The sequence below is a fragment of the Pseudomonas sp. NA-150 genome (assembly GCF_044336365.1).
Classification (GTDB): domain Bacteria; phylum Pseudomonadota; class Gammaproteobacteria; order Pseudomonadales; family Pseudomonadaceae; genus Aquipseudomonas.
In genome coordinates this window covers 3,698,774-3,751,441 of the sequence record NZ_CP172305.1, presented here as the reverse complement: position 1 = coordinate 3,751,441, position 52,668 = coordinate 3,698,774, and the positions used below count along the sequence as shown (strand labels likewise).

At 56.1% G+C, this 52,668-nt stretch carries 63 protein-coding genes, 1 tRNA gene and 4 pseudogenes (1 of these 68 running past the window's edge); 29 read left to right on the top strand and 39 right to left on the bottom strand.

Features of this window, described 5'->3' with window-relative positions:
- The 3 genes from ACF0H7_RS17860 to ACF0H7_RS17850 form a co-directional block, all read right to left on the bottom strand.
- On the bottom strand, positions 1–78 hold the 5' portion of the coding sequence (locus tag ACF0H7_RS17860) for a type B 50S ribosomal protein L31 (protein WP_397448230.1). Its footprint begins 186 nt before the window's first position; the window shows 78 of its 264 coding nt (coding positions 1–78); the start codon lies at positions 76–78; the stop codon falls past the left edge of the window.
- 47 nt (positions 79–125) lie between these two features.
- Positions 126–758 carry a cysteine hydrolase gene (locus ACF0H7_RS17855; protein ID WP_397448229.1) on the bottom strand — a complete coding sequence of 211 codons (633 nt, stop codon included), beginning with the start codon at positions 756–758 and terminating at the stop codon, positions 126–128.
- A gap of 89 nt (positions 759–847) precedes the next feature.
- Entirely contained in the window at positions 848–1,498 is a 651-nt protein-coding gene (locus ACF0H7_RS17850; RefSeq protein WP_397448228.1) for an isochorismatase family cysteine hydrolase, read from the bottom strand.
- A gap of 273 nt (positions 1,499–1,771) precedes the next feature.
- Here ACF0H7_RS17850 and ACF0H7_RS17845 point away from each other — a divergent pair, with 273 nt between their 5' ends.
- The 3 genes from ACF0H7_RS17845 (at position 1,772) to ACF0H7_RS17835 (ending at position 4,216) form a co-directional block, all read left to right on the top strand.
- Positions 1,772–2,458 carry a type 1 glutamine amidotransferase domain-containing protein gene (locus tag ACF0H7_RS17845; RefSeq protein ID WP_397448227.1) on the top strand — a complete coding sequence of 229 codons (687 nt, stop codon included), beginning with the start codon at positions 1,772–1,774 and terminating at the stop codon, positions 2,456–2,458.
- Between the two features lie 76 nt (positions 2,459–2,534).
- The gene (locus tag ACF0H7_RS17840) at positions 2,535–3,158 is read left to right on the top strand and encodes an isochorismatase family cysteine hydrolase (RefSeq protein ID WP_397448226.1); all 624 of its coding nucleotides are present in this window, start codon (positions 2,535–2,537) and stop codon (positions 3,156–3,158) included.
- A gap of 308 nt (positions 3,159–3,466) precedes the next feature.
- Positions 3,467–4,216 (top strand): hypothetical protein, encoded by a 750-nt coding sequence (locus ACF0H7_RS17835; RefSeq protein ID WP_397448225.1) that lies wholly within the window; start codon positions 3,467–3,469, stop codon positions 4,214–4,216.
- 99 nt (positions 4,217–4,315) lie between these two features.
- On the opposite strand, the gene ACF0H7_RS17830 is transcribed toward ACF0H7_RS17835, so the two are convergent.
- On the bottom strand, positions 4,316–5,767 hold the full coding sequence (locus ACF0H7_RS17830) for a mechanosensitive ion channel domain-containing protein (protein WP_397448224.1): 1,452 nt from the start codon (positions 5,765–5,767) through the stop codon (positions 4,316–4,318).
- A 412-nt stretch (positions 5,768–6,179) separates the two neighbouring features.
- Here ACF0H7_RS17830 and ACF0H7_RS17825 point away from each other — a divergent pair, with 412 nt between their 5' ends.
- Positions 6,180–6,599: a hypothetical protein gene (locus ACF0H7_RS17825; RefSeq protein WP_397448223.1), complete on the top strand. Its 420-nt coding sequence runs from the start codon at positions 6,180–6,182 to the stop codon at positions 6,597–6,599.
- Between the two features lie 346 nt (positions 6,600–6,945).
- Here the strand turns inward: ACF0H7_RS17825 and ACF0H7_RS17820 are convergent, their stop codons facing one another.
- Entirely contained in the window at positions 6,946–7,686 is a 741-nt protein-coding gene (locus tag ACF0H7_RS17820) for an SDR family NAD(P)-dependent oxidoreductase (RefSeq protein ID WP_397448222.1), read from the bottom strand.
- 96 nt (positions 7,687–7,782) lie between these two features.
- On the opposite strand from ACF0H7_RS17820, the gene ACF0H7_RS17815 reads away from it, so the two are divergent.
- Positions 7,783–9,228: a TolC family outer membrane protein gene (locus ACF0H7_RS17815; protein ID WP_397448221.1), complete on the top strand. Its 1,446-nt coding sequence runs from the start codon at positions 7,783–7,785 to the stop codon at positions 9,226–9,228.
- 119 nt (positions 9,229–9,347) lie between these two features.
- Positions 9,348–9,779: an OsmC family peroxiredoxin gene (locus tag ACF0H7_RS17810; RefSeq protein WP_397448220.1), complete on the top strand. Its 432-nt coding sequence runs from the start codon at positions 9,348–9,350 to the stop codon at positions 9,777–9,779.
- A 113-nt stretch (positions 9,780–9,892) separates the two neighbouring features.
- Here ACF0H7_RS17810 and ACF0H7_RS17805 read toward each other — a convergent pair whose 3' ends face one another.
- Positions 9,893–10,873, bottom strand: coding sequence for a LysR family transcriptional regulator (locus ACF0H7_RS17805; protein WP_397448219.1), 981 nt, complete (start codon positions 10,871–10,873; stop codon positions 9,893–9,895).
- Between the two features lie 80 nt (positions 10,874–10,953).
- Here ACF0H7_RS17805 and ACF0H7_RS17800 point away from each other — a divergent pair, with 80 nt between their 5' ends.
- The 9 genes and pseudogenes from ACF0H7_RS17800 to ACF0H7_RS17760 all read left to right on the top strand — a co-directional run bounded on the left by ACF0H7_RS17800 (position 10,954) and on the right by ACF0H7_RS17760 (position 18,421).
- Positions 10,954–11,643 (top strand): flavodoxin family protein, encoded by a 690-nt coding sequence (locus ACF0H7_RS17800; RefSeq protein WP_397448218.1) that lies wholly within the window; start codon positions 10,954–10,956, stop codon positions 11,641–11,643.
- 54 nt (positions 11,644–11,697) lie between these two features.
- Complete coding sequence (locus ACF0H7_RS17795; protein ID WP_397448217.1) at positions 11,698–12,318, top strand: isochorismatase family cysteine hydrolase; 621 nt, start codon at positions 11,698–11,700, stop codon at positions 12,316–12,318.
- 217 nt (positions 12,319–12,535) lie between these two features.
- On the top strand, positions 12,536–13,525 hold the full coding sequence (locus ACF0H7_RS17790) for a zinc-binding dehydrogenase (protein WP_397448216.1): 990 nt from the start codon (positions 12,536–12,538) through the stop codon (positions 13,523–13,525).
- Positions 13,526–13,572: 47 nt separating this feature from the next.
- Positions 13,573–14,355: an SDR family NAD(P)-dependent oxidoreductase gene (locus tag ACF0H7_RS17785; protein ID WP_397448215.1), complete on the top strand. Its 783-nt coding sequence runs from the start codon at positions 13,573–13,575 to the stop codon at positions 14,353–14,355.
- Positions 14,356–14,423: 68 nt separating this feature from the next.
- Positions 14,424–14,564 (top strand): annotated as a pseudogene (locus ACF0H7_RS17780) (NAD(P)H-dependent oxidoreductase); the annotation flags it as partial.
- Complete coding sequence (locus ACF0H7_RS17775) at positions 14,564–15,676, top strand: HlyD family secretion protein (RefSeq protein WP_397448214.1); 1,113 nt, start codon at positions 14,564–14,566, stop codon at positions 15,674–15,676. The pseudogene ACF0H7_RS17780 and the gene ACF0H7_RS17775, both read left to right, overlap by 1 nt.
- A 34-nt stretch (positions 15,677–15,710) precedes the next feature.
- Positions 15,711–17,255 (top strand): MFS transporter, encoded by a 1,545-nt coding sequence (locus tag ACF0H7_RS17770; protein ID WP_397448213.1) that lies wholly within the window; start codon positions 15,711–15,713, stop codon positions 17,253–17,255.
- A 159-nt stretch (positions 17,256–17,414) separates the two neighbouring features.
- Entirely contained in the window at positions 17,415–17,615 is a 201-nt protein-coding gene (locus ACF0H7_RS17765) for a hypothetical protein (protein ID WP_397448212.1), read from the top strand.
- A 353-nt stretch (positions 17,616–17,968) separates the two neighbouring features.
- Positions 17,969–18,421 (top strand): MarR family winged helix-turn-helix transcriptional regulator, encoded by a 453-nt coding sequence (locus ACF0H7_RS17760; RefSeq protein ID WP_397448211.1) that lies wholly within the window; start codon positions 17,969–17,971, stop codon positions 18,419–18,421.
- A 63-nt stretch (positions 18,422–18,484) separates the two neighbouring features.
- Here the strand turns inward: ACF0H7_RS17760 and ACF0H7_RS17755 are convergent, their stop codons facing one another.
- From ACF0H7_RS17755 to ACF0H7_RS17740, 4 genes and pseudogenes are all read right to left on the bottom strand, one after another.
- Positions 18,485–19,480 (bottom strand): aldo/keto reductase, encoded by a 996-nt coding sequence (locus ACF0H7_RS17755; protein WP_397448210.1) that lies wholly within the window; start codon positions 19,478–19,480, stop codon positions 18,485–18,487.
- A 296-nt stretch (positions 19,481–19,776) separates the two neighbouring features.
- Positions 19,777–21,450, bottom strand: coding sequence for an MFS transporter (locus ACF0H7_RS17750; RefSeq protein ID WP_397448209.1), 1,674 nt, complete (start codon positions 21,448–21,450; stop codon positions 19,777–19,779).
- 66 nt (positions 21,451–21,516) lie between these two features.
- Positions 21,517–21,957, bottom strand: a complete 441-nt coding sequence (locus ACF0H7_RS17745; protein WP_397448208.1) for a tautomerase family protein — start codon at positions 21,955–21,957, stop codon at positions 21,517–21,519.
- Positions 21,958–22,145: 188 nt separating this feature from the next.
- A pseudogene (locus tag ACF0H7_RS17740) lies at positions 22,146–22,546 on the bottom strand (LuxR C-terminal-related transcriptional regulator); the annotation flags it as partial.
- A 51-nt stretch (positions 22,547–22,597) separates the two neighbouring features.
- On the opposite strand from ACF0H7_RS17740, the pseudogene ACF0H7_RS17735 reads away from it, so the two are divergent.
- Positions 22,598–22,783: pseudogene (locus tag ACF0H7_RS17735) on the top strand (zinc ribbon domain-containing protein); the annotation flags it as partial.
- A 511-nt stretch (positions 22,784–23,294) separates the two neighbouring features.
- On the top strand, positions 23,295–23,864 hold the full coding sequence (locus ACF0H7_RS17730; RefSeq protein ID WP_397448207.1) for a YSC84-related protein: 570 nt from the start codon (positions 23,295–23,297) through the stop codon (positions 23,862–23,864).
- A 235-nt stretch (positions 23,865–24,099) separates the two neighbouring features.
- On the opposite strand, the pseudogene ACF0H7_RS17725 reads toward ACF0H7_RS17730, so the two are convergent.
- Positions 24,100–24,219, bottom strand: a pseudogene (locus tag ACF0H7_RS17725) (DUF159 family protein); the annotation flags it as partial.
- A 57-nt stretch (positions 24,220–24,276) separates the two neighbouring features.
- Positions 24,277–25,293 carry a LacI family DNA-binding transcriptional regulator gene (locus ACF0H7_RS17720; RefSeq protein ID WP_397448206.1) on the bottom strand — a complete coding sequence of 339 codons (1,017 nt, stop codon included), beginning with the start codon at positions 25,291–25,293 and terminating at the stop codon, positions 24,277–24,279.
- Between the two features lie 324 nt (positions 25,294–25,617).
- Here ACF0H7_RS17720 and ACF0H7_RS17715 point away from each other — a divergent pair, with 324 nt between their 5' ends.
- The 7 genes from ACF0H7_RS17715 (at position 25,618) to ACF0H7_RS17685 (ending at position 33,775) form a co-directional block, all read left to right on the top strand.
- Positions 25,618–27,291: an ABC transporter substrate-binding protein gene (locus tag ACF0H7_RS17715; RefSeq protein WP_397448205.1), complete on the top strand. Its 1,674-nt coding sequence runs from the start codon at positions 25,618–25,620 to the stop codon at positions 27,289–27,291.
- A 62-nt stretch (positions 27,292–27,353) separates the two neighbouring features.
- On the top strand, positions 27,354–28,307 hold the full coding sequence (locus ACF0H7_RS17710; protein ID WP_397448204.1) for an ABC transporter permease: 954 nt from the start codon (positions 27,354–27,356) through the stop codon (positions 28,305–28,307).
- A gap of 2 nt (positions 28,308–28,309) precedes the next feature.
- Complete coding sequence (locus ACF0H7_RS17705; protein WP_397448203.1) at positions 28,310–29,203, top strand: ABC transporter permease; 894 nt, start codon at positions 28,310–28,312, stop codon at positions 29,201–29,203.
- A gap of 2 nt (positions 29,204–29,205) precedes the next feature.
- Positions 29,206–30,249 carry an ABC transporter ATP-binding protein gene (locus ACF0H7_RS17700; protein ID WP_397448202.1) on the top strand — a complete coding sequence of 348 codons (1,044 nt, stop codon included), beginning with the start codon at positions 29,206–29,208 and terminating at the stop codon, positions 30,247–30,249.
- Positions 30,246–31,253 (top strand): ABC transporter ATP-binding protein, encoded by a 1,008-nt coding sequence (locus ACF0H7_RS17695; RefSeq protein ID WP_397448201.1) that lies wholly within the window; start codon positions 30,246–30,248, stop codon positions 31,251–31,253. The genes ACF0H7_RS17700 and ACF0H7_RS17695 overlap by 4 nt, the downstream gene beginning before the upstream one ends.
- Complete coding sequence (locus tag ACF0H7_RS17690) at positions 31,250–32,431, top strand: amidase (RefSeq protein WP_397448200.1); 1,182 nt, start codon at positions 31,250–31,252, stop codon at positions 32,429–32,431. The genes ACF0H7_RS17695 and ACF0H7_RS17690 overlap by 4 nt, the downstream gene beginning before the upstream one ends.
- A gap of 75 nt (positions 32,432–32,506) precedes the next feature.
- The gene (locus ACF0H7_RS17685) at positions 32,507–33,775 is read left to right on the top strand and encodes a Zn-dependent hydrolase (RefSeq protein WP_397448199.1); all 1,269 of its coding nucleotides are present in this window, start codon (positions 32,507–32,509) and stop codon (positions 33,773–33,775) included.
- Between the two features lie 146 nt (positions 33,776–33,921).
- Here ACF0H7_RS17685 and ACF0H7_RS17680 read toward each other — a convergent pair.
- From ACF0H7_RS17680 to ACF0H7_RS17645, 8 genes are all read right to left on the bottom strand, one after another.
- Positions 33,922–34,013, bottom strand: a tRNA-Leu gene (locus ACF0H7_RS17680).
- 96 nt (positions 34,014–34,109) lie between these two features.
- Positions 34,110–35,141, bottom strand: a complete 1,032-nt coding sequence (locus ACF0H7_RS17675) for a tyrosine-type recombinase/integrase (RefSeq protein ID WP_397448198.1) — start codon at positions 35,139–35,141, stop codon at positions 34,110–34,112.
- Position 35,142: 1 nt separating this feature from the next.
- Positions 35,143–35,349 (bottom strand): DUF4224 domain-containing protein, encoded by a 207-nt coding sequence (locus ACF0H7_RS17670; RefSeq protein WP_397448197.1) that lies wholly within the window; start codon positions 35,347–35,349, stop codon positions 35,143–35,145.
- A 26-nt stretch (positions 35,350–35,375) separates the two neighbouring features.
- Positions 35,376–36,089 (bottom strand): metallophosphoesterase, encoded by a 714-nt coding sequence (locus ACF0H7_RS17665; protein ID WP_397448196.1) that lies wholly within the window; start codon positions 36,087–36,089, stop codon positions 35,376–35,378.
- Positions 36,090–36,311: 222 nt separating this feature from the next.
- A complete protein-coding gene (locus ACF0H7_RS17660; RefSeq protein WP_397453932.1) occupies positions 36,312–36,581 on the bottom strand; it encodes a hypothetical protein in 270 nt (89 codons plus the stop codon).
- 113 nt (positions 36,582–36,694) lie between these two features.
- A complete protein-coding gene (locus tag ACF0H7_RS17655; RefSeq protein ID WP_397448195.1) occupies positions 36,695–37,444 on the bottom strand; it encodes a hypothetical protein in 750 nt (249 codons plus the stop codon).
- A 17-nt stretch (positions 37,445–37,461) separates the two neighbouring features.
- Positions 37,462–38,265 (bottom strand): hypothetical protein, encoded by an 804-nt coding sequence (locus ACF0H7_RS17650; RefSeq protein WP_397448194.1) that lies wholly within the window; start codon positions 38,263–38,265, stop codon positions 37,462–37,464.
- A 127-nt stretch (positions 38,266–38,392) separates the two neighbouring features.
- On the bottom strand, positions 38,393–38,824 hold the full coding sequence (locus ACF0H7_RS17645) for a hypothetical protein (RefSeq protein ID WP_397448193.1): 432 nt from the start codon (positions 38,822–38,824) through the stop codon (positions 38,393–38,395).
- A 144-nt stretch (positions 38,825–38,968) separates the two neighbouring features.
- On the opposite strand from ACF0H7_RS17645, the gene ACF0H7_RS17640 reads away from it, so the two are divergent.
- On the top strand, positions 38,969–39,172 hold the full coding sequence (locus tag ACF0H7_RS17640) for a hypothetical protein (RefSeq protein ID WP_397448192.1): 204 nt from the start codon (positions 38,969–38,971) through the stop codon (positions 39,170–39,172).
- A 318-nt stretch (positions 39,173–39,490) separates the two neighbouring features.
- On the opposite strand, the gene ACF0H7_RS17635 is transcribed toward ACF0H7_RS17640, so the two are convergent.
- Entirely contained in the window at positions 39,491–41,401 is a 1,911-nt protein-coding gene (locus ACF0H7_RS17635) for a DNA cytosine methyltransferase (RefSeq protein ID WP_397448191.1), read from the bottom strand.
- 99 nt (positions 41,402–41,500) lie between these two features.
- On the opposite strand from ACF0H7_RS17635, the gene ACF0H7_RS17630 reads away from it, so the two are divergent.
- On the top strand, positions 41,501–41,749 hold the full coding sequence (locus ACF0H7_RS17630) for a hypothetical protein (RefSeq protein WP_397448190.1): 249 nt from the start codon (positions 41,501–41,503) through the stop codon (positions 41,747–41,749).
- Between the two features lie 37 nt (positions 41,750–41,786).
- On the opposite strand, the gene ACF0H7_RS17625 is transcribed toward ACF0H7_RS17630, so the two are convergent.
- Positions 41,787–42,641, bottom strand: coding sequence for a DNA adenine methylase (locus tag ACF0H7_RS17625; RefSeq protein WP_397448189.1), 855 nt, complete (start codon positions 42,639–42,641; stop codon positions 41,787–41,789).
- Positions 42,642–42,756: 115 nt separating this feature from the next.
- On the opposite strand from ACF0H7_RS17625, the gene ACF0H7_RS17620 reads away from it, so the two are divergent.
- Positions 42,757–43,173, top strand: coding sequence for a hypothetical protein (locus ACF0H7_RS17620; protein WP_397448188.1), 417 nt, complete (start codon positions 42,757–42,759; stop codon positions 43,171–43,173).
- Positions 43,174–43,205: 32 nt separating this feature from the next.
- Here the strand turns inward: ACF0H7_RS17620 and ACF0H7_RS17615 are convergent, their stop codons facing one another.
- Positions 43,206–43,802 (bottom strand): hypothetical protein, encoded by a 597-nt coding sequence (locus ACF0H7_RS17615; RefSeq protein ID WP_397448187.1) that lies wholly within the window; start codon positions 43,800–43,802, stop codon positions 43,206–43,208.
- 104 nt (positions 43,803–43,906) lie between these two features.
- On the opposite strand from ACF0H7_RS17615, the gene ACF0H7_RS17610 reads away from it, so the two are divergent.
- The gene (locus tag ACF0H7_RS17610; RefSeq protein ID WP_397448186.1) at positions 43,907–44,101 is read left to right on the top strand and encodes a hypothetical protein; all 195 of its coding nucleotides are present in this window, start codon (positions 43,907–43,909) and stop codon (positions 44,099–44,101) included.
- Positions 44,102–44,152: 51 nt separating this feature from the next.
- Here ACF0H7_RS17610 and yejK read toward each other — a convergent pair whose 3' ends face one another.
- On the bottom strand, positions 44,153–45,160 hold the full coding sequence (gene yejK, locus ACF0H7_RS17605) for a nucleoid-associated protein YejK (RefSeq protein ID WP_397448185.1): 1,008 nt from the start codon (positions 45,158–45,160) through the stop codon (positions 44,153–44,155).
- A gap of 193 nt (positions 45,161–45,353) precedes the next feature.
- Here yejK and ACF0H7_RS17600 point away from each other — a divergent pair, with 193 nt between their 5' ends.
- Entirely contained in the window at positions 45,354–45,668 is a 315-nt protein-coding gene (locus ACF0H7_RS17600) for a hypothetical protein (RefSeq protein ID WP_397448184.1), read from the top strand.
- 436 nt (positions 45,669–46,104) lie between these two features.
- Here the strand turns inward: ACF0H7_RS17600 and ACF0H7_RS17595 are convergent, their stop codons facing one another.
- From ACF0H7_RS17595 to ACF0H7_RS17525, 15 genes are all read right to left on the bottom strand, one after another.
- A complete protein-coding gene (locus ACF0H7_RS17595) occupies positions 46,105–46,317 on the bottom strand; it encodes a hypothetical protein (RefSeq protein ID WP_397448183.1) in 213 nt (70 codons plus the stop codon).
- 58 nt (positions 46,318–46,375) lie between these two features.
- On the bottom strand, positions 46,376–46,684 hold the full coding sequence (locus ACF0H7_RS17590) for a hypothetical protein (RefSeq protein ID WP_397448182.1): 309 nt from the start codon (positions 46,682–46,684) through the stop codon (positions 46,376–46,378).
- A 1-nt stretch (position 46,685) separates the two neighbouring features.
- Positions 46,686–46,907 carry a hypothetical protein gene (locus ACF0H7_RS17585; protein WP_397448181.1) on the bottom strand — a complete coding sequence of 74 codons (222 nt, stop codon included), beginning with the start codon at positions 46,905–46,907 and terminating at the stop codon, positions 46,686–46,688.
- Between the two features lie 63 nt (positions 46,908–46,970).
- On the bottom strand, positions 46,971–47,327 hold the full coding sequence (locus ACF0H7_RS17580; protein ID WP_397448180.1) for a hypothetical protein: 357 nt from the start codon (positions 47,325–47,327) through the stop codon (positions 46,971–46,973).
- A complete protein-coding gene (locus ACF0H7_RS17575) occupies positions 47,328–47,669 on the bottom strand; it encodes a hypothetical protein (RefSeq protein ID WP_397448179.1) in 342 nt (113 codons plus the stop codon).
- Positions 47,666–48,532, bottom strand: coding sequence for an ATP-binding protein (locus ACF0H7_RS17570; RefSeq protein ID WP_397448178.1), 867 nt, complete (start codon positions 48,530–48,532; stop codon positions 47,666–47,668). The genes ACF0H7_RS17575 and ACF0H7_RS17570 overlap by 4 nt, the downstream gene beginning before the upstream one ends.
- A 10-nt stretch (positions 48,533–48,542) precedes the next feature.
- Positions 48,543–48,689, bottom strand: a complete 147-nt coding sequence (locus ACF0H7_RS17565; protein WP_397448177.1) for a hypothetical protein — start codon at positions 48,687–48,689, stop codon at positions 48,543–48,545.
- A gap of 7 nt (positions 48,690–48,696) precedes the next feature.
- Positions 48,697–49,800 (bottom strand): hypothetical protein, encoded by a 1,104-nt coding sequence (locus ACF0H7_RS17560; RefSeq protein WP_397448176.1) that lies wholly within the window; start codon positions 49,798–49,800, stop codon positions 48,697–48,699.
- A gap of 198 nt (positions 49,801–49,998) precedes the next feature.
- A complete protein-coding gene (locus tag ACF0H7_RS17555) occupies positions 49,999–50,202 on the bottom strand; it encodes a hypothetical protein (RefSeq protein ID WP_397448175.1) in 204 nt (67 codons plus the stop codon).
- Positions 50,199–50,429 (bottom strand): hypothetical protein, encoded by a 231-nt coding sequence (locus ACF0H7_RS17550; protein WP_397448174.1) that lies wholly within the window; start codon positions 50,427–50,429, stop codon positions 50,199–50,201. Before ACF0H7_RS17550 ends, ACF0H7_RS17555 begins: the two co-directional genes overlap by 4 nt.
- Positions 50,426–50,647, bottom strand: coding sequence for a hypothetical protein (locus ACF0H7_RS17545; protein WP_397448173.1), 222 nt, complete (start codon positions 50,645–50,647; stop codon positions 50,426–50,428). The genes ACF0H7_RS17550 and ACF0H7_RS17545 overlap by 4 nt, the downstream gene beginning before the upstream one ends.
- Before the next feature lie 23 nt (positions 50,648–50,670).
- Positions 50,671–50,928: a hypothetical protein gene (locus ACF0H7_RS17540; RefSeq protein WP_397448172.1), complete on the bottom strand. Its 258-nt coding sequence runs from the start codon at positions 50,926–50,928 to the stop codon at positions 50,671–50,673.
- Positions 50,929–51,301: 373 nt separating this feature from the next.
- Entirely contained in the window at positions 51,302–51,445 is a 144-nt protein-coding gene (locus ACF0H7_RS17535) for a hypothetical protein (protein ID WP_397448171.1), read from the bottom strand.
- Between the two features lie 94 nt (positions 51,446–51,539).
- Positions 51,540–51,812, bottom strand: coding sequence for a hypothetical protein (locus ACF0H7_RS17530; protein ID WP_397448170.1), 273 nt, complete (start codon positions 51,810–51,812; stop codon positions 51,540–51,542).
- Positions 51,813–51,873: 61 nt separating this feature from the next.
- Entirely contained in the window at positions 51,874–52,314 is a 441-nt protein-coding gene (locus ACF0H7_RS17525; RefSeq protein WP_397448169.1) for a hypothetical protein, read from the bottom strand.
- Positions 52,315–52,668 lie beyond the last annotated feature (354 nt).

Here is a 52,668-nt window from a genome sequence, read left to right as displayed (position 1 = left end):
ACCAATAAGAAAAAATACGTTCGCCGAGGTGTCATGAAACAGAACGTTGCGGTAGAGCGGATGAATATCAGGGCGCATGATGATCTCCTGGGGAGTCGTTTATTTCGTTTCAATACCGCTTGGGATTACAGGCCTGCGGCCGGTAATTTTTTGATCAGAGCGTCCGTTTTCAGGATTGCATGAGCGAAGGTCGGGCCATTTACCTCGAACGCTCCGTGCATGCCTTCGGGGCTAAACGCGGCAGCGGCATCAGGAACCAGTGTCACGTGGTATCCCAGCTCGACACCAAACCGAGCGGTCGACTCAATGCAGCTATTGGCAATTACGCCGACCAGAATGATTTTTTGAATGCCATGCTGTTTTAGCTGAAGGTCCAGGTCTGTATTCGCGAAGCTGCTCTGAGCCCAATGCTCATGCACCACCACATCGCCTTGTTGCGGGCCGAACTCCGGGTTGAACTCACCACCCCAGGTTCCTCTGGCAAACGCTTGAAGAGGCACCCCTTGTTTTTGAAAGGGGGTCATATGCTGCCAGTTATCAAAGTCGCCACTGTGGGAGCGGTGGTGCGGGAGAATGAAAATCTGGATGCCGGCCGCGCGCACCGCGGGAATGATCTTGCGCAAGTTGTCATACATACCTGACGCATCCGCAGTGGGTTTGATGGCGTCGAAAAGTTTCCCGCCCTCAGTCATGAAATCATTGTACGGGTCGACAATCAGAAGGGCGGTCTGATCGGAGCTGTAGTTATCGGTCGTCATGATAGTGGAATTCTCAAAAGGGTTGAGATCTGACCGGACTGGCTCTGTCTGGAGATCAGAAGGTCTTTGTCTTCACGATAAAAGCGGGCTTAAGGGCAGTCGTTGTACGCAATGGCCGAAGAAGGGAGCTGAGCGAGCAGTTCGGCTGTGGTCAATATTGCGTGGGCAAAAAACGGCGCGTTCACCTCATGCGATATGTGCATGGCTTCGGCGCTGAATGCTGAAGTGGCATCTTTTACCAGGGTCACGTGGTAACCCAGTTCCATTCCATAACGGGCAGTGGATTCAATGCAGGCATTGGCAATCATGCCGACGCAAATGATGTTCTGAATACCGCGTTGCTTTAGCTGTTCATCCAGGTCCGTGTTGGCGAAACCACTGAATGACCAATGCTCCTGGATGATGACATCGCCTGCTTTGGGACCGAATTCCTCGCTCCACTCGCCACCCCAGGTGTCAGCCGCGAACGCTTGTATTTCGTGTGAATGTTTCTGTGACGGGTTGGCGTTTTTCCAGCCCTTGTAATCGCCTTCATGCGCACGGTGATGGGGCAGGATAAAGACTTGGATGCCCGCCGCCCGGCTCGCGTCGAGGATCTGGCGCAGGTGGGCAAACATGTTGTTCGCAGTGGCCACGTCCTTGATTGCGTCGTACAGCTTGCCGCCCGGCGTCATAAAGTCGTTGTAGGGATCAGTCAGAAGAATGGCTGTCTGCTTGGCAGGGTAGGTGTGCGTAGTCAAGAGATTCTCCAAGGGGCGCGCAGGTCAAGGAAATGGCCTGGAAGCGTCACTGGATTATAGCTTTAAAAATAGAAGCAACAAGCGTTTCATACTAAGTCTACGTTTGGGCTTTTAGAGGCCGCGCGTCGATGGTTGGCGATTTTTTATTGTTATTTTCGAACGGCTTGGGTGGTTAGCTTTATTTATTAAAGCGTGTAGATTATTGGGGCGGCTTCAGGGCACGGTGACAAACCCGCGCCCTGAGCCATTAACCTTAAGCACGTGGAGCAGGTAATGAAGATCTTATGTATCGTCAGCAGTTCGTCGCTCGGATTCTGGCTCGCCGAGCTCACCCATCCCTACTGGCATTTCTCCGAACGCGGGCATGAGGTGGATTTTGCAAGCCCCGCGGGTGGAAAGCTCAAGTGGGACGCTACCAGCGACCCCTTCGCTGAAGGTTCCTGGGAAGCGGATGACCTCGTCTCCAAGGGTTTTCTTTCTGACACGAAACTCACCGCCCGACTTGATGCCACGCTAGCGCTCAAGGATGTAGTGCCCGAAAACTATGATGCGATCCATGTCGTCGGCGGTGGCGGTGCGGCGGTGGACTTGTACCCCAATGATGAGCTCGCAGAAATCCTCGAACACTTCTGGGCGCAAGGCAAAGTAATCGGTGGGATTTGTCATGGGGCGATTGCGTTGGCGAATAATCCGGCTCGCGTCGCCGGGAAGCGTGCCACTGGTTTTTCCCGCAAGGAGGATGCCTTGGTGGAGGATCTCTACGGCGCCAATTTTATTCCCAACTTCCCACAACCGGTTATGGAAGCTGCGGGTATCAACTTCGTACACGCAGAGCCATGGCAAATACGGGTGGTGATCGACGGCAAGCTTGTGACAGGACAGAACCAGCAATCCGCATCTGAATATGCCATTGCGTTCAATCACGTATTGGCAGGTGAGAGTCCTGTCCTGAAAGGCTAAATACCGATACTGACCATCAGCGCAACCACGCAGAAAAACCTGTACCTCTGATCCTCAACCTTCGGAAAGAAATTTCATGAATGCTCCCCTTTATGCCTTGGAACACACCGCGCTACTGCTGGTAGATCCTTACAATGACTTCATGAGTGAGGGTGGCAAGCTCTACGGCGCCATCAAGGCAACCGCCGACAGCGTCGGCATGTTCGATAACCTGCGAGCCATTCTGGCCAAGGTACGCGGCGCCGGCATGCAGGTGTTCATCTTGCCCCATCACCGCTCCCATCCAGGTGACTTCGATCACTGGAAGCACATGAACCCGGTACAAATTGCCGCAAGGGACTCTCAGATGTTTGCGGTCGGTAGTTGGGGAGGAGAGTGGAATCCCGAGTTTGGCCCCAAGGAAGGTGACGTGATCGTTCACGAGCACTGGGCTCAGAGCTCGTTCGCCAACACTGACCTTGACATGCAACTCAAGCAGCGCGGCATTCAGAAAATCATTCTGGTTGGCTTTGTTGCTAATACCTGCATCGAATCCACCGGGCGTTTCGGCATGGAAATGGGCTACCACGTAACCCTGGTACGCGACGCTACCGCGGCCTTCAGCGCCGAAGCCATGCACGCCGCCCATGAAATCAACGGCCCTAGCTTCGCCCACGCCATCGTCACCACCGAAACCTTGCTGACGCAGTTACCGGGCTGACTAGCCCAACTACCGCGAAGGGAGTCAGAGCCTTGATGAAAAACACATCGGCACTGATGACCAGCAGCAACCGCGATATCGGATCAGACGCTGCACGTTGGCCTAAAGCCTGAGCGCCCGAGCGTTGTAGCTTGACGGGATTCGATTGCTGCTTTAATAATTAAAGTGATATAGGTTCAGTGTCCAGATTGATAGCCCGATATTTCTCGTGGCTGGATTGCCGTATTCATTGCGGCAATCGCTAGAAAACGTTTGGAAGCGACACTTTGCCTTACCGTTAACGTGTGGCGAATTTAGGAAGGAACGTCATGAAATATAAGAGCTTTCCCGGGCTGATCCTCGCAGTGGCTGCAATTTATCCCTTTGGACTGCAGCCGGCATTCAGTGCGCAGGCGAGTAGTTTTTTAGTCGAGGCTGATGGCGCTCCCGCAGCGTCACTGACGTCCGATGGTTCTGATCATGTCGGCGCAGCGAAAGTTGCTTCTGACGGTTCTGATCATGTGGGTGCGGCGAAGGTGGCGTCAGATGGTTCCGATCATGTGGGTGCTGCGAAGGTGGCGTCAGATGGTTCCGATCATGTACATGCGGCACGTGTAGCGTCGGATGGTTCTGATCATGTGCGTGCAGCGCGTGTAGCGTCGGACGGTTCAGATCATTTACATGCAGCGCGTGTAGCGTCGGACGGTTCCGATCATTTACATGCAGCACGCGTAGCATCAGATGGTTCCGATCATGTGGGTGCAGCGCGCGTAGCATCAGATGGTTCTGACCATGTGGGCGCCGCACGCGTAGCATCAGATGGTTCTGACCATGTGGGCGCAGCACGCGTAGCATCAGATGGTTCTGACCATGTGGGTGCAGCGCGCGTAGCGTCAGATGGTTCTGACCATGTGGGCGCCGCACGCGTAGCGTCGGATGGTTCGGACCATCTTGGCGCCTCGCGAGTAGCTTCCTACCGCCCGATGAGAAAGGGGGGAATCGGTTCTGATTCGGTGGCGTCACTGTCGCAATTTGACGGATATGTTAATCAGGTAAATCACGATATCGATAACCAGTAACAGATTCATGTTGCTGTGTGATCGAGTGAGATAGTTGATATGACTCTTGATAAGCCTACCCGCCGGGCGGGCTTATCACATAAGTCATGCTTTTTGACGTTAACCAGGAGGAAGCGGCATTACGCTTTTACGTATCCAGTGTAATAGTCCCTTCGGCGTTGCAGCGGCCGGCCTGTGTTGCAGGGCCACTTCGCGGACGTGCCCCCGAAAGCTGGCCAACCCCTCCAACGCTTCAGCCAACTGATTGCCCTCATGTAGCCATGGCTCCAGGTCAGCACGATCGATGCGATAAACCACGCAATCCGTCAGGGCAGTGCAGCGTACTGGCAGTGGTAGCTGTTCGATAATTCCACTTTCACCCATCAGGTCGCCTGGACCCAGGCGCCCCAACTCGTGCCAACCGTCTGACCGTTCGATCGCTACCGTTACCACGCCTGACTCTATGATCAATAGCGCGTCGGATACCGTGCCTTGAGGCAGAATGACACCCCCTACAGGGTATGAACTCAGACGCATCAGGCGCTCCAGCGCAGTGCGCTCAGTCTCGTCTAAGGTACGCAGCATCGGCACGCTATTGAGTGCCGCCGACTCGCGAGTCGCCGGCGTCAGTTGTTCCCTGTGTTGGCGAAGGCTGTCGGAAGCGGCGAGTTGGCGATAGATCAGGTCGTAGAGCTGATTGCGCACTGCGCCGCGCCGATCACGAGACTTGATGAAACCGGTGATCTCGTATTCAACGCTACGCAAGCCGGATTTTCTAATCACTGCGCCCGCTTTGGGCTGTGCCAATAGGTCTCGACTTCCCTGCAGTGCTTTTTCAAGTGAGTCCAGAACCAGGCTGGGGCGCAAGCGCACCGGCAATTCAATCGTCAACACAACTGAATGAAAACGGTTCGGGCGGCTGAGGTTTATGATCCGTGTCTTTGCAGCCATCGCATTGGGGATGACGACCATGCTGCCGGAGCCCGTCAGTAAGTAAGTCGAGCGCCAATCGATTTCGATAACCTTGCCCTCAATGTCGTCAATCGAGATCACGTCGTCGACGCGGAAAGGTTTGGTCGCGTTGAGCACTATCCCGGAAAATACGTCACCCAGTGTGCTCTGAACTGCCAGCCCCAGGATAATGGCTACGGCGCCTGACGTGGCGAGCAATCCTTTAACCGGTAGATCAAGGACGTAGCCCGCCGCTGCGACCGTCGCCACCAGAAAAATGATCGCGCCCATCAGGTCCTGCAACAGATGCCCCTTTCCTCCAATGCGAGGTTCCAGCATGACCACCGCCAAGGCGGTCAGCGCCCTCGCGCCGTATAGCCACCAAATGAATGCCAACACGGTCGCCAAGGTATGTCGTGCGGGGGTGAAGCCGTCCTGGACCGGAGACAACGGGCTCAAATCACCATCCAGCAACGCCAGGCTAAACAACAGAAACAAGCACAGCCGGATCACCATCTTCCAACGTAAATGCCGTGGGTCGACGTATTGCCAGACGACCAGATCGATTATCAAGACCAGCGCCGCGCTAGCCAGAGGATAAGCAAACCTTAAGGACTCCATCGACATGCTCCTGACGTAACAGCAAAGGGGTGTGAGCCCACCCATTCCTCCGTGAATGTGGCCTGGGACCCGCTTGGACAGGTGCTCTATTCGATAAAAACGAGGACCTGTTTACGGCTTTAATTATTGAACCTATATTCGTTTTCGACTGTAACAGACGATGATGTGGATGTCCCCGGGCCGCTGAGTTTTTGTGTGTGACGGGTTGCCCGATAGTCGTAAACACGACCCCATAGGAGGCCACCTCCCTCGGATCCAAATCGCCCTCAACACACAAGCTGATCAGGCGGGCTAGCGCCTTTGCTGGATGATAAGCACTCAATAACAGGAGGGGTGCCAAGCCATATTGTTGTGCTAATTAAAAGATTAAAACATTACGCCTAAAGGGACGGTTCCCTGCAAAGGAAAAATAATGCAGTCATTCTTTCCAGTCGACGGCGAACCTGCGGCCCCTGACTCCTGCAACGTAAAACAACGACCTTTTGCCGACGATCTATATGCGGCAGGAGATGCGGCATTGTGTTCGGTTCGTGAACAGGCATTGGCTGATGAAGGGCGACGACTTGCAGCCATTATCAAGGGTATGCAGATAGGTACCTGGGAGCTAAATGTTTCAGTTGATAGTGTGCGCGTCAATGACGCCTGGACCCGTTTATTAGGCGGCACGCCGTGCGACGCTACTACCGTGCCGTTGTTGGAGTTGCTGGATCGCTTCCACCCGAACGACCACTTGGTTTGCAGCAAATCCTTTGCGCGAATACTCACGGGGCAGGCCGAGATTATGCAGGTGAGCGATGTTGCAACCCTGAAACGAATCCCCGTAGAAGCATGACTTTTACAGGGAGTGAGAAGCGAGAGCCGTACGCATCTTCGGCAGGTGCAGACGAACCTCAGTTACCGCGGTTGTTTGCTCCAATAGGAAATTGCCGCATTTGCTCCCTCTGATGTCGTCCGGGTCTTCAAAAGCTTTAGGCAGATTCGCCGTTTTTTATAACCTGTCGACGATTTTACGCACTGGCCACAACACTTTCCTGGGCTCAAGGGGAGTGCTCGCTTGGGGGTTAAGTCGTTTAAATGATCGTCGTCATGGGGGAGGGGAAGGCCCATCAGTACTCGACAACCGAAGGGCTTCAGCAACGGCCGTATAAAAGACCGACTAAGGGAAGTAAAGGGTTAAGTTAGAAGTGTTCATTACTTGAGCGTAAATCCATTTCTTGCGTCCAGGCAGAGCGAGGCTGCTGGTGAATTTGCCAGTACGTTTCAGCAATGGCATCGAAATCCATGAGGTTTTCGTCAATCCTGTTTCGGTTATTCAGCTTGGGGGCAGCAATGCTGTGTTCGCGCATAATTCTTCCATCCAGTATGACATGCGCAACATGTATTCCGAGTGGGGAGAGTTCGCGCGCCATGGTTTGCGAAACCATCCGAAGTCCCGCCTTGGCGGAGGCAAAGTGAGCGAAATCGGCTTTCCCGCGAAGGCTGGCAGTCGCACCGCTGAACAGTATTGTGCCGCCGCCATTCACAGTGAGGCACTTGGCTGCCTCACGCCCTACTAAAAAACCCGCGAGGCAGCTGACGCGCCAAAAGTCTTCAAATTGAGCGGCTGAGATTTCTCTAAAAGACGTTCGTGCGAAATTGCTTGCATTGAATACCACTAGGCTAGGTGGCATTCGATCGCTGCTGTTTTTCTGGGCCACTTCGAAAAGCTTCAAAACCTGCTGTTCATCCGTGGCATCGGTGACAACCGCCTCCGCAGACCCTCCGATTGTTGCTATCTGATCCACGACCGCGTGGAGCTTCTCTGCTGTTCTGCCCGCAGCCAGCACGTGAAATCCTTTAAATGCAAAGAGCTTGCATAACGTTGCGCCCAACCCATTGAAGGCGCCAACCCCTACGACAACCGCGGTAGGTTTTTTCATTGTTCAAGCCTCGTTGAAATTACGCATTCATGCTTTAAAAAATGAAGTATATTCCGGCCGGCGTCAAGCAATCACCCTCTCCCCACAGGAAATTTTATGCTGCGCAACCTACCGCTGGCTTTGGCCGTGCTCTGTGCTTCTACGGCTCCTTGCTGGGCGACCCCGGCCCCGCTTGCAAGCAAGATAGATCTCGTCAGTGTTTACGAGGATGCGGTGAGCAATAACGCGGACTTGGCTGCTGCCCGTGCCGATTACACCGCAAGACGTGAAATCGTGCCGCAAGCCCGGGCTGGATTGCTGCCCAATCTGTCGGCAGGCGCGACAGTGAACAACACCAGGACTGAAATCGATCAGCCATCGGTGATTGCCAGCCGCAGTGGGAATTCGTACCAGGCAACATTGAGCCAGCCGATTGTTCACGCTGATCGGTGGTTCCAGCTCAGTGCCGCAAAGGCTATTAGCGAGCAGGCGGCTCTGCAACTTTCTGCTATCGAGCAAAACTTGATAATGCAAAGTGCCGATGACTACTTTGGAGTACTCCGTGCTCAGGACAATCTTGCGACAGCAAACGCCGAGGAAGCGGCTTTCAAACGTCAGTTGGATCAGTCAAATGAGCGCTTCGCAACGGGGCTGGCGGACAAAACAGATACCCTGCAATCGCAGGCAAGTTACGACACTTCAAGGGCTAACCGCATCATCGCCGAGCGCCAGGTCGATGACGCTTTTCAGGCATTGAGCACCTTAACCAATCGGGAATACAACGCTGTTCAGGGGATCGTTCACACGTTACCTATTTTGCCTCCCTCACCGGCTAATGCGTCTGCCTGGGTCGACACGGCGGCCCAGCAAAATTTAAACCTGCAGGCCAGCAATTACGCCGTTGAGTCGGCAGAGGAAACGTTGCGGCAACGCAAAGCAGGGCATGCGCCCACCGTTGACCTGGTGGCGCGCGTCCAGAAAGGTGATAACGACAGCCTTGGCTTTTCGAACCCTAATGGCCTGGGTGTCACCTACAGCGGCAATGTCGAGCAGAGAACGATAGCCCTGCAGTTGAACATTCCGTTGTACAGCGGAGGGCTAACAAACTCTCAGGTGGTAGAGGCCGATGCACGACTGGATCAGAGTGAACAACAGAGAGAGGGATTGCGGCGTCAAGTGGTCGAGCAAACACGCAATTCATTTCGGGCCGTGAGTACCGATGTCGAGCAAGTTCAGGCGCGCAAGCAGTCGATCATCTCGAATCAGAGTGCGGTTCAGGCAACTGAAGTTGGATACAAGGTGGGCACCCGAAACATCGTCGACGTGCTGAATGCCGAGCAGCAATTATTCTCGGCAGTCCGCGATTACAACAACACTCGCTACAACTACATATTGGACAACCTGCGACTCAAACAGGCCGTGGGGACGTTGTCCGCGCAGGACCTTCAGGCGCTGAAAGGCTATCTCAAGGCTGACTACAACCCTGACAAAGACTTTCTACCTCCCGACCTGGCCGCCGCACCGCAGATGGACATTCAAGGTGTGAGCAAGCGCGCTCCATAATCCGATCGATGCCGCTACCAGGAGAGCGGTGTGAGACAGGATGTAAAGGCAGCGTGTGGCACGTTTAAAAAACCGGAAGCGATAGGGCTTTCTCATTCAGCTGCAGAGGGTGGTTCATTATGAAATCCGTCGGATACGCTACATGGGTTGGCACCTGGAAAGAGGGCGCAGGGACTCTATCTACGAAAAGCGAGACCTTAAAAAACAGTGCGTACAGTTTTTCAAGTCGTTTTGAGGGTACTCCTGGGGCGAGTCCAGAAGAGCTTCTTGGCGCCGCGCATGCCGGTTGTTTTAACCAGGCGCTTGCCAATAATTTTGGCATGATCGGTGTCGTGGCAGAGAGCATTACTACGTCGGTTACTGTGGACCTCGGTTACGGTGATGACGGGCATCCTGCAATAAAGAATGTACATGTCATCACGCAAGCAAAGGTGCCTGGTCTTGGCGAGGAAAAATTTCAGTACTGTGCTGAACGCGCGCGGGCGAATTGCACGTTATCGAAAATTTTCAAATGCGAAATTACAATGGATGCAACCTTGTCGGTGATGTAAGTCCGATGCCACTGAACAGTCCTTCTGAGTGTTCGGTGGCATGCTTGACGTATTTAAGTCCACTCTCGTATCCGGTGATCACAGCGGATACGTCATTACGCCAATCTGCAGCGTCAGGACGTTACTCGGTCTTCAATTGTTCTGATGGTGGGTGCCGTGCGCGCGCAAAAAGCCGCAAGTTGGGAGCGCAGCCATAACCTGGCAGGATGGCTGTGGGTGCTGTCGTGCCAAACCATTGCAATCCTGAAGCCCGCCACCGGCACAGGGGGGGTGAATATATCGACGCGGTCTGAGTAGCGGGCGGCCAATCGCTCTGGCGCCATGGCGATCAGTTCGCAGCGCGAGACAGCTTCAATCAGCGAGACGAACGACGAAACAGCGAAGGCTACCCGCCGTGAACGTCCGATGGCGGACAGTGCATCGTCGGTTGCTCCCCTGAATCCGTCCGCACGGGGAGAAACGATGATGTGGGTTGCCTCAACGAAGCGATCCAATGACATCGGAAGGCCACTGAGGGAGTGCTTGCGAGCAATGCCGATGTATCGCTCAAACAGCACGTCCTCATAACGCAGGTCACTCCCTTCAACGTCTTCCGACTGCAAAAAGGCAACGTCTATGACGCCTCGCTCAAGGTCCGCCCGCACCACCTGGCTATCGTGCATTAATCGGAGCATGACTCTGACATTCGGCGCGACCAGATACAGCTCAAGAAGGAATGGCAAAAGCACGGCCACTTGCATGTAGTCGCTAGACGCAATGGCAAGCGTGATGCTCGCGTTCGCAGGATCGAAAATGTGCGCGCCACTGATGATCCCACGCATCTGATCCAACGCGTGCCGAAGCGGTGTCTGCAGTTCGCTTGCCATCGCCGTGGGCAAAACGCCTCGCGACGTAGGAATAAAAAGCTCGTCTGCGAAGACCGCACGCAACCGCGACAGCTGCGCGCTAAGCGCCGGCTGGCTCAGGTTCAGTCGCCGCGCAGCCCGGGTCACATTGAGTTCAGCGAGCAATGCCTCAAGAGCCAGCAGCAGGTTCAAATCTAATTTTTTGTCATCCATGGCGTGGATGACAGCACCATTATCTTTGGATTTCAACTAATACCCACCTCAGGGTGAGAATGGCCGGATGGCCGTTTTACCGCTTTACGGCCACCTTGCCCATAACAGGAGAACAGATGGCCAGCATTGCGATCGTTTACTCATCGGGACACGGGCACACAAGAACAGTGGCAGAACATATCAAGATTGGCGTGGACGCTTTTCCGGGTGCGAAAAGTGACCTCATTGAGATTGTGCCGGCTCATATCACTGAAAATGGTCGCTGGGAAAACGAGGACATCATGACGCGTTTGGCCACAGCAGACGCAATCGTTTTCGGTGCTCCAACCTACATGGGATCGGCTCACGGTCTGTTTAAGCTTTTTCTCGAGACCGGGTTTACGCCGTGGCTGGGGCAAGAGTGGAAAGACAAAATCGCCGCAGGTTTTACCAACTCTGCCTCTCGGTCGGGCGACAAGCTGATTGCGTTGGAGCAAATGGCAGTCTTCGCCGCACAGATGAGTATGGTCTGGGTCGGCGTGGGGGATCAGCCGGGTGGCAACTACTCTGATAGTCGCTTTTCGGATGTGAACGTAAACGGTTCCTGGTTGGGGCTGATTACTCAGAGTGTTGCAGACGGCACAGCGGAAACCGCTCCCCACCCTGGCGACAGGCTGACTGCAGAAAGATTTGGTCGGCGCATTGCCCGGACAACGGCACGCTGGATGATGGGCGCGCAAACATACCCTGTGCAGTATGTGAGTGAAGACGAGGCCCGTCGCCGAAACATTGCCGGGATTGAAGAATGGCGTCGATTTGACGATTAGTAAGTTTAAGTTTTAGCCGGGTTTTTTACACAGAGCACAATTGGAGTATTCGAAATGACGCACAGCTACTCAACCGCTGACACTGCGCTTCTGCTTGTCGACGTTCTCAATGATTTCCTCGATGACAACGGGAAAATGGCTAGCGCAATTGGTCCGATGGTTGAAAAGACCAATCTCAAACCTAATCTCCACCGTTTGTTGGAAGGCGCGCGTGCCGCCGGCGTTAAAGTGTTTTTTGTTCCACACGGTTTTCACGAACACAGTTTTGACGGCGTGAAGCATGTCCTGCCACGTTGGCAGGGCGCACTGGATAATAAAGTTTTTTGGATCGGCGAATGGGGCTCGGATTTCTACGAACCCCTGCGTCCAATTGAGGGTGAGACCATCATCAGTCGTCACCGCAGCTTCAATGCGTTTGAGGGCACTGACCTGCATGAGCATCTCAAGGCTGCAAAAATCGAAAATGTGGTATTGGCCGGCCTGACCTCTAACACCTGTATCCAGGTGACCGGCACCCAGGCCCTTGAGTCTGGATACCATGTGACGTATCTCGCCGACGCCGTCGCCGAGTTTACGGAGGAAGTTCACAAGGTTGCGCTGGAGGTTTCCTATCCTGCCTTTGGCCACGAAGTGACCACGGTCGACGAATTCCTCAAGGCAGTCGTCCAGCCTTAAGGAGGGTTGAGGTAGGGGCGGAGTGTTTTCGGCTCCTACCTTGGTCAACCGGGAATCAACAGAATTGGTAATAACGAACATCGCGTTGGCGAGCTGGGAAGCCTGTCGTGATCACCTTAACTTGCCGTGCTGTGCAAGTTGTTGTGCGACGAATATATCAATTGACGGAGCGCTGAGTGATTTATTTATCCGCATCACTGCGGAGTGAGGAATGTCGATGAGATTGTCACAGCAAGTTATAGTTAATCGCTTTGGTGGTCCTGATGTTCTGACGCTGGTCGATGTCCCTGTTCCCGTGCCCATCGCGGGACAATTGTTGCTTAAAGTGGAAACGGCGGGCGTTCTTTATGGCGACGTGATGCGTCGTACGGATCGTTATCTGATTCCGACGATATTGCCTTATGAGCCGGGTACTGAAGTCGCCGGCACGGTGATAGAGGCTGGCCAGTCTGTCGGCGATTTTGAAGTGGGGGATCGTGTGTTATGCCGTGTTGCGTCCAAGGGCTATGCGCACTATGCGGTGGTCGATGCAACAAGGGCGATCCATCTGCCTGACGACATTGAGTTTGGCGCCGCAACCGCACTGCTGGCCCAAGGCATTACCGCTTATCTTTTGACTCATCAACTCGTCCCCCTGAAGGGAAAAACGGTCTTTATAGAAGGGGCGGCAGGTGGCGTTGGAACCCTGATGGTTCAACTCGCCCGTTTGTTTGGCGCCTCGCTGATCGTGGGCTCAGCCAGTTCAGAAACCAAACGCACTTTTGCGCGTAATAATGGCGTTGATTGTGCCATCGATACGTCCTCGGATAATTGGAGTCAGCAGATTCTAGACGTCACCAAGGGCAAAGGTATTGATGTTGGATATGATTCTTCTGGTGCAACGGTCAATGGTCTATTGGACTGTTTGTCCGAGTTTGGAACATTGGTCAAGTTTGGTCGCGGCGTGAATGAAAACCAAGTGATCGAACCCTCCAGGCTGGTTGAGAAAAATTTGAAGTTAGTGGGATTTTATCTGCCTGCCTACTTTAGCGTGGCTCACGCCCCAGTCCTGAGCGCGGCGACGGATACCCTGATCAAGCTTGCGGTGTCAGGTCAGTTAAAAATTCGAGTGGAGGGTCGTTACCCGTTATCAGAAGCGGCCGCTGCTCACAGGGAGTTAGAGGGCCGAAGGAGTATGGGTAAATTAGTGATCGAACCGTGGCGCTAACGTTCGTCTGTTCTGTGCGCCAGTGATTATTTTAGGTGGAGGTTGTGATGTCTCAAAGTGCTCTTATAACAGGTGCGTCATCCGGTATCGGTAAGGTCTACGCCGAGCATTTGGCACGCGCTGGCTATGATTTGGTTATCGTCGCTCGGCGCAAACCGCTGTTGGATAGCCTGGCGCTTCGTCTTACACAGGACTACGGCATCAAGGTTGAAGTGATTGAGGCCGATTTGGCGTCCTCGCAAGGGGTGACGGATGTTTGTAAGCGTATTGAAGAGGGCGCAAGGATAAACCTGTTCATCAACAATGCCGGGTACGCCGCCCGAGGGACAGTGGCAAGCCTGGACCCGGATGTGCTTGAAACGATGTTACAGGTCAACATTATCGCGATGAGCCGATTGTCCCACAGTGCGATGAAAAGAATGACCAAGGAGAAGAGCGGCAAAATAATCAATATTGCTTCAGCCACCGCCTTCATTCTTCTGCCTGGTAACGCAGGGTACGGCGCTTCTAAAACATACGTTCTGTCGTTCACTCGACACATGCAATTGGAAGCGCTAGGGACTGGAGTACACATCCAGGCGTTGATCCCGGGCGTGGTGGCGACAGACTTCCATCAACTGGCAGGTGCAGACCTCGCAAACTTCCCCCCGGAGCGGGTCATGTCGGCTGATGACCTGGTGTCGGCTTCGCTCAGCGCGTTGGAAATGGAAGAACTGGTTTGTATCCCATCGTTGCCTGAGGTCAAGGATTGGGAGGCTTACCAAGCGGCGGAAAAGGCAGTCGCGGCCAATGTATCGCGCAATCAGCCTGCCGCGCGTTACAGCCTGTAAAACCTGTTTTCGATGATTCTGACGCGCCATCAGCTCGTCATCGCTTGCGAATCTCATAGGTGTACGTAATGAAGTATTTCATTGTATTTGCTCATCCTGAGCCCGCTTCTCTTTCAGGCCATCTAAAAAAAAGTGCGGTCGTTGCTTTGGAGGCGGCAGGTCATGAGGTCGTTGTCTCTGATCTGTACGCAGTGAAGTGGAAGGCGTCATGACTGAGGCTCAGAATTTACTCGCTCCCGCCGCCACCGAAGTAAGGGCACCGTCCTCGACGTGGGGGCTGCTGGCTCGTTTAAGTGTGCTGATCCTAGCGCTTGGATGTATCTGGGTGTTTGCCGATAAATGGAGTTTTTGGACCGGTGTTTCTACGACTCAAACCACCGATGATGCTTACCTGGAAAGCGATGTAATCCCCTTGTCGGCAAGGGTTCCCGGTCTCGTCAGCGCGGTGCTGGTGAACGATTACCAGGTCGTGCACAAGAATGATGTGCTGGTACAGATTTTCGATGAAGACTATCAGGCACAGGTTGCACAGGCCAAGGCAGGTCTGGACAAGAGTCTTGCTCAGGTCGCCGTTTTTGAAAAGCAACGTGTCCAGCAGGAAGCGACGATTAATGCTTCGGCTGCGGGAGTCACAGCGGCCGCAGCCGGCGCTCAATTAAGCAGACAGGAAGCTGGCCGCCAGCACGACTTGCTTGCTCGTGGGAATTTTGCGTCCCAGCAAGCGGTGGACCAGGCGGATGCCAGCAACAAACAGGCTACTGCCGGTCAAGCTCAGCAACAGGCGCAGTTGATGGCGGTAAGGCGTGTATTGGACACCATCGCCTCTCAAGTCGTGGTGGCGCAGGCCGACGTGGCGAGTCAACGTGCAGCGTTGACGCTCAGTCAGATCAACCTTGGGTATACGCAAATCCGTGCGCCGAGAGACGGTGTGGTGGGTACTCGTCAAGTTCGAGCCGGGCAATACCTGGGGGTAGGCGCACAGGTCATTACGGTGGTTGGGTTGCCGGATATTTGGGTGATCGCCAATTACAAGGAAACCCAGATGACGAATGTGCGTCGGGGGCAAAAGGTCTCGGTTGAAATCGATGCGTTTCCGGGTACCGTTTTTCACGGACACGTCGATAGCTGGGCACCGGGTTCCGGGTCACGCTTCGCGTTGCTTCCGCCGGATAACGCAACGGGTAATTTCACCAAGGTGATTCAGAGGGTGGCAGTCAAGCTGGTGCTTGATGACTTGCCTGCGGAGAGCGTCGCTTCGTTATTGCGGCCTGGGCTTTCCGTGTCCGCGTCCATCGACACTTCCACCACGGAAAAACATTAGCATGGTGAGGAGTAACCGCGGGGTATCGCACCTCTTGCACTTGGTCGAAGTGGGGCGGGTGGAGTCAACCCACCCTTGGGTCGGCATTCTTGCGGTGATGCTTGCGGCTTTTGTGTCGACGCTTTCCAGTCGCTTGACCAATTTCGGCATTGCCGACATCGGTGCCGCACTGGGCGCGAGTGTCGATGAGCGCGCCTGGATCCCTACGTCGTTCAGCGTCGCGCAAATGCTGATGGGGCCTATAGCTGTGTGGCTGGGCCTGGTTTATGGCCCTCGAAGAGTCTTGATTGTCGGCGCGATTGTTTTCGGATTCGCTGAGCTTTTCCTGCCGATGTCGACAAGTCTTAACTCTTTTCTGGTTTTGCATTTTATTGCGGGGTTGGGTTCGGGGACGTTTGTCCCGCTGGCCATTGGCGTGGTGGTTCGCAATCTGCCAAAAGCAATGTTGCCGCTGGGTATCAGCGTCTACGCAATGAATCTTGAGTTGTCGCTGAACATAGCCGCCACGCTCGAGGGTTGGCACATTGACCATGGCGGTTGGCAATGGATCTTTTGGCAGAACCTGCCGCTGGTCCTCGGGCTGATCGTCTGCGTTTATTTTGGAATACCACGAGAGCCCACGAAGCTTGAGGTAAAGGGGAAGGGTGATTTCTGGGGTATGGCCTTTGCCGGGCTAGGGTTCTCTGTCATTTACGCTGCACTTGATCAAGGTAATCGCCTGGACTGGCTGTCGTCGGGGTTGATTGTTGGACTGTTGGTGTCTGGAGCAATACTGCTACTGGCCTTCATTGTTCATGGTTACCGCAATCCCAATGCGTTCATCGATTTCAAATTTCTGACTCAGCGCAACATTATTCAACTCGTTGTGTTGTTAACGATCGGCCGCCTGCTTGTACTGAGCAGCAACTTCATCGTTCCTCAGTTCCTGACTCAGGTAGCAGGCTTTCGACCGCAACAAGTGGGCGAAATCCTGCTCTGGGTCGCCCTGCCTCAGTTCATAATCGGGCCACTGGTTGGGGTAATGCTTCGCTACGTGGATGCTCGAGTTACGCTCGTCATAGGAATGAGCCTGGTTATTGTGGCTTGCCTGGCGGCTAGCCAATTGACGTCTCAGTGGTCAGAAACAGAGTTCGTACCCTCCATGTTGATGCAGGCCGTGGGGCAAACGATGTTTCTAACCTCCCTCATTTATTTCATGGTTCGCCATCTGAACCCCATCCAGGTCATTACATTCGGCGCGGTTGTCCAGATTGCACGACTGATGGGAGGGGAGTTGGCGAGTGCTCTGATTCAAACGTACACACGAGTTTCGGCGCAGATCCACTCGAACCTTCTGGGCATTCATGTCATGTCTGGCGATAGCATGGTCAGTGGCCGCATCGCTGGCTTCAGCCAAGGGGCTTTGACCCGCTTCGGCATATTAGATCCGGCCAACACCCCTAAAGCGATCGCGCTTTTGTCCGGCCAAGTTGGCAATCAAGCTGCAACGTTGGCGTATTCGGACTCCTTCCTGCTGGCGGCTGCGACTGCAGCTTTAGGGCTCGTGGTAATCATGTCGCTGCGATCGCCGCCGACTTGAAACTGAAATACAACCCGCCACGTCCCCTTTATTTGATTCATGCGCAACCTTCCGGCAAAGGGTCGCAGGTTCAGTCATTACCGGATATGACTTTACGCTTTAAAAAATGAAGCGTAATGTGGATGGCATAGTTTTCATAACAGGGTGTGGAGAGTTGAGATGGAAATAATCATAAACGAGCGCACTGACGACCACATGTCGCATGACGCAATCAATGCCAGTGTCACGATGTGGGACGTGTTGCAAGGCGGCGTGTTGGTCGGTGTTTACCATCGCGAATCCGACGCCCTGGCGTATAAGCAGCTACTGGAAAGCGGTGAGCTGGAGACGTTGACCCATGCCAAGGCAGCGCTGCTTTAGTACAGGGTATTGCGCATCGGCTGCAACGGCTGATGCTCTCCGGCAAAGGTTCCGGCCTTTATGGGAGGTTTTTTACACGCCCGCGAAAGTGGGCAAATGGCAAAACCCAAGCCCAGCGTTGAGCGTTTTCTGCTCCGTGGCGAGTTGCAAGACGCCTATCTTTAGCCCTAGGGCTGATTGTGCGCTGGATATTCCCGGCCCAAATGAACGCTATTCATACCTATCGACTGCCCACTGGGCAGACGAGACGGATGAATGCTGCGACAACGTCAGGTATGATATGTAGTTGTATGTGCATCTACTGTCATTTCTGTCGCCTTGTCCGAGCGGTCAGCGGCCAAAGGGAGTCATCCATGTTTACCGATTGCTATTGCACACAATTTCGTCGCGCGGCCAATTCGCTGACCAGTATTTACGATCGTGCGTTAAAACCTGTTGGGCTGAAAATTACTCAGTTCTCAATGCTGCGCGCGTTGGAGCGACTGGGATCGGCCACTTTTACCGAAATGGCGAAAGAGGCTGCGCTCGATAAAACCACCATCTCGCGCTCCTTGAAACTGTTGATCGACGCGGGCTGGGTGAGCATCAGTAATGAGCAAGACGCTCGATTCAAGGTCGCAAGCCTCAGCCCGGAAGGCACCAAAATGCTCAGGCAGGCAGAAGATTACTGGCGTCTTGCTCAGCGTCAGGTTGAAAAAGAATTTCAGAGTTTTCTGGTAGGACCCGTGGACACGGGCCTGCTCAAGGCGCTGGAAACTATTCAGCATGCAGGTAGCGAGGCTATTGGCGAGGATTGCGGTGCCTGATCGGCGTCCTGCGGTCTAATTCAAATAGTGATGGGTAGCACCCGCTACCCATCGAGCGGAAAGTTACTGGCTATCGGGGGTAGGCGCATTCGGGGAAATGAAACCCCGATCCCTCATCGCCTGCCAAAAACCTGTTGGGATTACCTTCTTCATTGCTTGAGTGTCTTCTGCTATCCGTGAAGGCCGACTGGCCCCCGGGATTACTGCCGCAATCAGGGGGTTGGCCAGCGGAAACTGCAATGCAGCTGCCTTGATATCCACGTCGTATTGTCGAGCAATCTCGTGGATGGTCTTCACCTTCTCAAGCATTGCTGCAGAAGCTTCCTGATACTCGAAGTGCTTGCCACCGACCAGCACGCCAGAGCTGTAAGGCCCGCCTGCGACAAACTCGGCATCTTTAGCCTTCGCCTTGGCGAACAGCCGTTGCAGGGGCTGCTCATGATCGAGCAGGGTATAACGGCCAGCCAACAGGAAACCGTCTGGACGGACGTCATCAAGATCAAGCGTCAATTCACAAGGTTCAACACGGTTCACTCCCAGACCCCATGCCTTGATGACGCCTTCTCCCTTCAGGCGCGTGAGCGCTTTGAATGCTCCCTTCCGGGCAATATTAAAGTGCTCGATCCATTCATTGCCATGGGCATCTTGCGCGACGTCGTGGACGAATACGATGTCCAGTCGGTCGGTTCCGAGGCGTGCCAGGCTACTTTCGATCGAGCGCAGGGTCGCATCAGCGGAATAGTCACTAAGCATCTTATTCAGGTTGCCCTGGCCGAACGGACCCGAGTGCGCAGATGTATGCAGTTCGTCAGAGATCAGGCGCCCCACTTTGGTGGCCAAGGTGTATTCGTCACGGTGGTGTTTTGCCAGGGCTTTACCCAAACGAGTTTCTGATAGACCTGCGCCGTAAACGGGTGCGGTATCAAAAAAACGGATGCCTTGGTCCCAGGCTGCTTCAACAGTGGCAATGGCTTCTTCTTCGTCAATCGCCCGGAACATATTGCCCAGGGGAGCGGCGCCGAAACCGAGTTGACCAATAATTTTATCTCTTAAGCTCATTTTTTACTCACGTCGTTATGTCGGTGGTCAGAGGTTTGCAACTTGCAGTGGGATAAGCGCCTTATGATCGATCACAGACTCAGGGGTTTTGGTAAAAATGACGGGAAATTCCGGCGCGATTTCGCCCTCTTTGACACTGTGATCAAAGCCAAATTTACTGAACTCAGCAGCGTGCTCGTGATAGTTCTTACCGACTCAGAAGATATTCCGTGACGGAGAAAGCGGGGGGAGAATTGTCGTTCCTTCGAGCGGAACTTCCTCTCCTCGCGCACCAAAGGCCGAATGAGACTTCTTACTCAAGTTAGATCGTTTTTATAGGTTTCAGGCAAGAAAATAAGCCCGACGACAAAGGACACCGCAGCGACCGTCACGGGGTACCAGATGCCGGAGTAAATGTTCCCGGTTGCTGCAACCATCGCGAACGCGGTCGTTGGCAGAAAACCACCAAACCAGCCGTTACCGATGTGATAGGGCAACGACATTGCGGTGTACCGGACTCGAGTGGGGAACAGTTCGACGAGAATAGCCGCAATAGGGCCGTACACCATGGCAACCATCAACACCAACGCGATTAAAAGCAGCATCACCGCCACGTAGTTGATCGCTGACACATCGGCTGTCGCAGGATAACCAACAGACCGGATGACACCCGTCAGTTGCGTGTTGAACGCAACCGTTTTCTCCGCGATTTCCGGTTTGCTCAGGGTGCCTGCTTCGAAGCTGGTAATGACGCTGTTACCCACTCTAACGAATGCAACGCTCCCCTTGGGCGCGTCTTCATTTACGTAGTTAACCGATGCCTTGGCCAGAAACGACTTGGCAATGTCGCACGACTTCACGAACTCCGATGTGCCCACAGGGTTGAATTGAAATGAGCAGGCTGTTGGGTCTGCCACGACGGTTACCGGAGCGCTGGCTTGTGCTGCTGCGAGCGCGGGGTTGGCGTAGCGTGTGAGCCCATGGAAGATGGGAAAGTAGGTCAGCGTTGCCAGGAGAAAACCAGCCAGGATGATGGGCTTTCTGCCGATTCTGTCCGAGAGTGTTCCGAAGAATACAATCATCGGCGTGCCTATCAACAAGGCGCCCGAGACCATAAGGTTCGCCGTCACCGTCTCGACTTTTAGCGTCTGCGTCAGGAAAAACAGCGCGTAGAATTGGCCGGCGTACCAGATAACAGCTTGGCCGGCGACCAGACCAAACAGGGCAATCAGCACCAACCGAATGTTTTTCCAGTTGCCGAAAGCCTCTTTGATCGGCGCTGAGGAGGTTTTTTTCTCTTCCTTCATTTTCAGAAAAACGGGCGACTCGTGCAGCGACATCCGTATCCATGCGGACACGCCAACCAAAAGTGCGGAGAAGAGGAATGGAATCCTCCAACCCCATTCGGAAAAGTGAGCCTCACCCATTGCCAGCCGTGTGCCCAGAATGATCAGCAGTGACAAGAACAACCCTAGTGTTGCGGTGGTTTGAATCCAGGAGGTAAATCGTCCTCGATTACCCTTTGGCGCGTGCTCGGCAACGTAGGTGGCGGCGCCACCATATTCGCCTCCCAGCGCGAGCCCTTGAATCAGCCGAAGCGCGATCAGTAATGCGGGAGCGGCGACGCCGATGGAGGCGTAGCTGGGCAGAATACCTACTAAAAAAGTAGAAGCTCCCATCAGCACGATGGTGATGAGGAAGGTGTATTTACGTCCGACAATGTCCCCTAAGCGCCCAAACACGAGGGCGCCCAATGGGCGAATGGCAAAACCCGCCGCAAACGCGAGCAGCGCGAAAATGAAGGAAGCGGTTTCGTTTACGCCGGAGAAAAACTGTTTGCCGATGATGGCCGCTAATGAGCCATACAAGTAAAAGTCATACCACTCAAAAACGGCGCCGAGAGAGGAGGCGAACACTATTTTTCGTTCTTCTTTCGTCATCCCGTGGGCAGCTAGTGGTTTCGCGGATGCAATGGGTGCCGTATTGGCCATGGTGACGTCCCCTATTGTGTTTGTTGTGGTCTGGGCAAATCGTCGAAATAAATGGGCGCTGATGATCTAGCTGTCGAGGTCAGCCAGGAAACGGCGGTCGTCTTCTGGAAGCCCTTGCAGCCAGGCTGCTTCCTCTCCAGGAGCAGGAAGGACATGACCAAATTCAACCATCGAGGTCGCTGGAATATCGGTGATATAGATCCAGACGCAACGCGCCGGAACTGAGGCGGCGTCAGTGACGGCCGACAGAATTTGCGCCATCAGTTCCTGTTTCTGCTCAGCAGATCGCCCAGCCCGAATGTGGCCGTGGATGTAAATGCTGTCGCCTTTGAGCGGCTTGCCACCAATGAAGAAATCGCCCGGATCGACTTCGCGAAAGATGACCTCGGCGAAGAAGCGTTGTGCACCGGTCGCACCGTGGTGTGCGTGAGTGATCCCGCTGGCGATTCGTTGTTTTTTGTCTGAGGTCAGACCTTTAACGGACAACGTGACGGTATAAGTTGGCATGGCGGATCTCCGGATTTTCTTGGTGATTGCGGGTATTCAAAACAGCTGCACACGAGATGGTTGTGCCTGCAACTATTATTAAAGCATCTAGCGGTTGTGTATACAACTATCTGTTTTTGATTTTTTTACCGCGAACTAACGTATTGAATTATAAGAATAAATATATTCTGACTTCACTCAGGCCGTGGTTATCGCGTGCTCGCCATCGCTGCCAATGCCACACACGTCGCGGCAGTCCGGGTTTCGACGCCGAGCTTGATGTAGATATGTTCAGGTGCTTGTTAACCGTTCGCGGACTCAACTGCAGAATATCGGCTATATCCTTGTTGGTCTTGCCGCAGCTTACCCAGCGCAGCACCTGAATTTCACGCTCGGTGAGCTGGAATCGGTTCGACAGTTTCTGATACGTTGGGCCGTCCTCAAATCCCACAGGCTGAGAAGCATTACGTGCCGACTGAAGTATTCGCGAGGTACGAAGATGAGATGCGACCCTCGCCAACACCTCATTGCACTGGATGGGTTTGGTCACGTAATCAATAGCGCCAGCCTCAAAGCCCTTAACGACATGCTCGCTGTCGGTCAGGGCGCTGTTGCCATCTAGGCTACGCGTTGCTCGGTTCGGCGCCAGTGCAGGTCCACATCAGCGGCGCAAACGAATGAGCGCAGCTCCAACGCCCCCAAAACCGTCACTGAATATCAGGACAGTCGCCGCCACCCCAGTGGGTGCGGTTGTTGCGGTCCTAGCAAGAAGCTAGAACCGACGAAAGCCAACCCTCATGCACTTAAAGGAAAGGCGGCGGGCCGACCCTGGATGATCAGCCATTAGCAGTTTGCAGATGATCGTCGGCGCCGAGATATTTGCTGCCGCTGCCTTACCTGATCGATACCGTCAGCGCGGGAACATCAACGGGTATCAGGTCGACGATACGGCACTGCCGCGAGCCCTTTCTGCGCCTCCATCGCACAATCCGTGAACAGGGGATTGGCGACTGCGAAGATCGCTTTTGCTTAACCGGATAAACGGTAAGCAACGATTTCAATCTTCACCTATTCTAAAAAACTGTGGAGTATAAAGAGTACTTAATGTTCAACAAAGTAATGATGATTTCGCTATGAAATAATCGCCACCCCCCAGTGGTTAGATGTCATAAGCTCTGAGAAATTACTCCGATTTTAATTGGCATATGTGCAGCATTTGACCCACCGCTTAATAGGATTAAAGTCTCATTTCCTGTGAGCAGCGACGCAATAAAGGTAAACCCCGTCAGTCGTTGGTCCGCAACGACTGTCGTCACGCAGGTTCCCCAGCGGCCAGTGCAGAAAACGGAGTATTCCTCATGATCAAATACCTTCGAATGATGGCAATGATTTCAATCGTCGCAATCACTGCGGGCTGCCAAATGGATCATTCAACTTCCGCCTCTGGTGCGATGGCTGTGGACACTGAGATGGACCAGGAGGCGAACGCGGCGTTAAAGAGTTTGTATACCAATACGCCGCAGGCGCGCATCCTCGCGCAGAAAGCCAAGGGTATCCTCGTTTTCCCTGATGTGGTGAAAGCAGGCTTCATCGCTGGCGCACACCATGGCGAAGGTGAATTGATCGAGAACGGCAAAGTCACGGGATACTACTCGACCACAGCAGCCTCATACGGCCTTCAGGCAGGCGTGCAGAGGTTTGGGTACGTGATGTTCTTCATGAGCGATTCCGCGCTGCGCGAGCTGAAAACTGGCAATGGGTTTGAGGTCGGCGTGGGCCCAAGCATCGTGGTCGAAGATGCTGGCACGGCCAAGTCGCTGACGACTTCAACGATTCAGTCCGATATCTATGCGTTCATCTTTGATCAAAAGGGCTTAATGGCCGGGCTGGGATTGCAGGGTTCAAAGATCACCAAGCTCAGTCGCTGAGCGCGTCGCCCGGTCGCTTTAGGTGGATACGGTGTGGCTGCGGTAATGCTGGTGCTAAACAGGTGGTTACTTTTTGGTTCGATGCACGCCGCCACGGTCCACAGATTAAAGCCAGCGGTCAGAACTGTTGATTCCTCGTATAGCCAACCCGGATTGACGAGAGGGTGTTCGCAGAATGTCCACTCACGCTCGTATCGTTCAATGCTTAATCGGCGTTTAGTTGAAGTATTCAGGATTATTGCTTGATGCCCGCTCTTATCAGTTCAGGCTCCTGATTCCGCGCATTCCCCACCGCTAGCCCAACCTTGAACCACTCAAACACCTCTGACGGTTCACCCTGGTGCAATGCCATCTGCGCGATGGCGGGCCCTTTTTGGATTCTGAATGCATTGTGAGTGCAAGTCTGCCGACGTCAGGGCAGGTAAAGGCTGCTGGCCCGGATATTCAGTACCGCAGGAAAACGATGGGACTGCACCGGCTCGCCTGCGATCCGCTTGAGCAGGCTTTCAACGGCACGTATACCTTGGGCGTGCATGCTGGTGCTGACGCTGGTCAATTGCAGGTGGGCCGCCAAGGGTGTGTCGTTATAACCGACCACCGCAATATCTCGCCCGGCCACCAGACCCCGGTTGCGCATGGCGCCAAACAGACCGATCGCCAGGAAATCGTTAACCGCGAAGATCGCGGTGGGCGGCAGGGGATGAGCCAACAGACGCTCTCCAATGCTAAAACCGGTTTCGGTGTCGAAATGACCGGGGATGATGCGCTCAGCGTCGATCTCGATACCTCGCTCCCGGTAATACTCGATAAAGCTGGACGTGCGCTCCCGTGCGTTGCTGCTATAGGGTTCACCGGCGATTACAGCCACTCGGGTATGCCCTTGGGCAAAAAGGTGCTCAGCGACCAAGCGGCCGCCCATTTCATCGTCAGAAGTTATCGAACAATGCTGGCCGCGCCGCCGACTGACCAGCACAAAGGGTACCTGTCGGTCTTCCAGCTCTTCGAGAAACCCCACCCCTGGGGTGCAATGCACATCGCTGATGATCAGCCCTTCGACGTTTCGCGCCAGCGCGCGTTCGGCGCGCTCACGCTGGCGCTCCGGACGGTCAAGGGTATTGGCGACGAATGACGTATACCGCGAGGCGCTGGCCGCTTCGTCGATGCCTTCGTAGATGGTTGCCAGCACGATGTCGGACAGTCTCGGGACCAGTACCGCAATCTCGTGGCTATGGCGAGTTTTGAGCGTTCGGGCATGGGTGTTGGGCTGGTAATCCAGGCTGGCCGCGAGGGCGCGAATGCGTTCGACGGTTTCCTTGGATGCCGCGCGACCCGCGTGGTCCAGTGTGCCATTGAGGACCCGGGAAACCGTTGAAACATGAACGTTGAGTTGCTGGGCGATACCGCGAAGCGTGGCCGGACGTCTGTTCATGAGGTATGCCTGAGCGCGCAGGTGAGCAAGGCGCGAAGCTCACGTTGGATCGAATGGCTGCGGGGCTCGCCTCGGCAAAGCCACGATGTACAGCCGTTGCGCCACGATGGAGCAGGGCGTACCAAAAGATTGCACGAAGCATTGCGCAACGCCACCCAAACGTTTGGGTAAAATCATTCGGTATTTTTTGATCGCGGATAGGCAGTTGATTAATAAAAAGATTTTTATGGCAATGGGGCTCGACCGAAAAGGGGCATGAAAAGTTGGTATACGCATTGCGTTGGTCCCGTCAGCTCTCCTTACCTGACTGATGGGAAATTCGCCATGACGCACGCTTCAGCAATCCGCGCACGCAGTTTTACCCGGCTGGCACTGGCCTGCTCAATCGGGGTCGGAGCCTTGTCGCCATTGGCCGCCATGGCCGAAACCACCCTGCGTATTGCCATGACCGCCGCGGATATCCCTCTGACTCTCGGTCAGCCGGATCAAGGCTATGAAGGCAACCGCTTTACCGGAATCACGATGTTCGATTCGCTGGTGGAGTGGGACCTGTCGCAAAGCGAGAGACCCAGCACTCTGGTACCCGGTCTGGCAACGGAGTGGGCAGTCAACCCGGACGACCACACCAAATGGACTTTCAAGCTGCGTCCGGGCGTCAAGTTTCACGATGGCTCTGCGTTCAACGCCGATGCCGTGGTGTGGAACGTCAACAAGGTGCTCGACAAGCAGGCACCGCAATTTGCACCCGGGCAGATCGGCGTGACCCTGTCGCGCATGCCAACGTTGAGGGGCGCGCGCAAGATCGACGACCTGACCGTCGAGATGACCACCAGCGAACCTGATGCCGTGCTGCCGTACAACCTGACCAACCTGTTCATGGCGTCGCCGACTGCCTGGCAGAAAGATTTCGCGGCAGTGCCGGCCACCACCACTGACCCGGCCGAGCGCTCGAAGCTGGCCTGGACCGCCTTCGCCAGCCACGCGGTGGGCACCGGCCCGTTCAAGATGGACCGCATGGTGCCGCGTCAGGAACTGGTGCTGGACAAGAACCCCGGCTACTGGGATCCCAAGCGAGTCCCCAAGGTCGATCATGTGGTCCTGCTGCCATTGCCTGAGGCCAACGCCCGAACCGCTGCGTTATTGTCCGGCCAGGTGGACTGGATCGAAGCTCCGGCGCCTGACGCCATCGATCAGCTCAAAAAGAAGGAGTTCAAGATCTACGCCAATGGTCAGCCGCACCTGTGGCCGTGGCAGTTCTCGTTCGCTCCCGGCTCGCCGTGGCTCGACAAACGGGTGCGCCAGGCGGCCAACCTGTGCCTGGACCGCAGCGAGCTGAAGGTGTACCTGGGCGGCTACATGCAGGAAGCCACGGGCACTTACGAGAAAGATTCACCGTGGTATGGCAACCCGGATTTCAAGATCAGGTACGACCAGGCGGCCGCGCAAAAACTCATGTCTGACGCAGGCTTCAGCAAGGAACACCCGATCAAGGTCAAGGTGCTGACCTCGGCCTCAGGTTCCGGGCAGATGCAGCCACTGCCGATGAACGAATATATCCAACAGAGCCTCAAGAGCTGCTACTTCGACGTGGATATCGCGGTCACCGAGTGGAACACCCTGTTCAGCAGTTGGCGTCTGGGGGCCAAGGACCCAGCGGCCCAGGGCGCCAATGCGATTAACGTCAGCGCGGCGGTCATGGACCCGTACTTTGGCATGGTGCGTTTCTCCAGTGAGAAAGCGTTCCCGCCAGTCTCCAACAACTGGGGCTACTTCAGCTCGCCCGAGGTGGAGAAACTGATCACCACGGTGCGCACGTCGTTCGATCCCAAGGCGCTGGACGAAGCTGCCGGCAAACTTCACGCCGCGATCCTCGATGAGGTGCCGTTTCTCTACGTTGCCCATGACGTCGGCCCACGGGCCATCTCGCCGAAAGTCACTGGCGTGGTGCAACCGCAAAGCTGGTTTATCGACCTGACACTGGTTTCCAAGCAGGACTAAGAAGCCTGCACGAACCTGTGTGGTGACCGCCGAACCGTGATTTACCCCGAGAGAGGAAGCCTATGCTTGCCTATATCTTTCGCCGCTTGCTGTTGGCGACCCCGATTCTGCTAGGCGTGGCGCTGGTGTGTTTCATGCTCGTGCACATGGCGCCCGGTGATCCGCTGGTGTCAGTGATGCCGCCGGATGCCTCTGAAGCGCTGCGCCAACAACTGGTCAACGCGTATGGTTTTGATAAGCCATTACCCGTGCAGTTTGGCCTTTGGATCTGGCACGCGGCGCATGGCGACCTCGGCATGTCTATCGCCAGCGGTCGTCCAGTGAGCAGCGAAGTACTCAATGCCGTGAGCTATTCGTTGCGCCTGGCGGTGTTGGCGACGCTGATCGGCTTCCTCCTGGGCAGCCTGTTCGGTTTTGTCGGCGGTTACTTTCAGGACAGTTGGCTGGACAAGATCGCTTCGGCGTGTTCTGCCATTGGTGTCAGCGTGCCGCACTACTGGCTGGGCATGCTGATGGTGATCGTCTTTTCCTCTCAACTGGGCTGGTTACCGGCAACGGGAGGCGGTCCCATGGGCCAGTCGGCCTGGGCGTGGGACTGGGCGCACTTTCAATTCATGATCCTGCCAGCCATCACCTTGTCGGTGATCCCAACGGGAATCATCGCGCGAACCGTGCGGGCTCAGGTGGCGGAAATACTATCCCAAGAGTTCATCATTGGCCTGCGCGCCAAAGGGTTGGGGGAGTGGGGCCTGTTCCTGCACGTGGTAAAGAATGCCGCACCCACTGCCATGGCAGTCATGGGATTGCAAATCGGTTATCTCATGGGCGGTTCGATTCTGGTGGAAACCGTGTTCGCCTGGCCCGGCACCGGGTTGTTGCTCAACTCAGCGATTTTCCAGCGTGACCTGCCGTTGCTGCAGGGCACGATTTGGGTACTGGCCTTGTTCTTCGTCGCGCTCAATCTGCTGGTGGATATCCTGCAGACCCTGTTCGATCCACGTATCAAAAGGGGCTGAGCATGAACCTGTCGATTTTGCGGCCGGCTACGCGGGTCATCGCACCGGTCGATAGCTCTCCGGGTTACTGGAGCGAGGTGTTCGGTCGGGTTCGTCGCGATCCCGTAGCCCTCTTGGTGGCAGTGGTGATTCTGCTGTTGTTGGTCCTGGCCGTTTTCGGGCCGTGGATCGTGCCGGGCGATCCATTCACCACCTCAATGTTTAAACGCCTCAAGCCGATCGGCACCCAGGGTTTCCCGTTGGGCTCCGACGAACTCGGTCGCGACATGCTGTCACGGCTGATGCTGGGCGCGCGCCTGTCGCTGTTCATGGGCATCACCCCGGTGATTTTCGCGTTCTTCATCGGTGGTGCCATCGGGGTGATCGCCGGTTATTTTGGCGGCTGGTTGAACAGCTTGATCATGCGCACCGTGGACGTGTTCTACGCGTTCCCGTCGGTATTGCTGGCGATTGCGTTTTCCGGGGCCTTGGGCGCCGGGGTGAACAATGCGCTGATCTCGCTGACCCTGGTGTTCGTGCCCCAAGTGGCGCGAATCGCCGAAAGCGTTACCACCCAGGTGCGCAATCGCGACTACATCGAAGCAGCGAGAGCCTCAGGCGCGGGGGCGTTTACCATCATCCGGACCCAAGTGCTGGGCAATGTGCTGGGGCCGATCTTTGTCTTCACCACCGGTTTGATTTCGGTGTCGATGATCCTTGCGTCGGGCCTGTCGTTCCTCGGCTTGGGGGTTACGCCGCCGGAGCCGGAGTGGGGCCTGATGCTCAACACCCTGCGTACCGCCATTTATACCCAACCGCTGGTGTCAGCACTGCCGGGGGCAATGATTTTCATCACCTCGATCTCTTTCAACGTGCTCGCCGACCGCTTGCGAGCGGCCATGGCGATTCGGAGCTGACGATGACCAAGCGTGATATTGGCGGTCCGGCGCAATCACTGTTGAAGGTGGATAAGCTGGTCAAACACTTCCCGGTCAAGGGAGGGCTGGGTAACCGCAGCGTGGTTCGCGCGGTGGATGGCATCGATTTCGTGGTGTTCAAGGGCGAGACACTCGGGGTTGTCGGGGAGTCGGGCTGTGGCAAATCCACCACCGCCCGGCTGCTGATGCAGTTGATCGAACAGGACAGCGGGGAGCTGATCTTCGACGCCATGAGCGTGGGCGGTCATCAACTGCCGTTGCGCGATTACCGACGCCAGGTGCAGATGGTGTTCCAGGACAGCTACTCGTCGCTTAATCCGCGCCTGACCATGGAGCAATCGGTGGCCTTCGGGCCATCGGTGCATGGCGTTAGCCGCCGTGAATCATTGCAGCGTGCCCGGGATCTGCTGGGGCGCGTTGGCCTTGAGCCGAGCCGTTTCGCCGGGCGTTATGCCCATGAGCTTTCTGGCGGACAGCGTCAGCGGGTCAATATCGCGCGCGCCCTGGCTGTGGACCCGCGTCTGGTGATCCTCGATGAAGCGGTGTCGGCCCTGGACAAGTCCGTGGAAGCCCAGGTGTTGAACCTGTTGCTCGACCTCAAGGACAGCCTGCAACTGACGTACGTGTTCATCAGCCATGACTTGCACGTGGTGCGCTATCTGTCTGACCGGATCATGGTCATGTACCTGGGGGAAATCGTCGAAGTCGGTCCTGCCGAGGCCCTGTTTTGCGACGCGCAACACCCTTACACCCAGGCGCTGTTGACCTCGATGCCGTCCATGGACCCGGCCAACCGAACCCTGATTTCGCCGCTGTCCGGTGACCCCCCCAGCCCGATCGATCCGCCGTCGGGTTGTCGCTTCCATACTCGCTGTCCCCACGCTGAAGCGGTGTGTGCGCAAACGTCACCGCAACTGACGCTGACCGGCACCGACCACTTTGCCTCGTGCCTGATGGTGCAGCCGGGGGCAGCGCATAGCCAAAGCCCGGCGGCCGAGTTGATCTACACAGGAGCCTTGGCATGAGCGAACAACCCATGGTTACCGTGCGCGACCTCAAGGTCCGTTTCAAGCGAGGCGGGCAGACGTTGTCGGCTGTCAATGGCGTCAGCCTGTCGGTCGCGCGGGGCGAGGTATTGGCGCTGATTGGCGAGTCCGGTTCCGGAAAAAGTGTGACGCTGCGCGCCTTGATGCGCCTGCATTCCGAGCGCACCACACGCATCGAAGGCCACATCGAGATTGCTGGGCAGGACCTCATGGCCTTGTCCCGAGACCAGTTGCAAGCACTGCGCGGGCCGGTGGCGGCGATGATTTTCCAGGAGCCGTTGTTGGCCCTTGATCCGGTGTACACCATTGGTCAACAGATCGTCGAAGCCCTGCGCCGCCATCGGCCGATGTCCAAAGCCCAGGCCCGTGTGGCGGCGTTGGAGGCCCTGCGCAGCGTGCGCATTCCGAGCCCGGAACAACGCCTGGATGCTTACCCCCATGAGATGTCCGGCGGCATGCGCCAGCGCGCGATGATCGCGCTGGCCTTGGCCTGCCAGCCAAAAATACTGCTGGCCGACGAACCGACCACGGCGCTGGACGCCACGGTGCAGATCCAGATTCTGATCCTGTTGCGCGAGTTGCAGCGAGCCCTTGGGCTATCGATCATTTTCGTCACCCACGACATTGGCGCTGCTGTGGAGGTGGCTGACCGGGTGGCGGTGATGTACGGCGGACGCATCGTCGAGCAGGCGCCGTTGGCCGAACTGCTCAACAACCCACAGCATCCTTACACCCGTGTACTGCTGGCAACGCGCCCCAAAGACGGCCTGCGCAAGGGCGAGCGACTGATCAGTATTCCAGGCGCACCACCGGATTTGGCTAACCTGCCCTCCGGCTGTGCGTTTGCCCTGCGTTGCCCACGGGCCAGCGATCTCTGCCGCAGCGCGGTGCCCGCTATAGAAGACGTTATTGCCGACCATTCAGTGAGCTGTCATCACTGGAATCAGGTTCCTGTTCAACCCGTTTGCGAGTCTCTGTCATGACTGATTCTGCTTTTGCCTTCATGCCTTATCCGGCTGTCGATGTACCCCATGCAGCCGGCGGCCCGCTGGCCGGTTATACCTTTGCCGCCAAGGACCTGTTCGACGTGGCAGGTTACCCCACCGGCGGTGGCAATCCTCATGTGTTGGCCATGTCCGGAATCAAACGCAAAACCGCGCCGACTATTCAACGCTTGCTGGATGCGGGCGCCGAACTGATCGGCAAGACCCACACCAACGAGATGGCGTTTTCCATGAGCGGCAAGAACGCTCACTACGGTACGCCGCGTAACGGTGCGGCATATGATCGTATCCCTGGTGGCTCGTCTTCGGGGTCTGCTTCGGCGGTATCCAATGGCCTGTGCGACTTTGCCATGGGCAGCGACACCGGTGGTTCGGTGCGTACACCCGCCAGCTATTGCGGGCTGTTTGGCCTGCGCCCGAGCCACGGGCGGGTGTCACTTGAGAACACCCAGGCGCTGTGCGAAAGCATGGACACCGCCGGGTACTTCACGCGCGATGCCGAGCTGTTCGGGCGGGTGGGTGAGTGCCTGCTGGGCGAAGACTCGGCACCCTTGCCGGACCAGCCACAACTGGTCATCAGTGATGAGCTGTTTGCGCTGATTCCCACGGCATCCCTCGACGCATTGGCCCCGGCCTTCGCGCAAATCAACGCGTGTTGCCCAGACCTGCAGACGTTGGTGGGCGAACTGCCCTCGCTGAACGAGGCGTATTGGGCGTTCCGTTATATTCAGGGCCGCGAGGCGTGGCTGGCTCAGGGCGACTTCATCGAGCGTAACGGTTTGACCCTTGGCCCCGACGTCGCCGCACGCTTTGCCTGGTCCAAAGCTGTGACCGATGAGCAATACAACGATGCCTGCGCGCTACGCGAGGTATTCGCCGCACGTTGGGAGCACCTGCTGGGCAATCGCGTTCTGGTGATGCCGACCGTACCGGACATCGCGCCGCTGCTCAGCGCCAAGGACGAAGAGATCGAGGAAACACGAAAGATTTCCCATCACTTGCTGGCTATTTCGGTGCTGTGCCGGACGCCGCAATTGAGCATGCCTCTGGTCAAAAAAGACGGCGCACCACTGGGAATCTCGCTGATGGGGCCAAGGGGTAGTGATTTGAGCCTGGTCAAACTGGCCGTGCGGATCGCAGAGCAGGGCGCGGCCTGACCGATAAAATTTAGTACCTATTCGCAGTATTGCCGAGCGCAGTAGTTTTCACACAGCCTGGACTGGAGACACCTGATGAACACGCCTTTTATTCCCCTGAGCCCCTTCGACACCCGCGCACCCCTGATCAATAGCCAACGCCTCTGGCAATCGCTGATGGACCTCGCGCAACTGGGCGCAACGGTCAAAGGTGGCGTCTGCCGCCTGGCCTTGACTGACCTGGACCGTCAGGCCCGTGACCTGTTCGTCAAGTGGTGCGAAGAAGCCGGCTGCGTCGTGACGGTCGATGCGATCGGCAACATTTTTGCTCGCAGGGCCGGTCGAAATTCGACGCGGGCACCGGTGATGACCGGCAGCCACATCGACACCCAACCCACCGGCGGCAAGTTCGACGGTTGCTTTGGGGTCATGGCTGGCCTGGAAGTCATCCGCACCCTGAATGACCTTGACCTGGAAACCGACGCGCCCATCGAAGTGGTCGTGTGGACCAACGAAGAAGGCTCGCGCTTCCCGCCGTGCATGATGGGTTCGGGGGTATTCGCCGGGAAACTCGACCTTGCCGAAACCCTCGCCAAATGCGACGAGCAGGGGCTTGTGGTGGGTGAAGAGCTGCAACGTATTGGCTATGCCGGGAGTCGCCCGGTACTGGGTCATCCTGTGGGCGCTTATTTTGAAGCGCATATCGAGCAGGGGCCGATTCTCGAAGACCAGCGCAAGACCATTGGTGTGGTCATGGGTTGCCTGGGCCAGAAATGGTTCGACCTGACGTTGAGCGGCGTTGAGGCCCATGCCGGCCCTACGCCGATGTCACTGCGCAAGGACGCCCTTGTCGGCGCGGCGGATGTGGTGACGGCTGTCAATCGGATCGCCAAAGCCAGCCAGCCTCATGCCTGCGGGACGGTAGGGTGCCTGAACCTTCATCCCGGATCGCGTAATGTGATCCCCGGCGAAGTGAAGATGACCATCGATTTCCGTCATCTGCACAGCGACAAACTGCAAGCGATGGTCGATGACCTGCAACGGGTGATAGACCAGACGTGCGCAGACAACGGGTTGACCTATGAACTCACTCCGACTGCTGACTTCCCACCATTGGACTTCGCCAGCAGCTGTGTTGACGCCGTGCGCCAAGGCGCAGAGCAACTGGGCCTAAGCCACATGGACATCGTCAGCGGTGCTGGCCACGACGCTATCTTCATCGCTGAACTGGGCCCCGCAGGGATGATCTTCGTACCCTGCGAAGGAGGGATCAGCCATAACGAAATAGAAAACGCCACGCCTGAGGATCTGGCTGCTGGTTGTGCCGTACTGCTCCGGGCGATGGTTCTTGCCGCTCAGGGCTAGGGCAGGTCATCCCTTCCTCATAAGCCTCCGATGTTGATAGACCTTATTCAGCATTGATTGCAAAAGTGCCCATGGGGACAATATCGTGGGCACAAAAAAAGGCCTCCGTAGAGACCCTCTCAAGTACCTGATTTTACAGGTGTATATGGTGCCCGAAGCCGGGGTCGAACCGGCACGTCCTTACGAACGAGGGATTTTAAGTCCCTGTTCGGCACCAGTAAAACCGTGGCTTTCAGGCAGTTTTTCGGTCCGCAAATTACTCAAATTACAAGCAATTTTCATCAACGCTTTCAATAGGTTGGAAAACGTTGCGGACCGGAATTTAGGCTGTTAGTCACCTTGTCGGAGTGACTTTTTTCCCCTTTCTGTCGCGCACATACTTCTCCGTCATCACTACACTCGTATGCCCCAGCTGATCCCTCGCCATGACGATATCGCCGCTTGATTCGGCTTTGTCTGTACCCGCTTTAGCCCGCAGATCACGGAACTGAAACGCTGCTTTATCGATGCCAGCAGCAGTCCGCGCATCATCGAATCGGTTCCGAAGCATCGAGTAGGTCATTCCTCTACCACTCTCATCGACGATCAACTGGGTTGAGCGAACCTTGAAGACGGCCTTTCTCAGTTTAATGCGCTCTATAAGCGTTGCCAGCTCACCGATAATTTGAATCCTTCGCTTTGCTTTCGTTTTCCCTTGGGTAATCCATATCTCGCCGCTTCTGATATCGCGCTCATCCAACAGCCTGGTGTCTGTCACTCGCTGACCGGTCAGGTACGCCAAATCCATTGCATCCTTGAGCCCAGCCTCAGCCTTTTCGTAAACCAGTTTGAACAGCTCGTCCTCGACGTAGACGTTACGCCCAGTCTCCTTGTTACCCTTGATTCCCTGGCATGGGTTAGCGAGAGCCGTGTAGCCAACATCCCTTGCGTAATTCCAGATATGACTCAGCAACGCCTTTTCCCGGTTTGCGCGAACAGGGGCGCTTTTTCGCCAGGTGAGGTACTGCCGGACGTGCTGAGGCTGGATTGAGTCGAGCGGGGCAGGCGGGTCATCAAAAAAGGCCATCAGATTTTTCAGCTCGCGCTTATTGTCCTTCTGCGTCGAAGACGCCTTGCTGGGTACGACATTAACCACATACTTCTCGGCGACGTACCGGAACGTGATCACGCTTGCCACCAACGAACTCGATGTGCGATCCCGCTCAAACTCTGCGTACTTCATTATCGCCAGCCCATAGTCGGAGCCTAGAGGAATCTCTTTGCGCGGACTGCCTCCTGCGTCGTAGTAGTAATAGGTGGTTCCGCTCGTCTTCTTCCTTTCCCGGAGGCGAGCGATTGAGCCCGGATTGCTCGGACGTCTGCCCATATCATCCCGCCTTACGTGGTTGCCATTTTTCTTTATCAGGAACAACGCCGACGGCTGTCAGTGCTGCCGTGGTGACGCTCGGCCAGCCGTTCACCTTGATAGTGTGACGGATGCCGTTTCTCTTCAGATTTGCAATTTGTCTGTCTTTGGTCCGCGCGCCAGTCAACTCGCAGACTTCGTCGTGGCTGAGAAACTCGATAATACTCATTTGATACCTCTTCCCCCGTCTGGGGCTTACGCGGGGTTGAGTGGTTTCAGCGTCGCCAGATCCAACAAGGTGAAATACCCGTCGTCCTTCCAACCGCCAGTGTCGATATGGTGCACGTTGCCCAGCACCAGCGGTTCGCGCAGAGGCGTATGACCGACGACCACCGCGCGCACATCAGTGACCCCTGCGGCATTACCGTTGATGATTCGATCCCTCGACCATTGGCAGCCTTCAATGACGTATTGAAGACCAGGCGCTCGGCCTTCAAGGCATTCCCTCAGCATGTTCCAGCTCTGCGCCGGGCAATCAGCATGGGCAATGGCGACCAGGCCTTTGGCGGTTTCCACCTCAATGGCTATTGGCAGATCCCTGAGGACGACAACGATTTCCTGCTGCCTGTCCCAGTCGAGCGCCAGAAACCACGCTCCACCGTTCTGCCTGTAGTTGGTCGTGTCTCTGCGGCCGGCTTGCGTCTGTCGAATAGCCATATCCTCGTGGTCACCCTGTACGGCGTGAAACCAAGGCTTGGCCAGCCAATCAATGACCGCCTCACTCTCAGGCCCACGGTCAATGAGGTCGCCGACGCTGAATAACCGGTCAACTGCTGGGTCGAAGCCGGCGGCGTCGAGTGCGGCCTGTAACCGGGTAAAAAATCCATGAATGTCCCCGACCGCGAAATCCTTTCCAGCCGTGTTTGCGGCGAAGCGCTTGATGCGCGACACCTCGCTTGTTTCGAACATGACTGTTCCTTCGTCTGCCGTACGGCAGGCTCTTTTATGAGGTAGGAGTATTTAATTTGTTACGAGGGCGACGCGCTAAAAAACTAGAACTAACGTTTTAATGTCTGCTCCGCCAGTTGCAGCCTAATCAGCTCGTCCCTGAGCAACTGGCGGGGTGGACACTTCTCTCGGATCACTTCGGTCCCCTGTAGCAGTACACGTAGGCGAACCAGGCGAGGGCGATCATGGGGTTGTCACCCGTCTAGCCCACCAGCAAACGGGACCATCGTCGGTGTCGTGAATCGCCAAGCAGTACCAGCCCTCACCATCTGGCCGGTCAGGCTCCCAATAGCTGCAATCTGGGTCGTTTGATTCGAAGTAGCGATCGGCAATTTCCGGACTGGCGTACTCCAGGCTGTCCATCATCACCTCCAGACCCTGCTCGGCGAACCACGCCTTGCACTTGTCGCCGTCACCTTCGTCGAAGTCAGGCATGTCCGGGTGCTGCCACATACCATTTTCGTCGCGAACGACTTCGGCGGATTGGATCAGTGTTATTTCAGACACAGCAATACTCCTCTCGCCACATAGGCAGGGGTGATAGAGGGAAGGGGTCAAATCAGAGGTTATTTGTCGATGCAGGCGCCGTTGTTGCAGGTTATGCATGGCTTGCAGATCGGCAGGCCCCGTTCCTCGCGGATTTGATTGCACGTCAATCCGAGTTCCGAGGGCTTGCCTGGCCCTGCGCCTGCCGGGTGTGTAGCGTTCCACTGCTCGAAAGCTTCTTGCGTGGTGGCAGCCGTGATCTTCTCGTCGCATTGGTAGCAGTGGGCGATGCCCATGGCGGCGCCGACATCGCGATGCCCCAGCTTGCAAGGGTTCATGTGCCAGTCGCTGTCCTTGGTTGGCTCTGTGCTGGCGGATGCCTCATCACAAAGACCTAAGACCCAATCAATCCATTCTTTGCGCTGCCTGTACTGCGGCTCATCGTCGCCAGGCGCTTTGATCTGATGTGCTCGACCGTAATTGATTGATCTGACGGCGCTGACTAACTCGGCCATCTGCGTTTCCAGATCATCGATGCGCTGGTCTGCCGTGGTCAGGCGCTCCTGCAGGGCTGTTTCGCGCGCCATAGCGGCGTCGTAGTCGATGACTTGGATATAATCTCCGGTAGCAGATTCGACCATTTCATCCATGTACCAATGGGCGAACCAGCGCTTCACGCTACTCATGATCGCTACCCTCTTCAGGAGGCTGACGCTCTTCTGCTCCACAATGCGCGCACACAAGCGTGAACATCCCGTCATCAATCCATTCGTGTCGGCAGTTTTGCGGTGCTTCAGCGAGCTGGTCGGAATTCCGCTTGCGAGTTGCATCCATCATTTCGGGAGTTTTACGCATCGTCGCCACCCTTCGCAGCATGATCACGGTCGTAATGCTCATCACCACGCTCTACGCAGACGCCAAGGCAGTAGGGCTGATCGCATTCGATGCAGACTTTCTGCTTGATTGGCTCACGGACTGCATTGCCGCATTTTTTACATGGAAATTCGAAATTCCCGATAGCCTGAAGGGTCTTGCATCGTGAACATTCGGTCTTTTCTGGCGCGTTCATCACTCCAGCCTCGACAGCCCGTTCAATCACGCTCGGCCCGCACTCAGGACAGTCATGGGCATTGTCTTCGGTTTCGATGTGGCCCCAGTCGCCGCAGGATTCGCATTTGGTTCGCTCTGCGTTGGCGGATAGGGCTGCGTCGATAACTTTCTTCGCGTGCTCGCGCATTGATTGCCTGCCCTGCTCAGGCATGTGTGCCCATGGGTAATCCAGACATTCCGCCATCACCTTGGCAGCAGCATCAAGGTCGATAGCGGGTGTAGTCGCCTGCACATCCCCCTGCACAGCATTGGTTGGCTGTCCATCACATTCAGGGCATGTCGCCATCTCACACTCAGGTGGCTGCCACTCACCGAAGTAGTTCATTCGTCCAGTGGGCACTTCGCCCTGACCGTGGCAGGTTTTGCAGGAGGGATGCTGCGCGCTATGGTCGGGTTGCGGCGGGGCACGGTGTGCCTGCCCATCCTTCCAAGCCGATCCAAGCGACATCGTTGCGAAACTGTCCAGTTCGTTCGGGAACTGCTTTTTCATGAAGTCCGCGAACGCTGCTTGTTCTTCTGGCGTCCAAATTTCCTGATTCATACCGCTCTCCAGATATCAGGGTTACGCAACTCTTCATCACTCACAAACCGGCTAGGCCCACTGAATGGCCTGAGTTCGTTGCCGGGGAATAGGGAGTAGAGGCGATTGAGGTTTAGGTGTAGGTAGGTCATGCGGCCTCCGAGACTTGCTGGCGGAAGACAGGAATGACGCCAGCTTGTTCGCGCACATCTTTCATACCTGCCTCGTCGTAACCCCAAATGTTGCTGTCATCGAACCGCTCAGGTCCGAGATAGCCAGGGTGCAGGGGCTCACCCGTGCGGATGTAATCCCGGAACGCCTTGATCAAATCTCGCAGCGTGCCGCCATGAGTGAATCCCTTCCAGCGACCACCCCAGACCGTTTCGTGCGTGAATATCCGCTTTCCGCTGTAGTCGTCGATAAACCAGACCTTTCCGCGTAGATCGACTTCCATACTGGCGTAGCGGTTGCTCGCCTGGCTGTAGAAGAACCGGCGCCCGTGATCAGCGATGATCCGGATCACCTGATTGACGTGCTCGGTGCGCTGCTGCTTGAGCACCAGTTTGTTTTCTGTGGGCATTGGTGATACCTCGCCGAGGGCGGAAAAGTTATTCCAGAAAAGGGTAATTTGTTGCCGGCAGCCGCCCGCGATAGCCGGACTGGCGTGATTTGTTTGATTGGACTATTCGTTATGACCCGACATGAAGCCGCAGGGAGAAACGATATGAGTGGCGAATACCGTGCAGAATCCAAGCGCCTGGAGCAGAAGCTGGCTGATGCGTACGGTGCATTCAGGAAGCACCTTGAATCGACGCCATATCCGTCTAGTAGTGAGGACTGGGCCGAACATGACCGCTACCGAGATGCATTGATCAATGCGAGCAGGGAGTGGGGCGATTACACGTCCGGCAACAAGCATTTGCGGTGATTTGTTGTCTGATCACTGCTTTGCGCTCCCTCGGGCTGGCGAGACTAATGGTTCTGGGCTATTGCTTATCGCTCGGTAAAGCACTGTGAAATTGGAGAGCGTGATGGATAAAAAACCAACGCATAAAGAAATCGCAGTGGCCGCAAAGATCACGGAAAGCGAGGTCGGCATTTACAAGACAGAATCAGAAAAACGGCCTGATGGTAGTTGGCGCATTTATTTCTCACACCTAACCCCTATTCGGCTCCGTAGTCGTCTTGCTGGCGACCTGACATTGGTAATTTGTCCTAAGAGTTCAGCGCAGTAGGTGAGGATTGGCTAAGCGGCGAGTCTCCGATATAGGTCGATTAGTTCGGCAGCGTTGGCAGCGACAAGCGCGGCAGCTTCATCCGGACAGACGCTATTTCCGATCAGCTTCACCTGGTCCGTCTTGTTGACAGGTCGCCACTCTTCGGCGCCGGTCACCGGATCGACGAACAGCCCGCGGTCGATGATGTAACTGTCGGGGAAGCCCTGGGCTTTCTTCAGTTCTGGCGGCTGCAACATGCGCAGCGTGATATCCACCAGCACATAGCCGCCGACCAGCACCATTTCGGCTGGGTCTTTGAAGTGCTCCGGCAGGAACTCATGCATGAAGGCAGCGCAGCGGCGTGCGCCTTCCATCTGCTCCGGCGTGAGGGTGTCCGGCACTTGCACGGTTTCGATCAAAGCAACCCGGTCCTTTGTCGGCAGGGTATGCATCGGCTCAGTCAGCGGAATGCCGTCCTTCTCGTTGCCGTAGTACTTCACCAGGTAGGCGTTCACCAGTCGCTGGTTGGCACCTGACTGGCAGATGGTTGATAGCGGTGTTTCTGCGGCGCGGCCGTCGCCGGTGTAGAAGCCACCGTTCGCTTGTTCGAAGAAGGCGGAAACGACGCCGTGTCGCGCAGCACCTGCCAGAACAGTTTGCAGCGGATCGCTCGGCGTGCCACCGATGGCGTTCTGACCGAACGCTGTCAGATGTGCGGCCACCAGTGCCTGTTCCCCACGGTTGGCGCCGGTCACGGTGCGCACTGACTCGTCCAGCGAGTAACCGCTCCGGTCGCCGTGATGAGTAAGGTGGGTGAGGTGGCCGGCGACTACTGCGAAGTGGCCGCCTTTCACCTGAGCAACCTGAGTGCGTAGCGGCTCCTTGACGTCGAAGTTGCGCTGCGACGAGCCGTTGGCGCATTCAGTGAGGAATGGCGTTGTCACCGGCTGTACCAGCGCGTGGTGCGTGCCGCCCGCGCTGATAGTTGATAACGCTTCGTCTGCCCCGTGAGTGCTGGTGTGCGCCTGGGACGTCCCGCGCATCGGCACAATGAACGGCTTAGAGCTGTTAAGAACGTGGCGCCAAAGCCCTTTGGCAACCCGGCGCATGGTATTCGCGGCCATCGGCTTGTCGCGGAAGATCGTCTTTCCGAGATTGCTCCAGTCGATGCATTCTGCCGCAGTTCGCCAAGGCAATTGCTTGCCTGTTGGCGCCTTATGTCGGGCTGGCGCTGGCCAGACGATGGGCTGACCATCACTGCGCGCTACCAGGTAAAGACGTTTGCGAATCGTTGGTGCGCCGGCGTTGGCGGCGATACGCTCCTGCCATTCGACGTTGTACCCCAGCCCACGAACCAATGCGGCCGTCGGCACGAACTCGCCAATGGCTGCCTGAATCTCTGGCATGTCCGGGTGATCGGCAACCAGGCCGGTGCTCAGCGCGGCAATGAACGACTTGAATGTGCGACCGCGTTCCGACTTTATCGGCTGGCCATCGTCATCGATCGGACCCCAGTCGCAGAACTCTTCGACGTTCTCAAGGAACAGAAGCCGTGGGCGAGTAACGAACACCCAGCGAATCACGACCCATGCCAGGCCGCGTACGCCACGATCACGCGGAGCACCGCCCTTGGCCTTGCTGAAGTGCTTGCAGTCCGGCGAGGCCCACAAGATGCCGACGGGCTGGCCACCAGTTGCCAGTGCCGGATCAACCTCGAAGACATCGGCGACGTAATGATCCGTGGTCGGGTGATTGGCTCTGTGTACAGCCAAGGCGATCTGGTTATGGTTTACGGCGACATCGGGGTCGCGGTACGCACGGGCAATGCCGGTGCTGGCGCCGCCGCCACCGGCGAACAGGTCTACGACCAGCTCTTTCTGAAAGGGCAGGCCGAGGCTCAACGGCTGACTGGTCAGCGATTGCTTTTTGAATGAGGTCATATTTTCTTCCAGGCAGCCGCCCGCGATAGCCGGACTGGCGTGATGTGTTGAAGTGGACTATTGATTAGGACCCAGCACGGAGCCGGAAAGGAGACCGACATGACCCTGACGGACAAACCATGGCGAGTTCATCACAGGTATCGAGACGTAGAGGCTACGATCACTTTCACCTGTGAGGACTTTGAGGATCAAATCTCAGTCGAGCTTCGGATAGTGGTCGACCATCCAAAGAACCCAGTTGATGCGGTATTCGTGCGCGAGATATGCGCTTCGTTTGATGCTGCTGTTGAGGGCGGGAAGAGGGTTGCCGAGAAGCTCATCGACCATCTGCTTGCAGCAAAGCCGTAATGGCTGGACGGCGTTCAGCGCAATAGGTGAGGGAAGGTCAGGCTCGCTCGCCGAGATCCAAGCCGATCTGACTTACCCGATCGACACAGGCAGGGTTGATCCAGATGCATTCAGTTCGGTTGGCGGTGCCGCGCCCGGCGGATATCCGGGCCGATGTGCTGTAGCAAGTCCAATCAGGCAGCAGCTCGCTGTAAAGCTCGCTTGGGTATCCGGACAACACCACCATTCCTTCTAGCTCGAGCAAAACATTCAGCAGCGCCCTGTGCTCACCGTCGTTCATTTCGTGCCGGTAGTACCGCCCGCTAGATGCTCCCTTATATCGAGTGTCATGCACATAGGGCGGATCTACATAGTGAAGTGTCGCCGCCTCGTCGTGCGCCTTGATGACCTCGATCGCGGGCCGATTCTCGATAAGAACACCGGTGAGGCGTTGGCCCACTTCCGCGATGGAGTCGGGATATTCAGCCCAGAGTGACTGGGCGGTGCCGTACTGGCGCTTGGTGTCGATGCGAAACCCGGTAACGCCCTTGGTCGCGCCGGCTGAGCCGAAACCCATCTGGGCCCGGATGATAGTGCGCCTGGCTCGTTCGATCGGATCGGTGCTCGGCTCCCACGATAATTCGAACTCCTCTCGGGAGTAGGGCGTAAACACCAGTCGCTCCGTAAGTCCCGATCGCGTCGCAGGATCCTGCAGGACGCGGAAAAGGTTCACGATGTCGCCATCGAGGTCGTTGTACACCTCCGCGTAGGATCTTGCTTTCTGCATCAGCACACCCGCTGCTCCACCGAACGACTCGACGTAGCAGGTGTGCGGTGGGAAGTGTTGCAGCACCCACGGCGCAAGTCTGAACTTGGCACCGTGGTAGCGGATAACCGGTGCGGTGATCGTCATGAAATCCTCGCCTAGGTGGCGTTATCGTTTGAATTGGGGTATTTGTCCGACTTCCCGGAGGAGAGGGATGGGTTAAAAACGCCATTTGATCGATTGGAGTAGGTGCACGGTGAGAATGATCAAGCAACCGTCGGATGCCACAGGGTGTGGTGTTGCTGTAATCGCGATGCTGCGACGAGAAAAAGATTTCAGGTCGGCGATGGATTTGGTTGAGCCGAATCGTGATAGATGGCTCAGGCGAGGAACAGACAACATGACTATTCCTCAAATGAAAGCGGCACTGGAAGAGCTGATGCCGGGCTTTCATGTCGTCAGCGGAAGGAAGATGCCAAGCAGAGTGGGTCTGGCAGCTATATACGTCGAAACTAAAAATCTTTTTAAGCATTGGATTGCGTTTGATGGAACACGCTATTTTGATCCGCTATCTGCGGCCAAGGGTTCTACATTGAGAATCAACAGGCGGGTGGCAGGATATGTTGCGTTATATGCATGCTGTAGCGAGGATCCAGCGACCTGTGAGGGGTGTTCCTAGCTATTTCGTTTGGCGCAACAGATAAGGGTGAGTTAGGCGATGATCCGTTCGCCGATCACCTTCGTCGTGAAGGAAGCTGAGTATTCGGTGGTCAGTTCGAACTGGCCGCCGCAGGTGTCGCATTCCATGTTCTTGTCGCCGTAATCCTCGGCTTCAATGTGAATCACCGTGGCACAGTGCGGGCACTTGCATTCGTCCTGGTTACGGTAATCCCACTCGTCGTAGTCGCTCTCCGCAACCTTGGCCAGCGCTGCAGCTTTGTCCTTTGCGTCTTCAGCATCCTGACAGGGCTTGCAGGTGAAGCCGTCAGGGTGGCCCCATGGGGTCTCCGTCAGCTTTGATCGGTGGGTACTGCACAATCGGCAAGCGTTGTGCTTATCGCAAACCGAATAGCTGTATTTCTCGCCGCTTTTGTTGCACTTGGCGCAGCCCGAGACCCAGTACCAGACGGCGTCGATGCGCTCAGCGTAAAGCCCAACCTCAGGGGGATCAAGCCGCACTTCGGGCAGCCCGTTGCGATGCGGCCTGTCGTGGCTGCAAGCGTTCCAGATGTTCGTTTTCCCCGAGCGCAGGCGTTCAGTCCATCCCCCGGAGATTTCCGGGATCAAGATCTTCGTGTTTTTGTCCATGGTGTTCTCGAGTGAAGGCTCGACCACGCGATGCTGGGTGGCGTGATTGATGGTTGTGGGCTATTGGTTAAGGCCCGGCATGGAGCCGGATCAAGGAGAGTGAGATGAGCAATCAGGCACAAGTAGACGCACTGGAACACCTATTGATCGCCGTTCTGAACAGCACATCAGGGGCTCCAAAAAGCTATCTGATCGAAAAGGCCCAAGGGTCACTGCTGGGAAGTGATGGCCCTGGAGGCCCAGAGCAAAAGTCTGAGGCAGTCAACTATCTCAACCACATTGCTTCCCGCATCGGGTAGTCGCTGCACAGCCAGCGCACCATCATCAAAGGGCATGGCGGTCGCGGGGAGTCAGCCGACGGCTCGTTTAAGCTGCTCGGTGAGCTGAGTTGGCAGGCCACGCAGAGTCAACGTGCCGCCAGCTTCGTCAAACTCGATCTTCGAGCCGAGTAGGTGCTGCTCGAAGCTGATCGACAGACCCTCGGCGCGGCCGGTGAAGCGCCGGAATTTGTTCAGGGTCTTTTTGTCCGGCGGCAAAGTGTCGGAAAGCCCGTAGTCGGCAGCCTTGATGAAGTCAGTGAACGCTTTGGGCTGGTCTCCATTGATCAGCTCCGATAGCTCGTCCAGGGTGATCGGCTCACCTAACTTGGCCTGGGCCATCGAATAGCTGACAAGGGTGTGGGTTTTCTCGCGGGCAGACTCTTCACCAAGGTCTTCGCTTTCAACGAAATCGCTGAATGCCTTGAGCAACGTCCGGGTTTCGCCCGGGCCGTCGATCCCTTCTTGGCAGCCGATGAAGTCGCGGAAGTACTCGTTGATTTTTCGACCCTGTTTGCCTTTGATGTATGAGATGTACTGGCGCGACTTGGGGTTGTTCTTCCACTCGCTCAGGTTGATGCGTGCCGCCAGACGGATGTGATCCAGATCCAAGCGCCTGACTGTCATCAGGCTGAGCTCTTCCGTCATGGTCACCGCTTCCGTTTCCTGCACCAGGGCAATAACCAAGTATTCGGTCAGACCCTGCTGGTAGTGGCAGAAGAGGGCGTGCCCGCCGGTTGTCAGGTTGGATTCTTCCATCAGCCTGGTTAGGTGCTCGACTGTGACTGTGCTGAACTCAATGAAGTCCGTGGAGCTGGCCAGGTATTTGCTGAGCCAACCGCTGAGAGGATGTGCACCAGATTCGGCATGGAAGAAACCCCAGCCTTTGCCGGCGGTGGCGTTGTAGCTTTCGTTGAATTGGCTCATCAGGTCGTCACGCGCCTGGCTCTCTACCTGCTCCGAGCCGTTGAGGAAAAGAACGGCCGGGCTGCCATCAGGCTTCTTGTCGATCTTGTGGATTATGCTGTGGACTACTGGCATTGCGAGAACCTCAGGTAGGCGCCACCCTCCGTATCCGGTGGTGGCAATTGGGGTGGAAGTGGGGTATTTGCTTTCAGGATGTCTTACAATTCGGGATCAGACCTCCCGAGGTGTTTAGGCTGATGGCTTCCTAGCCACGCAAGCCGAATTGGGGCGCGTTTTTTGAGGTCGGCTGCCTAAAATGGAGATGCCTGTGAGCGGATTTGGCACAATAAAAAACCCACTTACAATCATTGCGATATTTGCAGGAATTGTAGAGGTTAGTTCCACTACTGTGCTTCCTTTTATAAATGAGGCAGTACAATCAATTTATATTTGGTTCTTGATGTTATTTCCAAGCTTGCTGGTGTTGACTTTTTTTATAACGCTGAATTGGAATAGCAGCGTACTTTATGCACCAAGTGATTTTCAATCAGATGATGGTTATCACAAGGCGAACAAGATGTCTGTTTCTCTTCGTAATCAGATAAATAGTGAAGTTAAAGTTCGAGGGTTTTTTGATGAATAAATTTGCTAGGTGCACTTTTTCAGGGCAAGTCATCAGAATCGATCATGGAATTTACGAAGATTGTACTTTTAACTCTTGTGCTATCGAGTATGGAGGCGAGGGGCCTATTTCTTTAGTTGGGTGCACTTTTAATACGTGCGATTGGCGTCTGGTTGGAGCGGCAATTAATACAATCTTATTTCTTCGTACGATGTATTCTAGTATGGGAGAGTTCGGCGAAAAAATGGTCGAGCAAACTTTTAACTCGATAAAGGCCACGCCGAAATCTGATTGATCATTCATCCTCATCGCTGAGTGCTAACTCAGCGCAATAAGTGGGGATGGATTAGCGCGCGAAGTCTGACATTTCGGCGATAGCGGTTTCGATTGCTTCGAAGGCTTCGCCCTGGTCCATGCCTTCGTAGCTTTTCTGAAGATCAAACACCCGCTGGATGCATTATTGCATGTCGTCCGCAGCAGAGCTTTCGCTTTCGGCGTCTTCGATCTGCGCCTCGAGGTCTTCAATTTCACCCTTGAGCACGTTGATCTCGTCCAGGTATGTACCTCGATGCTCAATCGAGCGCCGCGCCATTTCCTGCCGGGCATCCTCGTCAATGCCCGCATAGTGGATTAGCTCCTCATCACTGAGGGCGTTCGCAGGAATTCCCATGGTGTTCTCCAATGCAGGCGCCGCCCTCCGTGACCGGATGCAGCGAAATAGGTAGGGGTTATTCGTCGTGGCAGATGCGCAGCGATTCGCGCTGATAGGCGAGATCTAATTTGCGCGCCACGTTTTCGTTAATCATTATTTCGTGGCGCAATCTAAGCGCCTCGCGGGCGCCTTCACGGCCCAGTGAATGGACATGCCGTAGGCAGCCGGCCATTACTGATGCTTGCTCCTTGTCTTCGGTCCACTCCATCAACTCCAGCAGCCAGGCTTTCTCACCAGGCATGACTCGGTGCCGCAACTCTTCCTCGCCGCGAGTCTTTCGCCTCGCCGCAGTCTTCGCTGATCGGTCTTTCTGCTCGACTGCCATCTCACACCTCGATCACTTTCAAATAATTCTCAACCCATACCAGCACCGCGCCGCAGCGGATGATCCGCGTGAACGTCGGCCGGCATTCGATCCGCACCAGGTCACGCGCCCGGTACGCAGCAGCAATCACCCCAGTCTCAGTGCCGTGAATGCGATACGCCAGAATCAGGCAGAGGATCGCGTCCTCTACTGTCATCCGGTAGCTGGTAGGTTGAATCAGCATGTTGTTTCACTCCGCTGGGCGGGAGATCGATGTGGGCGCGCTTGCGGCGGCGGACGGTGGTGTTTACGCGGCGCATGGCTTGCTGATTCCGAACTCTTTCTTCACGGTCGCGACCATCGTTGCGTTGATCCCGACTGCTGCGGCCGTGTCGGTCACGGTCATGCCCTGCACCTCGATGCAGTAGCGCACCGACTGAGCCAGCAGTTCGCGCTTTCGCTTGAGGTCTGCTGACTGGTTGTCGCGGCCTTTCTTCGAACCTTTGCGCTGAGCGAAGGACTCTTGCTTGGTCAGCGCACTGGAATTGCCCTGGCCGACGCCGGTGGCGATCAGCAGAATCGATCCGCCAGACAAAAGAAAGGCAGCTTTCGCCGCCTCCAGTTCTGATTGGCGCTGAGCGCCTTCTTGAATGAGAGGGTCCATTTAGGCTCCTTTGGAGCGACTGTTGATGTCGATGCAGTGGGTTTCGGCGATCTCGCGCAGAACTGCCCGGGTGATTCCGAGCTGGGCGCAGATCTCGCGCTGACTGTGCGCGCCGGCCAGCGCTGCGACCTGTGCCGCCATCCGGTCGCGCGATTCACGGCGTGCCCGCATCGTCTCCGGTGTCTGGGTCGAGAACTGAATGCCGTGCTCGGCGGCGATGCGGTTGATGGATCGGGTTGAGCGATGCAGGGCTTTGGCTGCGGCAAATACGCCGGTATCGACGTACTGCCGTAGGGATTCAGCGACGGCGGGCTCAGCGGCCCGGTGGGCGTCCCATCTCATGCTGACTGCCTCGCTTTGCTCAGTTGTGCCTTTCGAATTTCCTTGGCGGCGACCAAGCTTGGCTTGAGGCTATCGAAGCCAGCTACGATGGCGCGCCCGGCGTTGTAGGCAGACTCAAGGGCTGCCATATCAGGTGCTCTGGCAATGTCGGCAATGGCGTCCACCAGCAACTCCTTGGCGCGCTCTTCCGGACTCACGCCAGAATTCAGCCAAGCCAGCAGGCGCTTGCCGGTGTCTTCACCGATTAACTCAGGCTGGTCAAACAGCTTTGTTCGGTCCTTGCTGGCCGTGGCGGTGTGGCCGTCGTGAGTGAGATCCAGCACCACGGTAAACTCGTAATCGGTGCCGTCGCGCTGCTCGGACTTCATGCCCAATTTGAGGATCTTTTTGCCTTCACCCTGGACCGTCTCAGTCTTGCTGCGCATGGTGCAAATGATGTGCAGTGAGCTGGTGAGAATCTTATCTGTCAGCTTCCGATGGCGCGGCGTGGTCTCGTTCCAGGCCGCCCATGTGTTGCCCCGAAACTTCTGGTGGGCGACAGTTTCGTTCTGCTCCAGGCATCCCCCTGAGCCAGTCCACTCATGCGAGTAGCTGTCGATGATCAGGGTTTCATAACCGGACTGCTCTGCGGCGATGATCGCCTCAATGTAGCGCTCGGGCGAGTAGGGGGCATGCAACTCCATCGCATCAAAGTCGGCGATGTCTGCGTACAGGGATGCGCTCCCGTGCTCGGTGTCGATCACTGCTATACGGCCACCAAGGCCCGTGGCCAGAAGCAAAGCGGAGTAGGTTTTTCCTGAACCAGACGGCCCGGCAAGTGCCAGCCGTAGCTTGGCCTGCTTGCGTTCGGCTTTCTTGAACATGGTGCTTACCTCAATTCGGTTGGTTGTCCCACTGCCGTTCAATGCGGCGGGCTTCGTCTTCGTACTCTTTGCGCTCATCGCCATCGAACTGCTCGGGCATGAATGCGCCGACCGTCATCCAGTCGAACTGAGCGGCCAATTGTGGAGTTGCGTTCATGGCTGCCTCAGTAGGTGATCGCTACCGCTGGGATGGCGTGAGTGGCGATGAGGATGACGGCCTGTTTTGCGCAAGCCTCGGGCATTCCGCCTTTGACGAACGCTTCCAGTGCGGCGCGGTTGATCTTGGCTTTGTGCGCCTTGTCGGCTTCGCGCAGGTTCTGCTGCCGGATAACCTCGTCGGCGGCGGCGCTTTGTTTGGCGATCTCGTCCAAGCGAGCCCGCTCGACTGCCTGCGCCTGGCGCTCAACAGCTGCCTTGCGGTCTTGCTCAGCACGCTGCTCGGACTCAACCTGTTCACGCCGGGCCTGTTCAGCCTTGCGCTCAGATTCGGCGGCGGCCAGCTTCAGATCGCTTTCACGCTTTAAGGCGGCGGCTTGATCGTCGCGGATGCGCTGGGCGTCAGCCTCACGTTGAAGGCGAGCCCGTTCCTCTGCGTCGCGAGTGGCTTTCTCAGCGGCCTGCTTTGCAATCAAGTCGTCGCGCTCTTTCTGCTCGCGCTGGGCCTTCTCAGCGTTGAACTGGGCGATCTGTGCCAGTTCTGCTTCATGCTTTTGGCGTGCTGTGTGAGCGGCGCGGAGAGTGATCAGCACGGCATCCTTGGCGCTGGCAGCGTCGGCGGCGAATTCTTGCCATCGCTCACCCATCGGAACTGCTTCGACCTTCACGATACGGTCCGCCAGGTCTTCGGCAATCAAGCCATCCAGATTCTCGGCATGAGCCTTCATGCGGTCGATAGCGTCGATGTGGTCGTCTTTGCGCTTTGTTTCGGCGGCCTCCCAGTCGGTCAGCGGCTTGCGAGTGGTGTCGCGCAGGGCATCCATCTTCTTGACCCAGGCTGCCAACTCGACTTCGATCGTCTTCGGCATTTCCTTGAGGCGCTTCAAGTACTCCCGGCCCGGCTTCTCAACTGCGACCTTGGAGTTGCTGACCTTCGCCGCCAAGGATGCGATCCGAGCCCGACCCTTGACCGTGGAGAGGTCTGGCACCTCGCCAGTTACTTCCGCCTTGACTGCGGTAAAGAACTTGTCCAGGCCGCCGGAGACGTAAATGATGGGAGCGTTTTCGCTGCTGATGTCGTCGATGGTGATGATTTTCTGTTCTGCGGACATGATTCATCCTTGCCACGTCGGTACGCAGCTTTGAAATTCTGGATTTATTGAGGGTTTTCGGAAGAGACTTGTTTATCTGCTCGCGCCTTGATTGCGCATTCGGCATGCTGAGTTCGCCATTTTCCTTCGTGGCGCTCGAAGTGCCCTGCGCCTACAGCGACGTGTCCGTGACACCGATAGCAGATGCCGGGGTGGCGATTACGCATTGCGTGACGCCTTCTGACTTACCCGAAATCGCAGGACTTGCAGGACGCGACCGCGATAGATTGGCTCGGCGTACTGCTCAACCGGCGGCCCAAAGTAACCTCGACGCTCGGCCAGGCTGTAGGCGTCCCGCATGTTGTGAGCGCTGATGTCTTCGAGCTGCTCATCAATGAGCGATTTAACCGGCGCGGTCGTCATGCTGAATCTCCCTGAGCTGGCGGGCAGACCAACTCCATCTGCGCGATAGTTGCCTGAATGCGAAGCGACAAGCCTTTGCGGTAGGCAGCTTCGCGCTCGGCGACCGCCTTCTTGTCATATGGGTGGAACACGTCGAACTCGTTGACGACTGGTTTAGGGTTTCCCCATTCATCCATCCGCCGGTCAAGCTCGATGCCCTGGGATCTGTCCGCATAGCTGGTGCTCATGACACAAACCGCTGTGCGTGTGCGGCGTAGTGCCGGTCAACCATGCGCTTGCGGCGCCGTGTGTAATCGGTGTGTTCGTCGTCGCTGATATCACCCTGGGCGTATGCCAGTTCCACACCCATCTGCACAGCTGCGGCTGTCATATCGGGATAGGGCGACGTTGCGTATTCGCCCAGCGCTCTCTCAATGAAGCGCACGGCTGTGTCGTGGCGGCACATGGGGATGACCTCAAGACGAAGATTTAGTCGACGCAGGAATAACGCTGCGGACAGGAATATTTACCTTTGCACTTTCCCGGCGAGTAGCAAAACGATGGGCAAGCACCCCACTTCGGATCGACGTGCTTGTTGATGCGGGGATTGGCCGGGTATGGAAGGCCTTCACAGCTAAGCGCTGGAGTGCCGCGATCAGCCTCGCCAATTACGCGAGCTTCTTCCTCGGTTGGCGCTTCGACGCAGCCAGCCGACTTACCTTGAAACGTGAGCCAGAACGTTTTCATGACTTGCTCCCTTCGTTAATGTCCAAACCCTTTCCGCCACACCATCGCGCACAGACAGTTGCCGTTGGGCTCTGGGGATGGGGTGGTGGGGAGAGTTCGGAGGGTGGTGCAGATGGTCGGCACTTCCCGACACGTATCAGGTCTGGCTTCGATAGCCCCTCGATTCATCTGCGATGGCCCGGTTACGCTGTCCGGCTCCTGCGCTCAGTGGGGCAACTGCCCATTCGAACAGGACGATTACGATCTTCGGTAGGGTGGGCCTGCCTTTCGGCCAATGCGCGGTGACATCGACGACCCTGGTGTCCGCTGCCTGTAGGGATGTTGGTCGCAGGCTTCAGGCTTTCTGCGACACACGGGATTCTTGGCGGGACGTTTATCGCCAGAGCGATATTGCCCCGTTGGTACATCGCCAGCGCTCACGCTTGTAGCGCAAGGGATCGGCTGTCACCGACTCATCACGATCCGGCTCTGGCCGTGATTCGCTGAGCGTGGTGCCGATCAGGAAGATTTGGAGCATGGTGTTCTCCAGTTGATTTGATACAGGTGGCCGCAAAGCGGTAGTGGTCTTCCGCATCCGTCTGCCCATTCTTGGAATGGACAGAGGTGATGCTTCAGTCGTCGCTTTCTCCAACCATGAGCTTTTCAATCTGCTCAGCCGTCGGCTTCTTCCAGTTTTTGATCTGGCCCGTCTCAAGGTCGATGTTCAGGATCAGGTAGTCGCCGTAGTGATCGCCGGGGAAGAAGCCAGGTATATAGCCTTCGTACGCACCGACCTTTTCACCATCAGCGTCAATGAAGTCTCCTTCGAAGCGGTCGCAAACCTTGATGTGCAGCCGTAGCTCGGTGATGTCCACCTGCACGGTTTTCTGTTGGTTGATTTTCATCTGTGACTCCCGGTTGTTTTCCCGCTCCACCCGTCACCAGGTGCAGAAGTGAAAAGGCCCGTCATGCAGTCAGCGCATTCAGCTTCTGGCGGCAGTCGCGCATCTCAGCAAGGCAGCGTTTGCCGTCAACCCGATCGCCTTTGCGGAACGCTTCAAGCGCCCAGCGCTTCCAGTCAGGAATGAAGGATTTCAGGTCTGCGATGAGATCTGCTTTGACGTTGATCTCGGATTGGTGAGTGCCGCGGACCGCATCCCAAGTGTGGGTAGTTGCCGGGATCATCGAGCCGTTTTCGCACTCGAAGGTCACCTCGGAAAAGCTCACAGCATAAAACGGCGCATCATTCCAAGCATTGATGCCATGCATTTGAGCCTGGGTGACTACTTGGTTGAACTGGATGTAGTACATGTCGCTGCCCTCCAGGGCGATTGATTTTCCGGATGCGCCTGTTGCCAAGCGCATCGAGGAAATCTGTCTTGTCACTACTGCGCCCATTCGGGTCATTCACACGGTTCGGTAACCCTCGTCAGCCCTCAGCCCCTCAACGGCTTTAGGCAGATCGCCGGTCGCCGGATAGGCGCAGCGTTTTGTCTCATCGGTTTACTGACCTCCCACCGGTGATGCCGGGAGTGACCTAAGGCCGGAGCCGTAGTCGTTCATGGCGTACGTTGTTAAAGAGCGGCGGGGCTGAGCCCCTTCGCTGCCGGTCCCTGAATCGGTACTCCGTTGCGATGGAGTGAATATGTACTAACGGTTCACAGTGGTCAAGTACCAAAAGTACATAAATCTTAAAAGTACAGAAATTCGTAGACTCGAAAAAATGGATGTACCGGGGATTTACCGCTAAGTGATGGTCGG

What these genes read in the sequence shown, in the direction of transcription:
- ACF0H7_RS17855 (WP_397448229.1), bottom strand. Translation starts at nt 758, where the DNA reads ATGACGACCGATAACTACAGCTCCGATCAGACCGCCCTTCTGATTGTC.
- ACF0H7_RS17845 (WP_397448227.1), top strand. Translation starts at nt 1,772, where the DNA reads ATGAAGATCTTATGTATCGTCAGCAGTTCGTCGCTCGGATTCTGGCTC.
- ACF0H7_RS17840 (WP_397448226.1), top strand. Translation starts at nt 2,535, where the DNA reads ATGAATGCTCCCCTTTATGCCTTGGAACACACCGCGCTACTGCTGGTA.
- ACF0H7_RS17835 (WP_397448225.1), top strand. Translation starts at nt 3,467, where the DNA reads ATGAAATATAAGAGCTTTCCCGGGCTGATCCTCGCAGTGGCTGCAATT.
- ACF0H7_RS17830 (WP_397448224.1), bottom strand. Translation starts at nt 5,767, where the DNA reads ATGGAGTCCTTAAGGTTTGCTTATCCTCTGGCTAGCGCGGCGCTGGTC.
- ACF0H7_RS17825 (WP_397448223.1), top strand. Translation starts at nt 6,180, where the DNA reads ATGCAGTCATTCTTTCCAGTCGACGGCGAACCTGCGGCCCCTGACTCC.
- ACF0H7_RS17820 (WP_397448222.1), bottom strand. Translation starts at nt 7,686, where the DNA reads ATGAAAAAACCTACCGCGGTTGTCGTAGGGGTTGGCGCCTTCAATGGG.
- ACF0H7_RS17815 (WP_397448221.1), top strand. Translation starts at nt 7,783, where the DNA reads ATGCTGCGCAACCTACCGCTGGCTTTGGCCGTGCTCTGTGCTTCTACG.
- ACF0H7_RS17810 (WP_397448220.1), top strand. Translation starts at nt 9,348, where the DNA reads ATGAAATCCGTCGGATACGCTACATGGGTTGGCACCTGGAAAGAGGGC.
- ACF0H7_RS17800 (WP_397448218.1), top strand. Translation starts at nt 10,954, where the DNA reads ATGGCCAGCATTGCGATCGTTTACTCATCGGGACACGGGCACACAAGA.
- ACF0H7_RS17795 (WP_397448217.1), top strand. Translation starts at nt 11,698, where the DNA reads ATGACGCACAGCTACTCAACCGCTGACACTGCGCTTCTGCTTGTCGAC.
- ACF0H7_RS17790 (WP_397448216.1), top strand. Translation starts at nt 12,536, where the DNA reads ATGAGATTGTCACAGCAAGTTATAGTTAATCGCTTTGGTGGTCCTGAT.
- ACF0H7_RS17785 (WP_397448215.1), top strand. Translation starts at nt 13,573, where the DNA reads ATGTCTCAAAGTGCTCTTATAACAGGTGCGTCATCCGGTATCGGTAAG.
- ACF0H7_RS17775 (WP_397448214.1), top strand. Translation starts at nt 14,564, where the DNA reads ATGACTGAGGCTCAGAATTTACTCGCTCCCGCCGCCACCGAAGTAAGG.
- ACF0H7_RS17765 (WP_397448212.1), top strand. Translation starts at nt 17,415, where the DNA reads ATGGAAATAATCATAAACGAGCGCACTGACGACCACATGTCGCATGAC.
- ACF0H7_RS17760 (WP_397448211.1), top strand. Translation starts at nt 17,969, where the DNA reads ATGTTTACCGATTGCTATTGCACACAATTTCGTCGCGCGGCCAATTCG.
- ACF0H7_RS17755 (WP_397448210.1), bottom strand. Translation starts at nt 19,480, where the DNA reads ATGAGCTTAAGAGATAAAATTATTGGTCAACTCGGTTTCGGCGCCGCT.
- ACF0H7_RS17750 (WP_397448209.1), bottom strand. Translation starts at nt 21,450, where the DNA reads ATGGCCAATACGGCACCCATTGCATCCGCGAAACCACTAGCTGCCCAC.
- ACF0H7_RS17745 (WP_397448208.1), bottom strand. Translation starts at nt 21,957, where the DNA reads ATGCCAACTTATACCGTCACGTTGTCCGTTAAAGGTCTGACCTCAGAC.
- ACF0H7_RS17730 (WP_397448207.1), top strand. Translation starts at nt 23,295, where the DNA reads ATGATCAAATACCTTCGAATGATGGCAATGATTTCAATCGTCGCAATC.
- ACF0H7_RS17720 (WP_397448206.1), bottom strand. Translation starts at nt 25,293, where the DNA reads ATGAACAGACGTCCGGCCACGCTTCGCGGTATCGCCCAGCAACTCAAC.
- ACF0H7_RS17715 (WP_397448205.1), top strand. Translation starts at nt 25,618, where the DNA reads ATGACGCACGCTTCAGCAATCCGCGCACGCAGTTTTACCCGGCTGGCA.
- ACF0H7_RS17710 (WP_397448204.1), top strand. Translation starts at nt 27,354, where the DNA reads ATGCTTGCCTATATCTTTCGCCGCTTGCTGTTGGCGACCCCGATTCTG.
- ACF0H7_RS17705 (WP_397448203.1), top strand. Translation starts at nt 28,310, where the DNA reads ATGAACCTGTCGATTTTGCGGCCGGCTACGCGGGTCATCGCACCGGTC.
- ACF0H7_RS17700 (WP_397448202.1), top strand. Translation starts at nt 29,206, where the DNA reads ATGACCAAGCGTGATATTGGCGGTCCGGCGCAATCACTGTTGAAGGTG.
- ACF0H7_RS17695 (WP_397448201.1), top strand. Translation starts at nt 30,246, where the DNA reads ATGAGCGAACAACCCATGGTTACCGTGCGCGACCTCAAGGTCCGTTTC.
- ACF0H7_RS17690 (WP_397448200.1), top strand. Translation starts at nt 31,250, where the DNA reads ATGACTGATTCTGCTTTTGCCTTCATGCCTTATCCGGCTGTCGATGTA.
- ACF0H7_RS17685 (WP_397448199.1), top strand. Translation starts at nt 32,507, where the DNA reads ATGAACACGCCTTTTATTCCCCTGAGCCCCTTCGACACCCGCGCACCC.
- ACF0H7_RS17675 (WP_397448198.1), bottom strand. Translation starts at nt 35,141, where the DNA reads ATGGGCAGACGTCCGAGCAATCCGGGCTCAATCGCTCGCCTCCGGGAA.
- ACF0H7_RS17670 (WP_397448197.1), bottom strand. Translation starts at nt 35,349, where the DNA reads ATGAGTATTATCGAGTTTCTCAGCCACGACGAAGTCTGCGAGTTGACT.
- ACF0H7_RS17665 (WP_397448196.1), bottom strand. Translation starts at nt 36,089, where the DNA reads ATGTTCGAAACAAGCGAGGTGTCGCGCATCAAGCGCTTCGCCGCAAAC.
- ACF0H7_RS17660 (WP_397453932.1), bottom strand. Translation starts at nt 36,581, where the DNA reads ATGTGGCAGCACCCGGACATGCCTGACTTCGACGAAGGTGACGGCGAC.
- ACF0H7_RS17655 (WP_397448195.1), bottom strand. Translation starts at nt 37,444, where the DNA reads ATGCAACTCGCAAGCGGAATTCCGACCAGCTCGCTGAAGCACCGCAAA.
- ACF0H7_RS17650 (WP_397448194.1), bottom strand. Translation starts at nt 38,265, where the DNA reads ATGAATCAGGAAATTTGGACGCCAGAAGAACAAGCAGCGTTCGCGGAC.
- ACF0H7_RS17645 (WP_397448193.1), bottom strand. Translation starts at nt 38,824, where the DNA reads ATGCCCACAGAAAACAAACTGGTGCTCAAGCAGCAGCGCACCGAGCAC.
- ACF0H7_RS17640 (WP_397448192.1), top strand. Translation starts at nt 38,969, where the DNA reads ATGAGTGGCGAATACCGTGCAGAATCCAAGCGCCTGGAGCAGAAGCTG.
- ACF0H7_RS17635 (WP_397448191.1), bottom strand. Translation starts at nt 41,401, where the DNA reads ATGACCTCATTCAAAAAGCAATCGCTGACCAGTCAGCCGTTGAGCCTC.
- ACF0H7_RS17630 (WP_397448190.1), top strand. Translation starts at nt 41,501, where the DNA reads ATGACCCTGACGGACAAACCATGGCGAGTTCATCACAGGTATCGAGAC.
- ACF0H7_RS17625 (WP_397448189.1), bottom strand. Translation starts at nt 42,641, where the DNA reads ATGACGATCACCGCACCGGTTATCCGCTACCACGGTGCCAAGTTCAGA.
- ACF0H7_RS17620 (WP_397448188.1), top strand. Translation starts at nt 42,757, where the DNA reads ATGATCAAGCAACCGTCGGATGCCACAGGGTGTGGTGTTGCTGTAATC.
- ACF0H7_RS17615 (WP_397448187.1), bottom strand. Translation starts at nt 43,802, where the DNA reads ATGGACAAAAACACGAAGATCTTGATCCCGGAAATCTCCGGGGGATGG.
- ACF0H7_RS17610 (WP_397448186.1), top strand. Translation starts at nt 43,907, where the DNA reads ATGAGCAATCAGGCACAAGTAGACGCACTGGAACACCTATTGATCGCC.
- yejK (WP_397448185.1), bottom strand. Translation starts at nt 45,160, where the DNA reads ATGCCAGTAGTCCACAGCATAATCCACAAGATCGACAAGAAGCCTGAT.
- ACF0H7_RS17595 (WP_397448183.1), bottom strand. Translation starts at nt 46,317, where the DNA reads ATGGGAATTCCTGCGAACGCCCTCAGTGATGAGGAGCTAATCCACTAT.
- ACF0H7_RS17590 (WP_397448182.1), bottom strand. Translation starts at nt 46,684, where the DNA reads ATGGCAGTCGAGCAGAAAGACCGATCAGCGAAGACTGCGGCGAGGCGA.
- ACF0H7_RS17585 (WP_397448181.1), bottom strand. Translation starts at nt 46,907, where the DNA reads ATGCTGATTCAACCTACCAGCTACCGGATGACAGTAGAGGACGCGATC.
- ACF0H7_RS17580 (WP_397448180.1), bottom strand. Translation starts at nt 47,327, where the DNA reads ATGGACCCTCTCATTCAAGAAGGCGCTCAGCGCCAATCAGAACTGGAG.
- ACF0H7_RS17575 (WP_397448179.1), bottom strand. Translation starts at nt 47,669, where the DNA reads ATGAGATGGGACGCCCACCGGGCCGCTGAGCCCGCCGTCGCTGAATCC.
- ACF0H7_RS17570 (WP_397448178.1), bottom strand. Translation starts at nt 48,532, where the DNA reads ATGTTCAAGAAAGCCGAACGCAAGCAGGCCAAGCTACGGCTGGCACTT.
- ACF0H7_RS17565 (WP_397448177.1), bottom strand. Translation starts at nt 48,689, where the DNA reads ATGAACGCAACTCCACAATTGGCCGCTCAGTTCGACTGGATGACGGTC.
- ACF0H7_RS17560 (WP_397448176.1), bottom strand. Translation starts at nt 49,800, where the DNA reads ATGTCCGCAGAACAGAAAATCATCACCATCGACGACATCAGCAGCGAA.
- ACF0H7_RS17555 (WP_397448175.1), bottom strand. Translation starts at nt 50,202, where the DNA reads ATGACGACCGCGCCGGTTAAATCGCTCATTGATGAGCAGCTCGAAGAC.
- ACF0H7_RS17550 (WP_397448174.1), bottom strand. Translation starts at nt 50,429, where the DNA reads ATGAGCACCAGCTATGCGGACAGATCCCAGGGCATCGAGCTTGACCGG.
- ACF0H7_RS17545 (WP_397448173.1), bottom strand. Translation starts at nt 50,647, where the DNA reads ATGTGCCGCCACGACACAGCCGTGCGCTTCATTGAGAGAGCGCTGGGC.
- ACF0H7_RS17540 (WP_397448172.1), bottom strand. Translation starts at nt 50,928, where the DNA reads ATGAAAACGTTCTGGCTCACGTTTCAAGGTAAGTCGGCTGGCTGCGTC.
- ACF0H7_RS17535 (WP_397448171.1), bottom strand. Translation starts at nt 51,445, where the DNA reads ATGCTCCAAATCTTCCTGATCGGCACCACGCTCAGCGAATCACGGCCA.
- ACF0H7_RS17530 (WP_397448170.1), bottom strand. Translation starts at nt 51,812, where the DNA reads ATGAAAATCAACCAACAGAAAACCGTGCAGGTGGACATCACCGAGCTA.
- ACF0H7_RS17525 (WP_397448169.1), bottom strand. Translation starts at nt 52,314, where the DNA reads ATGACCCGAATGGGCGCAGTAGTGACAAGACAGATTTCCTCGATGCGC.